Raw genomic sequence first — 57671 nt, forward strand, 5'->3', positions numbered from 1 at the left:
CCTCCTCCTACTCGATTGTCGCTTGAACCTATGGCTACGCCAACTGGGCTTCAATGGCTTGTTGAAGCTTCACACGGTCGTGTCGCCAATCTCGGTTTGCCGATGCAAGATCTGTGGTCACACAATTCCATTGCACTTCTAGTTCCGGGTGAGGTTCATTGCCTAACACGATGTCTATTTTCCTTGCCTTACAGGTACGTTCACACCACTCCAATTGCTCTTGAAGCGTCATTTTCCCTGCGGGACCGTGCTCTGGTGAAAGGTTTTCAACGAAGATAACTTTTGCCTTGGTGTTCTCAGAGATTGCTTTGCCAATCTCTGGAAGGAGAAGAGGGGGCATCACACTGGTTAAAAAGCTTCCAGGGCCAAGGACAATGCAGTCTGCTTGCTCAACGGCAGCAACGGCTTCTTTGGTTGCTGGCACTTCTGGAGACAAGTCCATCATGCGCAGCTTTTCCGTCATGTCATCAACGTTGGTTTCGCCGGTAACCCAGCGGCCGTCCATTGATAGAGCCGTGAGGTCTGAAGGATGCTCAGTCATCGGCACGATATTGACATCGACCTTGAGCATATTTCGAATCAGGTTAATTGCTTCCAATGGGCGAACGGAAAGGTTGTCTAACGCCGTCAGCATTAGGTTACCCAAGTTATGACCGTCTAGCTCACCTTGACCACGAAAGCGGTATTCGAACATCATCGAACTGATTGAAGGCTCTGTGATTAATTGGTTGATACAGTTGCGTGTATCTCCCCATGCGATGCCACCTTGGCAATCTCTAATACGTCCGGTGGAACCGCCGTTATCTGTCGTTGCAACAATGCCAGTTGCGTTGTTACCAAAGTCTTTTAATGCAGCTAACATGCGACCTAAGCCATGGCCACCGCCGATTGCTACGACTTTCTTTGAAGAGTAAATATTCATTTATTGTTCTTGTTAGGTTATTACCAACTATAATTTAGGTTAAATGCTTCTCGCTATATACTCAACAAGAGTTATTTTGAGCGTTTGATACGTTTTTTTTGCCGATGTGACCCGTTTTTTACCATCAGAGCTAGATTCACGTACAAATATTAAGTATTTTATTACTCAGCTACTGCGCGTGTGAATATAACGCTCAGTTGCCATAACTCCGAGCTCTCGCATGCTAAGTCGCACAGTGGTATTTGCTGTACCGATACGCATCAAGAGCCAGTGACATGTTGTCACAAGGGCTTAATTGGAAATGATTATGCCTCCCGTGTTTGGAAAGGTGTTCCGTGGCGCAACAATTCGAAGATAGATTCCATCGCAAGTTTTATTACTTGCGCTTGTCGGTTACAGACGTCTGTAACTTTAAATGTACTTACTGCTTACCAGATGGTTACAAACCGTCAGGGCAAAAAAACTCGTCTTTTTTAAGTGTTCCCGAGATCAAACGCGTTGTTAAAGCGTTTGCAGATTGTGGTACCTCAAAGATCCGCATTACAGGCGGAGAGCCGAGTCTGCGTAAAGACTTTCCTGAAATCATACATACCGTTGCTTCTACTCCAGGCATCGAAAAAGTAGCCACCACAACGAATGGCTACCGCATGGAGAAACAAGTAGGGCAATGGCGTGATGCTGGTTTAACCCATATAAACGTGAGCGTGGATAGTTTAGATTCGCGCATGTTCCATCAGATCACTGGTGAGAATAAGTTTACTGAGGTTATGCGAGGCATTGATAAAGCGTTTGAGGTTGGCTTTGAACAAGTCAAAGTCAACGTCGTATTAATGAAAGACCTCAATAGTCAGGAATTACCAGCCTTCCTTAATTGGATCAAAGACAAACCTATTCAATTACGTTTTATCGAGCTGATGAAAACCGGCGAGATGGACGAGTTGTTCGATAAACATCATGTGTCTGGCGTTGCGATTCGCAACCAGCTTATTGCTAATGGTTGGCTGTTAAAAGTCAAAGCCGTTAACGATGGCCCGGCGCAAGTGTTTGTCCACCCAGACTACAAGGGTGAAATCGGTTTGATCATGCCTTACGAGAAAGACTTTTGTGAGAGTTGTAACCGACTGCGCGTTTCTGCGACCGGTAAACTTCACTTATGTCTGTTTGGCGACCATGGTGTTGAACTGAGAGATCTGATTCAAGAAGATCAACAAGAGCAAGAACTCATTGATCGAATTCAGGCTCAGCTTCAAACCAAGTCCGTTAGCCACTTCTTACACGATGGCAACAGCGGCATGACTCCAAACTTGGCGTCAATCGGCGGTTAACCCGCTCACACTCTAAAGCATTTTATCGCTCAGCTTCTTCAGGCTGGGCGAATCAGTCTAATGAAAAATTTATATAGGTGAACAAATGGGTCACGCAGAAAGCAAATTCCAAGCAGCAAACATCGCAGTACTAACGGTTTCAGATACTCGTACAGAAGAAAACGACACTTCAGGCGGTTACCTAGCAGAGCATGCTAAAGAAGCGGGTCACAACGTGGTTGATAAGCAAATCGTTATTGATGACATGTACAAGATCCGTGCGATCGTATCTAAATGGATCGCTGATGAAAGCGTACAAGCTATCATGATCACGGGTGGTACTGGTTTCACTTCTCGTGACAGCACGCCTGAAGCGCTTAAGCCACTGTTCGACAAAGAAGTAGAAGGCTTTGGTGAGCTATTCCGTCAAGTATCTTACGAAGAGATCGGTACTTCGACAATTCAATCTCGTGCGATTGCGGGTTTTGCTAACCACACGGTTATCTTTGCGATGCCAGGTTCGACAGGCGCTTGCCGCACCGGTTGGACTAAGATCATCAAGCAACAGATGGATGCTAGCCACCGTCCTTGTAACTTCATGCCACACCTTTCTGTATAAGGCGGTTTGAGTATGAGCCAATTTACACACATTAACGCGTCTGGCGAAGCAAACATGGTCGATGTATCGGCTAAAGCGGAAACAGTACGTGAAGCGAGAGCGGAAGCCTTCGTTCAAATGTCTGCTGAAACGCTAGAGCTGATTGTCTCTGGTAGCCACCATAAAGGTGATGTTTTCGCAACGGCACGTATTGCGGGTATTCAAGCGGCGAAGAAGACGTGGGATCTGATACCCCTGTGTCACCCTCTGCTATTAACTAAAGTAGAAGTGCAGCTTAAAGCTATCGAGTCTGAAAACAAGGTTCGCATCGAATCTGTTTGTAAGCTTGCGGGTAAGACGGGCGTAGAAATGGAAGCGCTAACGGCTGCTTCTGTGGCTGCGTTAACGATTTACGATATGTGTAAAGCTGTTCAGAAAGACATTGTTATTGAAAACGTGCGCCTGCTAGAGAAGACAGGTGGTAAATCTGGTCACTTTAAGGTGGAGTCATGATTACAGTACTTTTCTTTGCTCAAACTCGTGAACTTGTTGGTGTGGACAGCGTTGAAGTTGATGCACAATTTAAGACGATTGAAGCGATTCGTAGTCATCTTGTGACACAAGAAGGCAAATGGGATATCGCATTGGAAGAGGGGAAGCTTCTGGCTGCACTTAACCAATCAATCGTACCTCTGACAGCTGAAGTGAAAGACGGCGACGAAGTGGCTTTCTTCCCACCAGTGACTGGAGGCTAAGCATGGATCCAAGAGTATTAGTGACAGCTGAGGATTTCTATGTAGGCGACGAATACGACTACTTGGCTCAAGGTACAGCTGCCGGAGCGATTGTGACGTTCGTTGGTAAAGTGCGCGACATGAACCTTGGCGACAATGTGATAGGTTTGTCTCTGGAGCACTACCCGGGTATGACAGAGAAATCACTGAGCGAGATCTGTGACCAAGCTGAGGCTCGCTGGCCTATTCAGAAGATGCGTGTTATCCACCGTGTAGGTGACTTAGATATCGGCGACCAGATTGTTTACGTTGGTGTATCCAGTGCACACCGTGGTGCTGCATTTGAAGCCTGTGAATTCGTTATGGACTTCCTGAAAACCAAGGCTCCCTTTTGGAAAAAGGAACGCACGACCGAAACGACGCGTTGGGTTGATTCTCGTGATTCAGACACGAAAGCAGCGGAACGCTGGGAGAAGTAATTTCTCTTAAAGTGATGTTGCTTCAGCATTTACTCATTTGTATATGAGACAGTCAAAAACCGACCACTTAGGTCGGTTTTTTTGTACCTGCTATAAATCTATTTATAGATAATCATTGATTTGATAAATGATAATTCATTGTGGTTGCATATAAATTCAGCGCGTAATTTTGTCTTGATTGGTGCATTGGATAACCCGGTTTGGTGCAGAGCATTATGCTGTCTTGTATAAAGTGATTATCCTCACAAATAGTGTAGACGGTTTAGGTGATATGTGATGTGCAATTAGATTTCATGTGGCATTAATGTTAATTTGCGCTCAGTGTTATAGCATAAGATGCTAAAAAAAAGCATCAACACAGACACATCAACACTAAAGGCTGTTTTTTAATTAATCCCTCTATGCAAGTCACTACTGATTTGGGATTTTTTAGATATTTACACTGATATCTTAAGTATTTCGGAGAATTATCCGATTTTTTGCGACTTGTTTGTGGCAAATTACTTCAATGGTTGATAGTGTGTGCCTCAATCTTTGTAAGGTTTTAGATTTTTATGCTTAAATTTTGAGCTAAATAAATCTAAATCACTGCCGTTCAGTGAACCAAGCAAAGAAGTCATGGATGCAATACATAAAACTTGGAGTTTATTAAATGTACAAGAATAAAATCACTCAGGCCCTTCTTCTAGGTGCTGGTTTGGCAGTGGCTGCCTCTTCTACTCTTTCTATCGCTGCTGAAGTTCCAGCAGGCACAGAACTGGCAAAAGTTCAGGAACTTGTTCGCGGTAACGGTACTGAAGTTGCAACACTCGACCCTCACAAATCTCAAGGTGTACCAGAATCTCACGTAATTCGTGACCTTCTAGAAGGTTTAGTGAACCAAGATGGCGACGGCAATACTATCCCAGGAGTAGCTGAAAGCTGGGAAACGACAGACAACAAAACATTCACTTTCCACCTACGTAAAGACGCAAAATGGTCTAACGGCGATCCTGTAACGGCAAATGACTTCGTTTACAGCTTCCAACGTGCGGTTGATCCTTTAACTGCTTCTCCATACGCTTGGTACATGGAATATACCAAGATGGCGAATGCGAAAGACATCGTTGCGGGTAAGAAAGACAAGAGTGAACTAGGCGTTAAAGCTTTAGATGACTACACGTTAGAAGTGACTTTAGATACAGCTGTCCCATATTTCGTAATGATGATGGGTCACACAACAGTGAAGCCAGTACATAAAGCAACTGTTGAAAAATTCGGTGACCAGTGGACTAAGCCTGAAAACTTTGTTGGTAATGGTGCATTTGTTCCAAATCAATGGGTAGTTAACGAGCGTCTTGAACTAGTACGCAACGAAAATTATTGGGATAACGAACATACAGTTCTTAACAAAGTAACATTCTTACCAATCGAAAACCAAGTAGCGGAAATGAACCGCTTCCTCTCTGGCGAACTAGATTTCACATACGAAGTTCCTAACGAGCACTTCCGTCGCTTACAGAAAGAATACCCAGAAGATGTAAACATTAAGGGTAACCTGTGTACTTATTACTACCAATTTAATGCACAGAAAGCACCTTTCGACGACGTACGTGTTCGTAAAGCAATGTCTTATGCGATGGATCGTGACATCGTGACGAAAGCGATTCTTGGTCAAGGTCAAAAACCAGCTTACTTCTTGACTCCTGAAATTACTGCTGGTTTTGACCCGGTAACTCCAGAGTATGGTCAACTTTCTCAAAAAGAGCGTATTGCTGAAGCGAAGCGTCTTCTTGAAGAAGCGGGCTACACGAAGAGCAACCCACTTGAATTCAACCTGCTTTACAACACGTCTGAAAACCACAAGAAGCTTGCTGTAGCAATCGCATCAATGTGGAAGAAAGAGCTTGGTATTAACGCGAAACTCGAAAACCAAGAGTGGAAATCATATCTAGACAGTAAAGATACTGGTAACTTTGACGTTGCTCGTGCAGGTTGGTGTGGTGACTACAATGAAGCATCTTCATTCCTAACATTGATGGTTAGCCAAAATACAACTGCTGGTCAGCACTATAAGAGCGCAGACTATGACAAGATTATCGATAAAGCACTAAGCTCTACTTCAGAAGAAGAGCGTACTAAGCTATACATCGAAGCAGAAAAATTGCTAGCTAAAGACATGCCAATTGCTCCAGTCTACCAGTACGTTACAACACGTCTTGTATCACCTCAGCTAGGTGGTTACCCAGAAGGTAACGCCGAAGATAAGATCTATTCAAAAGATCTTTATATCAAAGCAAAATAACCTCCTATAAAAATAAAATATAACTAACTTAGACCTGTGTGCGAGAAATCGCACGCAGTGTCTATTTAATTTTTAATTGTCACAGACTGAAAAGAGTGAGTTTATGCTTAAATTCATTATGAAAAGGATATTCGAAGCGATTCCAACCATGTTGGTGTTGATCACTATATCTTTCTTTCTCATGCGTTTTGCACCGGGTAACCCGTTTTCGAGCGAACGCCCATTACCGCCAGAAGTTATGGCTAACATCGAAGCTAAATACGGCTTAGATAAACCTGTATTTGAACAGTACACCACGTACTTGACTAACATCGTTCAAGGTGACTTTGGTCCATCATTCAAATATCAAGATTACACCGTAAATGAGCTGATCGCAGTCGCACTTCCAGTATCTGCGAAGGTAGGTTTTATTGCCTTTATCTTTACCCTGATTATGGGAGTATCGGTCGGAACGATTGCCGCCTTGAAGCACAACACCTGGATTGACTACACCATAATGTCGACCGCTATGCTCGGGGTAGTAATGCCATCCTTCGTGTTGGCTCCAGCGCTTATTTACCTGTTCTCTCTGCACTGGAACATATTCCCAGCAGGTGGTTGGCACGGCGGTACTTATATGTACATCGTCCTGCCAGTTATCGCGATGTCTCTTCTTTACGTAGCCACATTTGCTCGTATTACTCGCGGTAGCATGATTGAAACGCTAAACAGTAACTTTATCCGAACTGCTCGTGCAAAAGGCCTAAGTTACCGTTACATCGTTCTAAAACATGCACTGAAGCCAGCACTGCTGCCTGTCGTTTCTTATATGGGACCTGCGTTTGTAGGTATCATTACAGGTTCTGTTGTTGTTGAAACCATCTTCGGCCTACCAGGTATCGGCAAGCTGTTTGTTAACGCCGCGTTTAACCGTGACTACTCGCTAGTAATGGGTGTAACCATCTTGATTGGTTTCCTATTCATCTTGTTCAACGCAATCGTTGATATTTTGCTAGCGCTAATTGACCCGAAAATTCGCTACTAACAGGGACGCATGGTTATGTTGAAGAAAAAAGAAAATTTAGAAGCGATCGAAAAGTTCTCTGAGAGCTTAGAGATTGAAGGTCGCAGTTTGTGGCAGGATGCCCGCATTCGTTTTATGCGAAACAAAGCGGCAATGGTAAGCCTGTTTATTCTTACGCTTATGGTACTGGCGGTTATCTTCTTACCGATGCTTGCTCAGTACACTTATGATGATACTGACTGGTACGCAATGCATGCAGCGCCAAGCGCGGACCACTGGTTTGGTACTGATAGCTTAGGCCGTGATTTGTACGTTCGTACTCTTATCGGTGGTCGTATCTCATTGATGGTTGGTGTGATGGGCGCATTCGTAGCGGTACTGATTGGTACGCTTTACGGTGCAGCTTCAGGTTTCATCGGCGGTCGTACTGACCGAGTGATGATGCGTATCCTAGAGATCTTGTACGCGGTACCATTTATGTTCCTAGTAATCGTCCTGGTAACGTTCTTTGGTCGTAACATCATCCTAATCTTCGTTGCTATTGGTGCGATTGCTTGGCTAGATATGGCGCGTATTGTACGTGGTCAAACGTTGAGCCTACGTAGTAAAGAGTTCATTGAAGCCGCACACGTATGTGGTGTAAGCAAATGGAAGATCATTACACGTCACATCGTACCGAACGTACTGGGTATCGTAGCGGTTTATTCTACGCTGCTTATTCCAAGCATGATCCTTACAGAATCATTCTTATCTTTCCTTGGTCTTGGTGTTCAAGAGCCTATGACAAGCTGGGGCGCATTGCTTCAAGAAGGCTCGCAAACAATGGAAGTTGCAATCTGGCAATTAACATTCCCTGCGGCATTCATGGTAGTTACGCTGTTCTGCTTTAACTACGTAGGTGATGGTCTGCGCGACGCGCTTGATCCAAAAGACAGATAACGAAATAGCAATTAAAAGCTATAAAAGATTAAGGAAGCAATAATGAGCTTATTAGATGTCAAAGATCTGCGCGTCGAATTTACCACGCAAGATGGTATCGTAACCGCAGTAAACGACTTGAACTTCTCACTTAACCAAGGCGAAACGCTGGGTATTGTTGGAGAGTCGGGTTCAGGTAAATCACAAACGGTATTTGCACTGATGGGGCTGCTGGCTAAAAACGGCATCATCTCAGGCAGTGCAAAGTTTGAAGGCAATGAAATCCTCAACCTGCCTGAAAAAGCGCTGAACAAGGTTCGTGCTGAACAGATCGCGATGATCTTCCAAGATCCAATGACGTCACTGAACCCTTACATGAAAGTAAGTGATCAGTTGATGGAAGTACTTATGCTGCACAAAGGCATGGGTAAAGCAGAGGCGTTTGAAGAATCAGTACGCATGCTTGAAGCGGTTAAAATCCCTGAAGCACGTAAGCGTATCACCATGTACCCACACGAATTTTCTGGCGGTATGCGTCAGCGTGTGATGATCGCAATGGCACTGCTGTGTCGTCCTAAATTACTTATCGCTGATGAACCAACAACGGCACTGGATGTAACCATTCAAGCGCAAATCATGGAATTGCTGAACGAACTTAAAGATGAGTTCAATACGGCAATCATCATGATCACCCATGACTTGGGTGTTGTTGCTGGTTCTTGTGACAAAGTACTTGTGATGTACGCGGGTCGTACAATGGAGTACGGCACGGTTGATGAAATCTTCTACGAGCCAAGCCACCCATATGCGGAAGGCCTGCTTAAAGCGATTCCTCGTTTGGATACCGAAGGTGAAATTCTACCGACGATTCCAGGTAACCCACCTAACTTACTTCGCCTACCAACAGGTTGTCCTTACCAAGACCGTTGTCACCGTGTAATGGACCGTTGTAAGCAAGAAGCACCGATTTTGCAGCCATTTGCTAAAGACCGTCAGCGTGCTTGTTTTTCAGATTGGGAGACTTGGACAAAATGAGTAAAGAATTACTATTAGATATTAAAGACCTGAAAGTTCACTTTAGCATTGCAGCTAAGTCTGCTTGGCCTTGGGCAAAACCATCAAACCTTAAAGCGGTTGATGGTGTTGATGTTCACCTTTACGAAGGAGAGACTCTGGGTGTAGTAGGTGAGTCTGGTTGTGGTAAGTCGACTTTTGCCCGTGCGATTATCGGCTTGGTTGAAGCGACTGAAGGTCAAGTGATGTGGTTAGGTCAAGACCTAACTAAGATGCAGGAAGTGAAGCGTCGTGAGACTCGTAAAGAGATTCAGATGATCTTCCAAGACCCGCTAGCATCGCTTAACCCACGTATGTCAGTAGGCGATATTATTGCTGAGCCTCTAGAGACTTTCTTCCCTGAACTTTCTAAACAAGAAGTGAAGGACAGAGTTAAAGAGATGATGGCAAAGGTTGGTCTACTACCCAACGTAATCAACCGTTACCCTCATGAATTCTCTGGTGGTCAGTGTCAGCGTATTGGTATTGCACGTGCGCTTATCTTGAAACCTAAGATGATCATCTGTGATGAACCTGTTTCTGCACTGGATGTATCTATCCAAGCTCAAGTAGTTAACCTTCTGAAGGAGCTACAAAAAGAGCTAGGTTTGTCTTTGGTATTCATCGCGCACGATTTGTCGGTTGTTAAACACATCTCTGATCGCGTATTGGTGATGTACCTAGGTAATGCGGTAGAACTTGGCGAATCAGATGCATTGTTCTCTGATCCTAAGCACCCATACACCAAAGCGTTGATGTCTGCAGTTCCAATTCCAGACCCACGCTTAGAGCGCAGCAAAACCATTCAGATGTTGGAAGGTGATCTCCCATCGCCAATCAATCCGCCATCAGGTTGTGTGTTCCGTACTCGTTGCCCACAAGCAACAGAGGCGTGTGCGCAAACTAAGCCAACGATTCAAGGCGATGACGTTCACGCAGTATCTTGCTTGCACGTACAAGTCTAGAGCCTATTTAAAACGGTTCAGCCTGTGACAGGCTTAAGCGCGACTAGTTATTAGAGTCGCGCTTTTTTTGTCTTAGGCTTATTGGTTCGCTCAACAAGCTTCATCAAAATATTCGAACAACTAAGCCAACTTCTTCTAGTTTTGAAAAAGTTGGCTTTTTTTATACTAGAGAAAAGTTTCGATGACAGAGGTTTGGATATGGGTAAGTTAGTTGAAGGTGTTTGGCATGATGTGTGGTACGACACCAAAGAAAGCGGTGGTAAGTTTGTTCGTGAAGATGCGGGCTTTCGTCACTGGATAGAGAACAAACCGGGCGCGCAGTTTGAGCCTGAAAGCGGCCGTTATCACTTATACGTATCATTGGCTTGCCCTTGGGCGCACCGAACCCTTATCTTCCGTGAGCTGAAAGACCTAACCGATCACATTGACGTGACGGTTGTTTGCCCAGACATGATGAGTGAAGGTTGGCAAATGGGGTTACCTGAACCTCTATTTGGCCATACCCGCATGCACCAAATCTACACCCAAGGCAAACCGGACTATTCAGGTCGAGTCACGGTTCCTGTTTTATGGGATAAGAAAACCAACACCATTGTGAGTAACGAGTCGTCTGAAATCATTCGCATGTTTAACTCAGAGTTTAACGAGCTAACGGGTAACACCGATGATTACTACCCGTGGGAGTTGTCCAAGAAGATTGATGAGTGGAATGATTATATCTACCCAAACATCAACAACGGCGTATACCGAACCGGCTTTGCGACAACACAAGAAGCCTACGAAGAAGCGTATGACGCCTTGTTTGAAGCCTTAGACAAAGTAGATGCGCACCTTAGCGAACATCGCTATTTGGCGGGTAACGAGATTACAGAAGCGGATTGGCGCTTGTTTACCACTCTGGTTCGATTTGATGCGGTTTATGTGGGTCACTTCAAGTGTAACAAGCAACGAATTGCGGATTACAAACATATCCAAGGTTATCTAAAAGAGCTCTATCAAATAGAGGGTATTAAAGAGACTACGGATTTCTACCACATCAAGCGCCACTACTATTACAGCCACACTGGTATCAACCCGACTCAAGTGGTGCCTAAAGGGCCTGATCTGGATTTAGATTCGCCTCACGGACGTGGTTAGAATCATTAATTAATCCGCTTTTCTTCAGGCGTAAAAAAACCCTAGATAAACATCTAGGGTTTTTGCTTTCTGAAAAAGAAAATTAGTTAACTACTTTTTCTTCAGCTTGTGCAGCTTGGTCTGCTTGGATAGCCGTTAGAGCTACTGTGTAAACGATGTCGTCTACTAGAGCGCCACGAGACAAGTCATTTACTGGCTTGCGCATACCTTGAAGCATTGGACCGATAGATACTAGATCTGCTGAACGTTGTACAGCTTTGTAAGTCGTGTTACCCGTGTTTAAGTCTGGGAATACGAATACTGTCGCTTTACCTGCAACTGGAGAGTTAGGCGCTTTAGAAGCGGCTACGTTTTCCATGATTGCTGCATCGTACTGTAGAGGACCGTCGATCACTAGATCAGGACGTTTCTCTTGAGCAAGTTTCGTTGCTTCACGTACTTTATCTACGTCTGCACCCTTACCAGATTCACCAGTAGAGTAAGAGATCATAGCAACGCGTGGGTCGATACCGAATGCCGCAGCAGAATCTGCAGATTGGATAGCGATTTCAGCAAGCTGTTCAGCTGTTGGATCTGGGTTGATCGCACAGTCACCGTATACAAGAACTTGATCAGGCAGAAGCATGAAGAAGATTGAAGATACGATAGAAGCATCAGGAGCAGTCTTGATGATCTGGAACGGAGGAACGATTGTGTTCGCCGTTGTGTGAACAGCACCAGAAACTAGGCCATCAACTTCGCCAGCTTCAAGCATCATAGTACCTAGGAATACTGAATCTTCTAGCTTCTCACGAGCAACAACTTCAGTCATACCTTTAGCGCCACGAAGTTCTACTAGACGAGCTACGTAGTTTTCGCGAACTGATGCAGAATCGATGATCTCAACGCCAGCGCCAAGCTCAACACCTTGCTGTGCTGCAACGCGACGGATTTCTTCAGGGTTACCTAGAAGTACACACGTTGCGATACCGCGCTCAGCACAGATAGCCGCAGCTTTAACTGTACGTGGCTCATCACCTTCAGGAAGAACGATGCGCTTAGCCGCTTTACGAGCAAATTCAGTTAGCTGGTAACGGAATGCTGGTGGGCTTAGACGACGGATGCCTTGAGTACCTTCAGATAGAGAATCAATCCAAGGGCCATCAATGTGGCTTGCAACGTGATCGTTAACGAACTCGATACGCTCTTTATCGTCTGCAGGCACTTCTAGGTTGAAGCTCTGTAGGTTTAGAGACGTCTGCCAAGTGTTACCTTGCGCTTTGAAGATCGGTAGACCTGAAGCGAATGCTGGTGCACAAAGGTTAGCAATGCTTTCTGGAATGTCGTAACCGCCAGTAAGCAGGATTGCGCCAATCTCAACACCGTTTTTCGCAGCAAGAGCCGCAGCAACGATAACGTCAGGACGGTCTGCAGAAGTTACTAGCAGTGAACCTGGTTTGAAGTGCTCAATCATGTGAGGTAGAGAACGTGCACAGAAAGTGATGCTCTTAATACGACGAGTTGAGATTTCACCTTCGTTAACGATTTCAGCGTTAAGGTGCTTAGCCATATCAACCGCACGAGTTGCGATTAGATCGATGCTCCATGGCACGCAGCCAAGAACACGGATAGGGCTAGAATTGAAGATTTGCATTACTTCAAGGTTCGCTTGCTGAGCGCTGTCTGCATCATCAAAGATTTCAGATAGGTCAGGGCGAGTACGGCCAGCTTCATCAACAGGAGCGTTAAGCTTGTTGATGATTACGCCTTTGATGTTTTTGTTCTTAGTACCGCCGAAGTTAGAACATGCTACTTCGATACGCTCTTTAAGCTGCGTAGGGTTGTCAGTACCAGGAGTCGCAACGAATACGATCTCCGCGCCAAGTGTTTTTGCGATTTCCGCGTTCACTTGGTTAGCAAATGGGTGCTTACGAGTAGGTACTAGACCTTCGATTAGCGTTACTTCTGCGTCTTTGTTGATCTTGTTGTATTGCTCAACAACAGACTCAAGAAGCTCGTCCATTTTTTCGCTACCGATCAAAGCTTCAGCTTTAGTCATTGCGATTGGCTCACCAATCTTAATGTCGCTGTTTGCGCTGATGATAGTAGACGTTAGATCTGGTTGGTTACCACCGCTGCGAGGCTGAGCGATTGGCTTGTAGAAAGAAACACTTACGCCCTTACGCTCCATAGCGCGAAGAACACCCATGCTAACACTAGTAAGACCAACACCAGCGCTTGTAGGGATAAGCATAATAGTACGTGACATTGACGAACACCTTTGACTATTGGAAATAAAAAAAGCTCAACTGCTATTCCCACCGATATTTAAATTGGGGTAGGAATAGAAGTTGAGCCCCATTTTCTTGATATGAAAAACTGACTAGCTTCGAATGAAGCTAGTCAGGAAAATCAATTAAAGACCTGCTAGTTTCGCAGTGTCTTCAGCAATTACTAGCTCTTCGTTAGTAGAGATAACCATTGCAGGGATACGGCTGTTAGCTGTAGTGATAGTACCTTCGCCGCCGAAACGAGCTTTAAGGTTAGCTTCACCGTCAACTTCGATACCGAAGATGCCTAGGCGGTTAAGAACCATTTCACGGATTGGGCCTGAGTTCTCGCCGATGCCGCCAGTGAAAGTGATTGCGTCTAGACGACCTTCTAGAGTTGCAGTGTAACCAGCTACGTACTTAGCTAGACGGTGACAGAACACGTCCATTGCACGAGTTGCTTCTTCTTTCTCACCGTAGTTGTCTTCAACGAAACGACAGTCAGAAGTCACTTCAGTTAGACCAGCAAGACCAGACTCTTTAGTTAGCATGTTGTTGATTTCTTCAACAGAGTAACCAAGAGCGTCGTGTAGGTGGAAGATGATCGCAGGATCTAGGTCACCACAACGAGTACCCATTACAAGACCTTCAAGAGGAGTAAGACCCATAGAAGTATCTACAGATTGGCCGTTCTTGATAGCACAAACAGAAGCGCCGTTACCTAGGTGACAGTTGATGATGTTAACTTCTTCAACTGGCTTGTTTAGTAGGCCTGCAACTTCACGAGTGATGAATAGGTGAGAAGTACCGTGCATGCCGTAACGACGGATGCCGTGCTCTTTGTACAGGTTGTACGGTAGAGCGTATAGGTAAGACTCAGAAGGCATTGTTTGGTGGAACGCAGTGTCAAATACAGCAACGTTTTGTAGACCAGGGAAGTTCTGTTGAGCCGCTTCGATACCGATAAGGTGAGCTGGGTTGTGAAGAGGTGCGAAAGTCGCAGCGTCTTGAATACCCTTAAGAACTTCATCAGTGATAAGTGCAGAAGAAGTGAACTGCTCGCCACCGTGTACGATACGGTGACCGATAGCGCCAAGGTTAGCTTTAAGCTCAGGCTTAGAAGCAAGAATAGTTTCTACCATGAAAGATAGTGCTTCTACGTGAGCTGCGCCCGCGCCTAGTTGTGCTTCATGCTTGCCATCAAGTTTCCACTTCATACGAGCTTCTGGAAGACCTAGACACTCAGCAAGACCAGTTAGGTGCTCTGCACCTGTTTCTGCATCAACAACAGCGAATTTAAGAGAAGAACTACCACAGTTTAAAACTAAAACTAGCTTAGACATTAATGACTACCTGTTTATTTTTCTGATCGAAATCAGTTAAGGATGAAAATTAATCTCAAGAATAGTCGAAGCACATAGGCTTGCGTACTAACCTTGGTCAAAAAAACGTTAATTTCCGTATAAAGTGAAAGCGCTCTTTATCAAAAAGAGGCTTGTGCATTCCTTGCAGAAGTCTTCTCAAAGTTGCTTAAATTGTAAATAAGGGCAACAATGAGATTGAGGTCTGCAAATAATAGCGATATTGTGCAAATATAACAAAAAAATTTGAAAGAATATTATTTTTCGTCAAATTTTTGTGTTTTTAGTTGATGATTTCAACTTTTTTTTAATGGGAGACTCATATGAGCAATAGAGTTGGTTTAGCTAGTAGTTTAAAAGATGGCCAAAAGTACATGGATCTCTGGCCCGTCCGAAAAGAGTTAAACGCGATCTTCCCAGAACAACGCATTATTAAAGCGACCCGTTTTGGCGTGAAAGTGATGCCTGCGATTGCCGCTATCAGTGTTCTTACACAAATGGTCTTTAATAATTACCAAGCGATGCCACAGGCTGTGGTTATGGCTTTGTTTGCGATCAGCTTGCCGCTACAAGGTATGTGGTGGTTGGGCAATCGCTCAAATACACAACTTCCGCCGGCGCTAGTATCGTGGTACCGCGAACTGCATGAAAAGATCACTGAAACGGGTTTTGCGTTAGAGCCTATGAAGCCGCGCCCTCGCTATAAAGAATTGGCAATCATTTTAAATCGTGCCTTTCGTCAGTTAGATAAATCCTCAATGGAGCGTTGGTTCTAAAGAATCCCAGCTCTCCCTCTTGTCTGAGAACAACTATTCATCTTCTATAGCTTGTTCTCAGATTTGCTCCTCTTTTTGTTACCTCGCTTACTTTCCGTTTAGCTTACCTGTCCTTATTCACTTGGTTTCTTACCTTCCTCCGAAGTCAATATAACCTTTCTCACATAACTCGAGCCTTGTTGTATTTTTGTTAAATATCACTTCAAGTTATCAATGGTTACTGGTAATAATGTCAATAGTGGTTTTGATGTTGTTCTCTTTGAGCGAGTAATGACGGGTAGAGCTTGATTCAGGGAGCGATAATGAGTTCTGTAAGAAAGGTATTGGCAGCGGTTTTAAGTTGCTTGATGTTGCTATGGACTGGCAATGCAATGGCAAACGTTGCCAAAGTGTCGGTTTCACAAGTTGTTGACCATCCAGATCTGAATGCGACACGTTTAGGGCTTCTTGAAGGATTGAGAGCCAATGGTTATGAACCCGGTAAGAACTTAGAATTCTCCTATGAAATGGCGAATGGTAACCCGGCTCAGGCAGCCAAGATTGCCAGAGAGCTCGTCAGTGAAAATCCACATGTACTTGTTGGTATCGCGACACCGACTTCACAAGCCTTAGTGTCGGCGACTCGCTCGATTCCTATCGTGTTTACCGCGGTTACGGACCCTATCGGTGCAAGGCTTGTTAAACAATTGGATAAACCGGGACGAAACGTCACGGGCCTTTCTGACTTATCACCTATTTCCCAGCACGTATCTCTTATTAAAGAATTACTCCCTAATGCGGATTCAATCGGGGTGGTTTATAACCCCGCCGAGGCAAATGCTGTCGCGTTAGTTGGGCTATTAAAGAAGTCGGCACGAGATTTTGGTTTTACTCTGCACACTGAAAAAGCGCTAACCATCGATGATGTAGAATCAAAAACCGAATCCATTGCTAAGAAGTCTGATGTTATTTACGCATTGACAGATAACACTGTTGCAAGTGGTATCGAAGGGCTTATAGAAGCTGCGAACCGGGCTGGAACGCCAGTGGTTGCCGGAGCGACGTCTTACGTGGGTAAGGGGGCGATAGCTGGCTTAGGTCTAGATTACTATGATGTTGGGGTGCAAACCGCCGATTATGTGGCTGCTATTCTGAACGGACAAAAACCGGGGAAGCTGAGTGTTAAAACTGCACAGAGTTCGCAACTGGTTGTGAATTTGGATGCTGCTCGTGAGCTTGGTGTCACATTGCCTCAGTCTGTGATTGATCGTGCGGTCATTAGCCGGTGAATTGAGTTTGGTGTTAGGTGAGCTAATAGGCCATAAGTCATATTATTAACAGCATTGAAATGGGCTCAGATAACAAACTCACCTGCTCTATATGTTGGCGCTTCTCTATTTTATTCATTTGTAAGCGGTTATTTGACCGTTAGGTGTGTCGTTAATATCAATTTACATTATTTTACGTCGAGCGAATTGCCGATTAATGTAATAATATTAATGGGGAAAATGAAAATAGCTGAACGCTAAGAGCACATTATATGAAAGTAAATAGGCACTTTAGCCTAACCTTTGTTTTCGGGTTTCCCGCTGTGATCGCCGCGATGTTACTTGGTCTAATAGGAAAGAATCATTTTGACGCGGTAGAAAAAGATATCAGTAGTGAGTTTCATCGTATTGAAGATGTGTTCAAAAGAACCACAAAAGTGGCGACAGCCCTAGACTACAGCTTCTCCAACTATTATAAATCAGGAAACCCTCTCTTTCTTGATCACAACAAACATGTTGTGGATGGTCTTTGCCAAATCTGGCCTATTGATGTATTGCTACTTGCCGACGGTAAAACCTCAGACATTCCCTCTGTCGATATCGACTATATGCTAATTGGTCAAGAGTCTCTTTGTTCTGAAAGCAGTGATAGTTATAAGAGCGCGTCAGAAAAAATAGCGTTAGCTCCTATTCTTTCATTTTTATCCCAGCTTGATGAATACCATGCCGGCGTGCACTTTATTGATACGAGCGGCTATGTGATCTCTTCACCTGAAGGTTTTGCCAAAGGGCTGAGCAAAGAGTTACTCTCGACCATAAAGAGTCGTCCTTATTGGCAGAAAACAGCCAACAACCCTGACCAACTTACCCTTTCAGGCCCTGGTTATCGTTTTGATTCCCTTGACCGTATAATCAGTATGACGATCCCTGTATTCCATAAAGGCGTTCACCAAGGGATGCTGTCGGTGGATATTAATGCTGACAAGCTGCTCGCAAACTCGAATGAGCATCTTGCAGGTCGGATCGATATCATTGATACCACTTTAGCGACTCCGGTAGATTCTGCGGCTTTTTATCACGAGATCAAACTGGATGGTGTCTCGTCTCACCATGCGATGTATTACAAATTAGACATCGCGAAAGAGGTTGAGCACTTTTTCGTCTACGAGAAAGACAGCCTTATTGTTGCCATCATTGTGTATCTGTTCTCAGTAACCATCTTCTTCTACGTCAATTCCAATATTGAACGTGGTTACTTCAAAGATCTCGCAGCCAAAGACCCTATGACAGGGTTATTGAATCGTCGTGGCTTAGAAGCGTTCTGGCGCAGTGTAGAGCACGATCAACTGTTTGCATTAACCGTCTTCGATATTGATGATTTTAAGTCAATTAACGACACCTACGGCCACGATAAGGGGGATGATGTGATTCGTTATATGTCGCGTCAGATCAGCAACAGTATTCGAAGCAGTGACGTTGCAGCACGGTTTGGCGGTGAAGAGTTTGTCGTTTATATGAAAGGCGAAGATCGTGAAACTTTGATGAGAACATTAGAGCGAGTGAAGAATGCGATTTGTTCCACTTCAGCCGACATTATTCCAAATGGATTTACGGTGTCTGGCGGTGTCTGCATTGTTGAAACTGAGCAAAGTAAACTTAACTTCGATGAGATATTTAAGTACGCCGATGAAAAGCTGTACGTGGCTAAGACGACGGGCAAAGACCGTCTTAAATTTTAACCACGTTATTGAATCGATGCTTTGTATGAAAATGAAAATGAAAATGAAAGAGGGAAGAGCGAACGTGTCTACCAAGCAAAGCTTATTTGCACCGGTAAACACGTTTGTAGCGTTGGGTATTTAACCCTAAACATAATCTTAAACAGGTTGGCGGCGTTCTTCTTGATAACGCTGAAGGCGTTCTACAATCGGTGGCGCCTTTTTGAAAGTACGAATTTCTTTAAACAGTTCGTTCGCTTCAGGGTAGCCTTTACTTAGATAAACAAACCACTGCTTCACTCTATTGGGGTAGTACATGCCTTTGTCCCCTTTAATTTGAAACTCTGAATAGCGCAGCAAAAGTTCAATGACTTTATCCCACGGCATTTTCTGGTGGTTGTGCTTAACGACGTTACCAAGGTTTGGAATATTGAAAGCACCACGGCAGACCATTAATGAATCGACGCCTGTTGCTTCTATGCAATCTTGACCATCTTGATAGTTCCAGATCTCCCCATTAGCAATCAACGGCAGAGATGTTTTTTCTCTTATTTGATTGATGAAGTCCCATTTGATTTCGCTGGCTTTATAGCCGCCAACTTTGGTTCTTGCATGCACGGTGAGTTCGTCAGCTTTGGCTTGTTCGATGGCATCGACGATTTCAAAGCACTCTTCCGGATGCTCCCAACCTAATCGAATCTTTGCGGACACAGGAATGTGTGCCGGTACCGCTTCTCGACAGGCGTTCACCACTTGATAGATGAGCTCTGGCTCTTTTAGCAATGAAGCGCCACCATTACTTTTGTTGACCGCTTTTGCTGGGCAACCAAAATTAAGATCGATCCCTTTCGCGCCTAAGCTAGCAGCTTGAAAAGCATTCTCGGCCATCCAATTTGGGTGTTGCCCTAGAAGTTGGAGATGGATTGGCACACCAGCCATGGTCTGAGAGCCTTGATGTAGCTCAGGGCAAATACGGTGGAACACATGCGGGGGAAGAAGTTGATCTACGACGCGCACAAACTCTGTCACACAGAGATCGTAATCATTAATCTCTGTGAGAATTTCACGCATTAGGTGATCTAGAACGCCCTCCATAGGGCCAAGTATTACGCGCATGTTGCTTTACCAAAACTGAATGAACCGAAAAATTCGAGGCGTGATTGTACGGTGTGCTTACAGAATTGTCACTATGAGTGTGGTGCATGTCTTAATGATGGTTTCGTCTCTTAATAGCGACATCTTTGGGAGGATGGCGTTATAATATCGAAAATGCCCAATATCCAGAGCTTTCATGACATATCAATTATTAAGCCTACCAGAATCAATCACTGACATTACTCCGCAGTTTATGGAAGGTGCAATCCTTGCCTCTAACTTAGCGACCAAACCACTCGATCCAGAAGAGTGGCTGGTTATCGTTGCGCCTGAAGCGGGTAAAGAGCTGGTAAAAACGGTGACAGAACAGATTAATCACCAGCACAACCTGATTCAGCGTAATGAATACCTATTAACAGACGTACTGGCTGAAGGTGACTTTAACGAACAGTTCGCTGATTTTTCTGAAGGCTTCATGATGGTTTGGCCAACAGTGGAAGAGCAGTGGCAGAGCGTGACAGTCGCGGATGGTACTCTGCGCATGTTGCAAGCGCTCTTAACCACCTTGATGCTTGCGATTGATGAAGAGCAAACTCAACAACAAATGATCGCTGCAGGGCTTACTAACCCACCATCGCTTGCCGATTTAGTGGGTCAAGTCGATCTGATGATCTCAGAAGTGGCAATGGCAGCGGATGAAGCTATGTTGGGCAATAAGTCCCAGAGCGTGAACCCGTTTAAAGACATTGGTCGAAACGACCTTTGCCCTTGTGAAAGCGGCAAGAAGTTTAAACAATGCTGCGGTAAAAGCAGCTAATCACGGCTTGTTGAGCAACTTAGTTTGTGTGAATAACAGACTCTCTTAATATGTTCAAAAGCTTAAGTAATAAAAAAGTCGACCTCGTGGTCGACTTTTTTGTTGTCCAAGTGTCAACGGCTTACTGCAAGTCCTTTTTCGACTTCACAAATTGAGAAATAACCACAATACCGAAAGCAACCAAGTTACCTGCAAAGATAATTACTAGCCACTGAGGCATAGAAAGATCGAAGAACTGCCACACAACCTTGCTGCAATCGCCGTAAGCCTCAAACATCCACGGAGCCCATTGGTTTAAAGGCGCCCAGCTAGGGAAGGTTACGAATAAGTCGCAGGTTGCGAAAGGGGACGGATTGAACTGGTAATCGACGTGCTCTAAAGCAAGCATCAAACCTTTGTATGCGCCAAATCCCCAGCTAGCAAGGCCTAACCAGCGTGATATTGGGTTATTCGGGGCAATCGCACCAATCATGGCGGCAACACCGATAGCGAGCATAGCAACGCGCTCATAGATACACATCACGCAAGGACCAAGCATCATCACGTGTTGGAAGAAGAGAGCGCACGCTTCAAAAAAGACAATAAAAGCCAGCAGTAAAAGCCAAGATAAACGTCCCTTAGAGAAGTCTTTGATCATTGCTAAAAAGTTCACGAATTGAATCCTGTCTATAAAATAAAAAAGCCCTGATTACTCAGAGCTTTTTATCTTGGATAAGTTTCCTAATCAACTAATATTTTTGATTAGTTAGTTATAGTTATTTTGGTTTGCGACACAGTGTTTAGCTTAGTGACCACCAGAGATAACTGGAGCAACGACTTCACCAGTACGCTGAATGATCCAACCTGCATCATAGAACCATGCTGTCATTGGCTCTACGAAGAACACAATGCCTGCTAGGCCAACCAGTGCCAATACGATGGTGTATGGCAACGCCATGATAACCATGCGACCGTAAGACAATCTAATTAACGGAGCAAGTGCTGATGTTAATAGGAATAGGAATGCAGCCTGGCCGTTTGGCGTTGCAACAGAAGGTAGGTTAGTACCAGTGTTGATAGCAACAGCAAGTAGGTCGAACTGATCACGAGTGATGATGCCTTCAACCAGTGCAGTTTTCACTTCGTTAATGTAAACCGTACCGACGAACACGTTATCTGAAACCATCGATAAAATACCGTTGGCAATATAGAAGAGTGCGAGCTGTGCGCCTTTATCTTCAACGTGAAGTACTGCATCGATGACTGGCTTAAATAGAGCTTGGTCGATGATCACAGCAACAACAGCGAAGAAAACGGCAAGAAGTGCAGTAAATGGCAGCGCTTCTTCAAAGGCTTTACCCATAGAGTGTTCTTCAATAACACCCGTAAATGCTGTAGCTAAGATGATCACAGACAGGCCAATCAAACCTACTTCAGCAACGTGAAGTGCAAGGCCGACGATAAGCCAAACTGCGATTGCACTTTGAACCCATAGTTTTGCTACGTCTTGCTTTGTGCGGTTTGCACGTTCTTTGTTGTCAAACTCAACTAAGATTTGGCGAACATTCATTGGTAGTTGAGCACCGTAACCAAACACTTTGAATTTCTCGACAAGTGTACAAGTTAAAATACCGCAGAAGAAAACAGGTAGTGTTACTGGCAGCATACGGATGATAAATTCACCGAACTCCCAACCTGCTTGCTTAGCAATTACCAAGTTTTGTGGTTCTCCTACCATGGTCATTACACCACCCAGTGCTGTACCCACACCAGCGTGCATTAGCAGTGAACGTAGGAAAGCACGGTAGTTTTCTAGGTCATCACGAGTTAGCTCTGAGATCTCTTCATCATGAGTATGATCGTGCGAAGACGTTGTGCCCTTGCCTGATGCAACCTTGTGGTAGATAGAGTAGAAGCCGACCGCAACGCTAATAACTACGGCGATTACTGTTAGTGCATCTAGGAATGCTGATAAGAAAGCGGCAGCAACACAGAAGGCAACGGAGAGTAAAATTTTAGATTGGATGCCAAGCAAGATCTTCGTGAAAATGAACAAAAGCAGTTCTTTCATGAAGTAAATGCCAGCAACCATGAATACGAGCAAGAGTAATACAGGAAGGTTTGCTTGCAGCTCGTGATAAACCATTTCTGGTTTGGTCATGCCAATGGCGACTGCTTGAATAGCTAATAGACCACCCGGTTGAAGTGGGTAGCATTTGAGAGCCATAGCTAGAGTGAAAATAAACTCAACCACCAATAGCCAGCCCGCAACAAATGGGTCAACTAGGAAGAAAACAAACGGGTTGATGATTAAAAAGGAAATGATGGCAAGTTTATACCAATCAGGAGCTTTACCAAGGAAGTTCTTGATAAAAGCGTTTCCGAGAGACATCGGCATGTTAATACTCTTTTATGTTGATTATGAATAGACAAGCAATACAACATTTTGAGAATCGAGCTATAGAAATTGTTAAAAACTATGACTAACAGTGACTTAGAAAAACTACATTCCATGTAATGTTCTGTGGTCTTGCCAAGTCACTCCCTTAGAAACTCAAGCACTGCTTATTTTTGAGCGCAACTTTACTCTTAGATAACATTTAGTCAACAGGAAAAGCCCTGTAGCCCTAAAAATACCTCTTTTTTGTTGAGAAACGCGATCAAAGTAGCGCAAGCATACCACTTAAAATGTGATAAAAACCGACTAGAATCAATATTTCAGCGAAATGATTGAAAATTACAGAATAACGACGGCTTATATATGATTATTACAACTTAATATTGCAAATTAATAGCTTTAAAAATATGACCAATCCCATTGATTTTAAAGAAAAATCATTGTGTTAACGGTTTGTTTAAATGGTGGTTTAGAGTCGCTTGCTTTACAAACCTGAGGTGCAAACGTGTGCTGAACTTTAGAGTTATAACTCTAACGGTGTTTAGGGTGAGTAAAATTTTTGAGGGTGTTTCCGCTAGGTGTGAACTAGTGGTATGATGAGTAAATTAGAACAGAATAATTAAATTGGATTGAAGTGTAGATGGTCATTAAGGCGAAGAGCCCGGCAGGATTTGCAGAGAAGTATATCATTGAAAGTATTTGGAATGGCCGTTTCCCTCCAGGTTCTATCTTGCCCGCAGAGCGTGAGCTTTCTGAGCTGATTGGTGTTACACGTACTACGCTTCGTGAAGTACTACAACGTCTTGCTCGTGATGGTTGGTTGACAATCCAACATGGCAAACCAACTAAAGTTAACCAGTTTATGGAAACCTCAGGTCTTCATATCCTTGATACGCTAATGACGTTGGACGTTGATAACGCAAGCAAAATGGTAGAAGACCTGCTTGCTGCTCGTACTAATATCAGCCCGATCTTTATGCGTTATGCATTCAAAGCAAACAAAGAAGCTTCAGAGCGTACTATCAGTAACGTGATTGAATCTTGTGAAGCGCTACTTGCGGCACCAACTTGGGATGAGTTCCTAGAATCGTCGCCATACGCTGACAAGATCAAACAAGCGGTAAAAGAAGATTCAGAAAAAGATGAAGCGAAACGTCAGACGATCTTAATCGCGAAGACTTTCAACTTCTATGATTACATGCTTTTCCAACGTTTGGCATTCCACTCAGGCAACCAGATTTACGGCCTGATCTTTAACGGTGTGCGTAAACTTTATGACCGTATCGGTAGCTACTACTTCTCTAACCCAGAAGCACGACGTTTAGCGATGGACTTTTATAAAGAGTTGTTCATTATCTGTGAAAGTGGCGAGCGCGAAACTTTGCCATTAGTGATTCGTAACTACGGTATCGCAAGTGCACAAGTTTGGAATGAAATGAAAACGACATTGCCGACGAACTTCACTGAAGACGACAGCTAAGGCATAGGTTTACTATTGTTGTTCCTGTTTAGTCAGTGACGTAAAGAAAACGAAAAAGCGGCGAGATAATTCAATTATCTCGCCGCTTTTTATTTATCTGTCGTTACTAAAAAATTATCAGTGGGTCAGTTACTTACCTATGACGAGTAATTTATCTATGTGTAGCAACTTAAAATTTATCTAGGAGTAGTAACTTAACCCGCAAACTCTTCTGAGTCTGGACGGTTGGTAAATTGCACACCGTTTAGAAAATCGCAAAGTAGTTGGTCTTCACACACTTTGTAGTTTTTGTTTTCTGGCTTGCGGAAGTAAGCGCCGATTTCGTACTTGCTCAAGCTAATGCCAACCACTTCTAGTACGTCCAAAACATCTTCTGCTTTCATGTTTAATGCGATACGAAGCTTCATGAAGATCATGTTGTTCGTCAGTGCAACTTCAGGTTTAGGTTGCTCGCCTTCTTTTTTGCCACGCTTAAGGTTGATGAAACCATTTAGGAATACCGCTAACTCTTTATCTTTCATCTTAGAGCATGACTTGTCGTTGTCATCTTTTAGCCAGTTAATCACTTGGTCATGAGCAACAGTCACATCAGCTTGTTCGATAGCTTTGATGATTTGTGCATTTTTAAGGTTTAGTGCGTGTTGAATACGACGCAAGATTTCGTTGTTAGTCACTGGGGATTCCTAAAAAGGGTTTTAGAGTAAAGAGGTGTTGGTTTCGCCTATTTTTTTCGACGAACCAATTTCTACTCTACATAGCATAGTTGACCGCGACTCTAACAGAGAACGCTAATTTTCGGTAGATATAAAAAATCCCCAATGCTGATTAACTCTTTCAAGTCAAAAATGCATTAGGGATTTAGTGATGGGTGCTTGTTATCTGACTGGAGTCAGAATTACATTACACGCATACCAGGTTGAGCACCTTCGTGTGGCTCAAGGATCCATAGGTCGCTGCCGCCAGGGCCCGCTGCTAGGATCATGCCTTCAGACATACCAAACTTCATCTTACGAGGTTTTAGGTTTGCTACCATTACAGTTAGCTTGCCTTCTAGCTCTTCAGGTTTGTATGCTGATTTGATACCAGAGAATACTTGGCGAGTCTCACCACCGATGTCTAGTTGGAACTTCAGTAGTTTGTTCGCTTTTGGTACTTCTTCACAAGAGATGATACGAGCGATACGCATGTCTACTGCTGCAAAGGCATCGAACTCAATCTCGTCTGCGATTGGCTCTTTGTCTAGCTCAGTTTGGCTTGCTTGCTCTTTTTCAGCTTCTGCTTTTTCTTTCGCTGCTGCTTCAGCGGCTGCATCTTCTTTAGAAGACTCAACCATTGCTTCCACTTTCTTAGGGTCAATGCGGTTGAATAGCGCTTTGAACTTAGTGATCTCGTGATCAGTTAGCGGAGTAGCAATCGCTTCCCACGTTAGCTCTTCGTTTAGGAAAGCTTCAGTGCGAGCTGCAAGCTCTGGCATCACTGGTTTCAGGTAAGCCATCAGTACGCGGAATAGGTTAATACCTACAGAAGAAACTTGTTGAAGCTCAGCTTCTTTGCCTTCTTCTTTTGCAAGAACCCAAGGTGCTTTTTCGTCGATGTACTGGTTAGCTTTATCCGCTAGTGCAGTGATTTCACGGATAGCACGGCTGAATTCACGAGTTTCGTATAGCTCACCGATACGCTCAGCAGCAGCAACGAATTCGTTGTATAGCTCAGGCTCTGCAAATTCAGCAGCTAGCTTGCCTTCAAAACGCTTAGTAATGAAGCCAGCGTTACGAGAAGCTAGGTTAACAATCTTGTTTACTACGTCAGCGTTTACACGTTGAGTGAAGTCTTCAAGGTTAAGATCTAAGTCATCGATGCGGCTGTTTAGTTTCGCAGCGTAGTAGTAACGTAGACACTCAGGGTCTAGGTGGTTTAGGTACGTGCTTGCTTTGATGAATGTGCCTTTCGACTTAGACATCTTCGCACCGTTCACTGTTACGTAGCCGTGTACGAATACGTTGTTTGGCTTACGGAAACCTGCGCCGTCTAGCATTGCTGGCCAGAATAGGCTGTGGAAGTAAACAATGTCTTTACCGATGAAGTGGTAAAGCTCAGTTGTGCTGTCTTTCTTCCAGTATTCATCGAAGTTTAGATCGTCACGTTTGTCACATAGGTTCTTGAAAGAAGCCATGTAGCCAACAGGTGCGTCTAGCCATACGTAGAAGAACTTGTCTTTTTCGCCTGGGATTTCAAAGCCGAAGTAAGGTGCATCACGTGAGATATCCCACTGTTGCAGACCAGACTCAAACCATTCCTGCATTTTGTTTGCAGTTTCATTCTGTAGAGAGCCTGAACGAGTCCACTCTTTAAGCATGCTTTCGAACTGAGGTAGGTCGAAGAAGAAGTGCTCAGAGTCTTTCATTACTGGAGTTGCGCCAGAAACCGCTGATTTAGGGTTAATTAGCTCAGTTGGGCTGTATGTCTCACCACAGTTATCACAGTTATCACCATACTGGTCTTCTGACTTACACTTAGGGCAAGTACCTTTTACGAAGCGGTCTGGTAGGAACATCTCTTTCTCAGGATCGAAAAGCTGAGAAATAGTGCGGCTAGAAATGAAGCCGTTCTTTTTAAGTTCTAAGTAGATGTGAGAAGCCAGTTCACGGTTCTCTTCGCTGTGTGTGCTGTGGTAGTTATCAAAGCTGATATCAAAGCCAGCGAAGTCTTTTTGGTGCTCTTCACTAACAGCAGCGATCATCTCTTCTGGCGTGATACCCATCTGTTGAGCTTTAAGCATAATTGGCGTGCCGTGAGCATCGTCAGCACAGATGAAGTTTACAGTGTTGCCACGTAGACGCTGGTATCGAACCCAGATATCAGCTTGGATATGCTCAAGCATATGGCCAAGGTGAATAGAGCCGTTAGCGTACGGAAGCGCACAAGTTACCAAAAGTTGTCTTGGATCAGTTGCCATACTTAATAATTCGCTTTTTTGATAGGTATAAATTTGAGAGGTAATACTACTTTATAACGTGTGATACGCCAAGGTATCAGACTAAGGATTCCCCTAGTTTTTTAGGGGTTCAGTCTTCATCTCGTGGGTGATAGCATAAATAAAAAAAGGAGTCCCAATGCGTAACTTTACTTCTAAGCAAGATTTCTGTTCATGGTTGAATGAGTTCGAGTCACCAATCCTCATCCCAGAGTGGGCGCTACACCAAAATATTGTATCGGTTGATCCGCGTGGATCATTTGTTATCACCTTACCTTTTGCCGCTAATCAGCTTGCGGTTGAATTGGAACAGTGGATTCACTCTCAGATTGAACAACAGCTTGTTAGCGCTTTTCAGTTTGAAGTGAAGGTGAAGCCGTCTGCGTTAGAAACCACGGTTGCGACACCATTGAAGGGGGTGAAGAACATCATCGCCGTGACATCTGCAAAGGGTGGGGTGGGTAAATCGACCACTTCAGTCAACCTTGCTTTGGCTTTATCTAAGTCTGGTTCAAAAGTGGGTTTGTTGGATGCGGATATCTATGGTCCTTCTGTACCTATGATGCTTGGCCAATTAGATGCGAAACCAGAAGTCCAGAATAACAAGTGGATGATGCCAATCGAAGCGCACGGTATTTTCACTCACTCTATCGGTTATCTTGTGTCGAAAGATGACGCTGCGATTTGGCGCGGTCCAATGGCGGCCAAGGCTTTAGGTCAGCTTGTTAACGAAACCGTATGGCCAGAGTTGGATTATCTAGTTATTGATATGCCACCGGGCACGGGCGATATTCAGCTGACGTTATCGCAACAGATCCCAGTGACCGGGGCTGTAGTGGTGACCACTCCTCAAGATTTGGCGCTAGCGGATGCACGTAAAGGCGTAGCGATGTTTGATAAGGTGAGTGTGCCAGTCGCAGGCTTAGTTGAAAACATGAGCTATCATATTTGTAGTCACTGTGGTGAGAAAGAGCATATCTTTGGTGTTGGTGGTGCCGAAGCTATGTCAGAAGAGTTTTACCTCGATATTTTGGCACAGATCCCTCTTCATATTGATGTGCGAGAAGATATCGATGCAGGTTGCCCGACGGTGATTCGTCGTCCAGATAGTGAACATACACGTCACTACTTAGAGCTTGCAGAGAATGTGGCTGCGAAGATGTTCTGGACCGGCAAGGCGAGACCAGAAGCGATTAACTTCTCTATGGTTGAATAACGAATCTATGGTTGAATAGCGCAAGTTAATCACAAAGTCGTTTAAATATAGTTTGGATTAGATAAACAGCGGTTGGATTTAGGCTGATAGCCATTGGGGTTGTGCAAATAGTTGTAGGCAAGTTATTTGAAAGCAAACGATTGCATTCATTAAATGCATTGATATCATCAATTTGACTGCAATTAGCTAAAATGGCGACTAGAATCTATGTGCTTTAGCCCCTATAATCAGGCGGTTTATCTCTTCCCACCACCAAACCATATCGGGTGCAAAATTAATGTCTGATAATAATCAATGTGTCATCGTAGGTATCGCTGGCGCTTCAGCTTCAGGAAAAAGTCTGATTGCTAGTACAATTTATAATGAATTGCGCGAAAAAGTAGGCGACCATCAAATTGGTGTTATCACGGAAGATTGCTATTACAGCGACCAAAGCCACTTGAGTATGGAAGAGCGTGTTAAAACTAACTACGATCACCCAAATGCACTAGATCATGATCTTTTATGTGAACATCTACAGCAGCTAATGAGTGGCAACGCCGTAGAAGTTCCTGAATACAGCTACACAGAGCACACACGTACTTCTGAAACGACTACACTTACTCCAAAGAAAGTGATCATTTTAGAGGGTATTCTGCTTCTAACAGACCCGCGTCTTCGTAAACTAATGCACGCAAGTGTGTTTATGGATACACCATTAGACATCTGTCTATTACGCCGTGTTAAGCGTGATGTAGAAGAGCGTGGTCGTACAATGGACACTGTACTTAAGCAATACCAAGAAACAGTACGTCCAATGTTCATGCAGTTTATCGAGCCTTCAAAACAACATGCAGACATCATCGTTCCTCGTGGTGGTAAAAACCGTATTGCGATTGATGTGCTAAAAGCGCACATTGCGAAGTTGTTGAAGTCTTAATCGAATAAAATTTTGCCTAAGTGACTCACTTAGCTTTATTTTTTACCGAATCAGTGGCACTTTTATAGTGCCACTTTCTTTTGGAATCTAAGCAAGGAATATGCGGATGAAGAAACTACTCATTTTCATAGCTGTACCAGTGTTTGTTGTCGTTGCAGCAATTCTGGCACTAGTGCTGTTAGTGAATCCCAACCAATTTAAGCCATTAATTGTCGAACAAGCCCAAAAACACACAGGCCTAGAGCTAGTGATCGAGGGTGATATCAGCTGGCAATTCTTCCCATCCATTGGCTTTGAACTTGGTCAAACTGAATTACGCAACCCTGAAGGTTTTACGCAACCTAACCTATTTAAGGTTGATACCGTTGGCGTTGACGTTTCGGTTACTCCGCTATTTAGCAACCAACTAGAGATCGGCAACATTACTCTAGATGGTGCAGAATTCTATTTAGAAACGCTTAAAGATGGTCGCAAGAACATTGATGCACTAACGCAAGCGTCAGCGCCTCAAGAATCTGAGCCTGCAGCAGGCACAAGTTCTGAATCAGCGCTTGCCCCTCAAGAGCAAACTACCACAGACGCATCGGGTTGGACGATCAACCTTGCAGGCGTAACTGTATCAAACGCATTGTTTGAAATGGACGACAAGCAAGCGGGTTCATTCACTAAGCTATACGATGTGTCTTTGAATCTTTCTGAGTTTGCCGTTGATACATGGACAACCGCGACATTTGCGGCTTCTGGTGAGAACAATCAACAGAAGTTCTCTGCACAAGGCAGTGCAGAATTCAAATTAGCTGAAGGCTTTGCAAGTTACGCACTTCGTAATATCGACTTAAACGCTAAGTTCAATGATCCAGCGACGTCGATTGAGTCAGCAAAAATTGGCTTGAATACGTTTGAGTTCGATAAGGTAAACCAACTGACTTACGCTGTAATCGGTAATGCAGCTGGCCTTGACCTTGATCTTAAAGGTGGCGGTGAACTTACTGTTGATAGCGCGATTTCAAAAGCAACGCTGAACAAGTTAACGTTAGACTCAACATTCAAAGGCGACACGCTTCCTCAGTCTCCAATGAAAGTCGACATGCTGTCTGACTTAAGCTTCGATCTTAACAAGAGCCACCTGAGCTTTGTGTTAGAGAAGCTACAAGCTAACGCTATTGCATTAGACGGTAAAGCAGACGTAATCCTATCTGAAATACCAAAGGTTCGTTTCTCTCTTCATAGCCCGAATATTGATTTAGATGAATTCTTAGGCTTAGGCAATACAACAGAAACAGCGAGCACAGCGCCTTCTGGTTCTGCTGGTGGTTCAACGTCAAGTTCTGGTAGTTCAGATCCAGCTAAAGAAGTGGAACCTGATCTGTCGGCTCTGAAAACGTTAGACGTGAAAGGTGACATCACGATTGATAAGTTCAAGGCGAACAACGCGAAGATGCAGAATGTTAAAACCGCATTTTCGGTTAACCGTGGTATCGCAGAGCTAACCTCATTCACCTCGAATCTTTACCAAGGTTCTATTTCTGCTACTGCAAAGTTAGACGCTCGTAAAACACCAGCGACTTACACGGCTAAGAAGAAAATCAAAGGCGTGAAAGTACAACCGTTACTGGTTGATGTTGCAGATAACGATATGCTGGAAGGTACCGGTAATATTGATGTCAACGTGAAAGGTAAGAGTCTAACTCCGACGGGTATCAAGAAAAACCTAGTCGGTACTATCGCGATTAACTTTGAAGATGGTGCAGTTAACGGCATCAACGTAGCTCAACTGATTCGAGAAAACTACGCTAAGATCAAGGGCGAGAAAGTTGAAAGCATAAATGAAGCTCAAAAAACGGACTTCAGTGCAATGAAAGCGACGCTGAAAGTGGATAAAGGTTGGGTTTCAACTAACGACTTATCAGCACAGTCGCCACTGTTACGTGTGACAGGTCAAGGTAAAGCAAACTTCATCAATGAAACGGTCGACTTCCTTGTGCGTACATCAATTGTGGGTTCACTTGAAGGTCAGGGCGGTAAGAGCATCGACGACCTGAAAGATGTGACTATCCCAATTAAGGTAACAGGTCAGTGGGCAGCCCCGAAATTTGCACTTGTTTTTGATGATGTATTGAAACAGAAAGCACAGAAAGAAATTGATCGTGGTTTAGAAAAGTTAGACGAAAAGTACGGTGACAAGATCAAAGATGAGAAAACAAGAGACGCAGTAAACGGTCTACTAAAAGGTTTGTTTAACTAGTCTTCATCTCATTTAAAAATGAACAAAGCGCCACTCCTGTTGTAGGAATGGCGCTTTTTATTTTTGGCTCGATAATACTCAAGAGAGATTCCCTATGACACTCGTCCCTCGCTCTAGGGAATGACGATAGGCCGTCGTCCTTTGTTCAAGAGCGTAACGGCCTAGTGGTCGTCATCCTCGAGAGGGAAGAATGACCGAGTCGGGGACCTCTGGTTGAAGGTGATTACCAGTCAACGCCTTGTAGCGCTTTAACACCAGATTCAAAAGCGTGTTTCACATTGCGAACTTCAGATACTGTATCTGCTATCTCAGTAAGAGTACGGTGCGCGCCACGACCTGTAATGATGACAGACTGCATTTTCGGACGGTTATTCAACGCCTCAACCACTTCATCGAGTTCGATGTAACCGTAGCTCACCATGTAAGTCAGCTCATCAAACAGAATCACATCAATCGACTCGTCAGCCAGCATGCGCTGACACTCTTTCCATACACGCTGTGCAGCTTCAATATCTTGAGCCTTGTTTTGAGTTTCCCAAGTAAAGCCTGTGCCCATGACTTGGAACTCGACATCAAGCTTTTGCAGAACGTTTTTTTCGCCGTTATCCCAGGTACCTTTAACAAACTGAGCAACGGCGCATTTCTTACCATGACCAACTGCACGTGTAATCGTACCAAAACCGGATGTTGATTTACCTTTACCGTTACCCGTGATGACCAGCAATAGGCCTTTTACTTCTTGTGCTGCAGCGACACGTGCATCGACTTGTTCTTTTACTTTCTGTTGTCTTGCTTTGTGGCGTTGTTCTTTGTTGTCTTCAGTCGACATAACAAATCCTTTTAAGTTGTGATTGCGTCTATCATAGCCTAACTTAACGATAGCAAAAACCATCGGAAGAACAGGTGATTAGGGATGAAAAAGATACTCGTAGTTTGTATGGGGAATATTTGCCGCTCGCCAACAGGTGAAGCGGTGCTAAGGAAGAAAGCGCAACAGCTGGATATTGATGTTGTGGTCGACTCTGCGGGGACGATTGGTTTTCATCAAGGCAACCCGCCAGACTCGCGATCCAAATCTGCAGGAGAGAAGCGAGGCTACAGCTTTAAGGGGATTACTTCTCGTAAAGTGGTAGATAATGACTTCGAAGAATTTGACCTGATACTCGCGGCCGATAGGGCGAATTTAGACGACTTAATGAGCCAATGCCCAGTTCACCTCCAATACAAGCTCGCATTATTTTTGAGCTTTGGAGAGTCACAATATCAAGAGATCCCCGATCCGTATTATGGTGAGGGAAATGGTTTTGAATTGGTGTTGGATTTAATCGAAGAGTCTAGCGAAGCGATACTGCGTTCGATGTAGTGTAGGAACAATGTACGTCGTTTTGTTATCAGCGTAAGGGCTGACCGATAGGTATAAAAAAGGCCGACATTGAATGTCGGCCTCTCTAAATCTAACTTAAAGCTACAGCTAAGATTACTTAGACATTACTTTGTAGATTGGGTCTTCTGCAACGTTCGCTTCAACTAAGCTACCTGCTTTGTGCAGCATAGCAACACAGTCTTGGCTTAGGTGGCGAAGGTGAAGTGTTTTACCTAGCGCCGCGTAACGGTCAGCAATCGTGTCGATCGCTTCAATTGCAGAGTGGTCAGTCACGCGTGAGTTTGCGAAATCAACGATTACATCTTGTGGATCGTTGTATGCGTCAAACAACTCTAGGAAGTTAGCCGTTGAACCAAAGAAGATTGGGCCGTTAACTTTGTACTCTTTTGAGCCTTCAGCGTTTACTGATGTATCTGCGTAGATGTGTTTAGCATGTTGCCAAGCAAACATTAGCGCAGAAGCGACAACACCAACACCTACTGCCACAGCAAGATCAGTCAGTACTGTTACTACGGTAACAAGAACGATAACGAAGAAGTCTTGTTTAGGAACGCGACGCGCAAGCTTGAAGGTTGCCCATTCAAATGTGCCGATAACAACCATGAACATTACGCCCACAAGTGCTGCTAGAGGAATCATTTCAATCAGTGCAGAACCGAACAGGATGAACATCAGTAGTGCAACTGCGGCGACGATACCTGAAAGACGACCACGACCACCTGAGTTTACGTTGATCATCGATTGACCGATCATCGCACAACCACCCATCGCACCGAATACAGAACACGTTACGTTAGCCATACCTTGACCAACACATTCACGGTTAGATTGACCACGAGTGTTTGTCATTTCGTCTAGTACTGTCAGTGTCAGCAGAGATTCAATCAGGCCGATAGCCGCAAGGATAATTGCGTAAGGCAGGATGATCTGTAGTGTATCTAAAGAAAACGGAACAGCAGGAATTGAGAATGTTGGAAGAGAGCCCGCTAGCGTAGCAGCTTCGTCACCAGACATTGTACGTAGGAAGTCGACAACAGTGCGAGTTTCAAGGTCAAGACCCACAACCAAAGCCGTTACTGTAACAATAGCAACTAATGAAGATGGTACTGCTGTTGTTAGCTTAGGTAGGAAGTGGATGATAGCCATTGTAAGGGCTACTAGACCTAGCATTAGTGTCATTTGACCGCTTGGTAACCAAGTCAACGCACCTGTTACGTCTGGCGCTTTAAATTGACCAAGTTGAGCTAGGAAGATAACAATGGCCAAACCGTTCACGAAACCAATCATTACTGGGTGTGGAACGATACGGATAAATTTACCTAGTTTAAATACACCTGCTGCAATTTGCAGAAGGCCAGCCAGCATAACGGCTGCGAATAGGTATTGAACACCATGGGTTGCCACTAGGCTCACCATTACAACGGCCATTGCGCCGGTTGCGCCAGAAATCATACCTGGACGGCCGCCAAAGACAGAAGTGATTAAACCTACGATGAATGCTGCATAAAGACCAACCATTGGGTCAACGCCAGCAACAAAGGCGAATGCTACAGCTTCAGGTACCAGAGCCAGGGCTACTGTAAGACCTGAAAGCACGTCATTCTTTACAGAGTGCTTTGAAAATTGTGGGAATTCGAACATGTTTGCTCAGCTATGCTTAAGATGGATTTACCGACACGGGTGTATTGCGTAGCCAAACAGTGATGGAAAAGAGCGGCAATAGCGAAGTGTCGAAAAGATAAGTGCGCGAATGCTACCCAAAAATGTGATTAAGTTCAAGGTTGAACCTAACTTTGAGTAATATATCTGTTAATTTTTATTCGATTAGTAGATATGAAAAAGGCTGCTTTAATAAGCAGCCTTTGATTCTATTTACTCGCGATTACCTATCAGTAATCACTAGTAGTTTGGCTTAGTCATCGCCGCGCCAGCTTTGTTCGACGCTGCCTGACTGCCTGCACCTTTCGATACAAAACGTTCAGTGCGGAACGGAGCTGCAATCACTTCAATCTCTTTGATCTCTTGAGGACCAGGAGCTTTAGTCATTGGTGAACCGGCTTGCTTCTTAGCAACAGCTGCCTTTGGTGCCGCTTTAGGAGCTTCTGCTTTAACAACAGGTGCTTCTTCAACTTTTGCACTTTCAGCTTTAGGCGCTTCAGCTTCAACAACTGGTGTTGCTTCTGCTTGCACAGCTTCTGCTACAACAGGCGCTTCAACTTTCGTCGCTTCTGCAATCACTGGAGCTTCAACTTTCGCGGTTTCAACAACCACTGGTGCTTCTTCAACTACAGCAGGAGTCTCAGCTACTTGAGCTTCAACAGCAGCATCTTCACGACGGATGATAACTTTACCCATTGCAAGCTCTGGACATGCGAAGCCGCCAGTCATTGCTACGTTGCTTTGTGGTGCCGTCTCTAGAGCAACATTCTGCTCTTGAACAGATGTTTGAGCTTCAGCTGCTACTTGAACTTCAGCCACTTCAGGCTTTGCCTGCTTGTGGTGAGGTTTTGGAATGAAGCGAGGCATCACTTTACCCATAGCCATCTCTGGAGAAGCTACACCACCTTTACGTAGGCGGAATGGGTTAGGGCGACGATCACGACCGCGACGACGACGTTGACCACTTGCACGTAGGTGACGTGGAGAACGACGGTTACGACGTTGTTTCGGCTCTTCCTGTTCAGTTTGCTCTGCATTCGCTTGAGTTGCTTCTACTTGTTCCGCAACTTTTTGCTCTTGAGCTACTGACTGTTCTTTTGAAACAGATAGTTCTTTAGCAGCAACCTGCTCTTTTGAAGCGTTATCTTCAGCTTGAGCTTGTTGGTCTTTAACACGAACTTGCTTGTTCAGTTTACGACGCTGACGACGCTCTTTAATCTTAGCTGCTTTCGCTTCAGGTTTAGCCTTAGGCGCTTCCGGTTTACCAGCTTGTGCTTCTGCTGCTAGCTGTAGACCTTCTTCTGCTAATTTAGATGGTGCTTGCTCTTCGCGTTGCTTCTGCTCATCACGTGGCTTGTTGCGACGGTCTTGCTTAGGCTTGCGAGGCTGACGAGTTTGCTGTGGAGCTGCTTCTTTTTGCTCTTCAGGCTTCTCATCACGAGCTGGCTTACGGCGGCGTTTGTTGTCACGGTTTTCGTTACGATTGTCACCACGTTCACCACGGTCGTTACGCTGTTCGCCACGCTCACCACGTTGGTTACGACGACGGTTATCGTTACGATCACGGCGTTGACGGTTGCCGTTGTTACGATTGTTTTTAGGTTTTTCTTCTTCTTTCTTCTCTTCTTCTTTTTTCTCTTCTTGAGTTGAAGAGCCAAATAAGAAGCTACCGATAGCTTTGAAGAAACGACCAATTAGGCCTGGTTCTTGAGTCGCTGCTGGTTCAGCTTTCTTCTCTTCTACAGCTTTAGGTGCTGGAGCAGGAGTTGGTGCTGATTGAGCAGGAGCTGCGAAGCCTTTCAGAGCAGGTTCTTCGATCTTCTTAGGACGAATAGTCTGTTCAGCAGGCTCTTTGCTTTCCGCTTCTTTTAGAGCTTCTAGCTTGTTAGGCAGCAAGTAAGATAGTAGATCGAACTCTTCACCTTCACGAACACGGATAACCTCAAAATGCGGCGTTTCCATGTCTGAGTTAGGAACAACAGTGATCTTAACTTTTTGGTTCTTCTCGATGTGGTTTACTGAGCGACGTTTTTCGTTCAGAAGGTAAGAAGCGATTGGAACAGGCACAACAGCAAGTACTTGTGCTGTGTTGTCTTTTAGAGCTTCTTCTTCAATCAAACGTAGAACAGAAAGTGCTAGAGATTCGTTATCACGAACAACACCAGTACCTGTACAACGAGGACAAATGTGGTGGCTTGCTTCTGCTAGTGATGGGCTCAAACGTTGACGAGACATCTCTAGAAGACCAAAGCGAGAAATACGACCAATCTGAACACGTGCGCGATCTAAACGAACGGCATCACGTAGACGGCTTTCTACTTCGCGTTGGTGGCGAACCGGGGTCATATCGATAAAGTCGATTACAACAAGACCACCTAGGTCACGTAGACGTAATTGACGTGCAATTTCATCGGCAGCTTCTAGGTTAGTGTTAAGTGCTGTTTCTTCAATATCGCCGCCCTTTGTTGCACGAGCAGAGTTGATATCGATAGAAGTCAGTGCTTCTGTTGGGTCGATTACGATAGAACCACCAGATGGAAGACGAACTTCACGTTGGAAAGCAGATTCGATCTGGCTTTCAATCTGGTAATGGCTGAATAGTGGCACTTCACCATCGTATTTCTTAACGCGATTCATGAAATCTGGGCGTATTAATTGAATGTGCGCTTGTGCACGTTCAAAAATAGTATTGCTGTCGATTAGAATCTCGCCAATATCACGACGTAGGTAGTCACGAATTGCGCGAACAATAACGTTACTCTCTTGGTGAATTAGGAAAGGAGCTGCATTTGAATCAGAAGCTTGCTTGATAGCGCCCCAATGGTTCAATAGAACATTCAGGTCCCACTCTAGCTCTTCTGCGCTTTTGCCAACACCCGCTGTACGCACGATTAAGCCCATACCTTGAGGAAGCTCAAGAGTGCTTAATGCTGCTTTCAGTTGAGTGCGTTCATCACCTTCGATACGACGAGAAATACCGCCAGCACGAGGGTTATTAGGCATAAGAACTAAGTAACTACCAGCCAAAGAGATGAAAGTTGTCAGTGCAGCACCTTTGCTACCACGTTCTTCTTTCTCTACTTGTACGATTACTTCTTGGCCTTCTTTTAGCACTTCTTTAATGCTAGGACGGCCTTGGTATGTATAACCTTCAGGGAAGTATTCGCGGGCAATTTCTTTAAGAGGGAGGAAACCGTGACGTTCTGCGCCGTAATCAACGAATGCCGCTTCTAGGCTTGGTTCAATACGGGTAATACGTCCTTTGTAGATATTCGCTTTCTTTGACTCGTGACCTGGACTTTCGATATCTAGATCGAACAGTCGTTGGCCATCAACCAAAGCGACACGCAACTCTTCTTTTTGAGTTGCGTTAATTAACATTCTTTTCATTTAGAAGTTCTCATTGTCTTTTCTTATTTTCATCATTGTTCTTATCGCTTTATTTCGTTTCTCATGGTGCCAGATCCCATGGCTTTATCGGTGCAGCCTCCCGGCTGGAGAGGGATGCTCTGGGGCACGTCAGTCATCATAGGGAGTTAGCCTATGATCCGCGATGTGGCGGTGAATACTCAACATGAGTGTACGTGAGTAGAGCGATAAGGAACTCAGTTGACCGTGTCTTACGCCGATTGCAGCACTGTCTAATCTGAGTTATCTACTCATTTACTTGCTTATGAATGGTTAGCTGTTTAAATAATAGTCAAACCACTGATAGCAGCTGTGAACTATAGCAGCGGTCGGTAAACACAGCAATCTGCTTTGTCGGAATGCTGTAAAAAAAACAGTTTTTGTTTGGGTTTTGATAGCTCTAACTCACTGTCTATAAATAATTTATCAATTGATATTTTAATTTGCAGGAATCTTGATGCTTTTTTGTTCGAAGAATCAAAGAAATATAGAACTTCGGCGACCATTTTGGGATAGATCGGTAAGGATTAGGGACAAATAAGTTCGGAATAGGGCTAAGAAAATCTCAATTATCAAAAGTGACAGTGGTACAATAGCGCAATGAGCGAAATTAGAACCCAAGTCCAATTCGTCGACATTGACGAAGATATGGCTGGTCAGCGTATTGATAACTTCTTACGCAACCAATTAAAAAACATCCCGAAAAGCATGATTTACCGAATCGTGCGTAAAGGCGAAGTCCGTGTAAATAAAAAACGCATCAAGGCTGAGTACAAACTAAAAGCTGGCGATTTAGTTCGTATCCCTCCGGTTACTATTGAAGAGAAAACAGAAGAGAACGTGCCGAGCACGAAACTCAACAAGGTTTCAGAATTAGAACAGTGCATCATTTATGAAGATGATCACATGCTAATTCTTAACAAACCGTCTGGCACTGCTGTTCATGGTGGTAGCGGATTAAAGTTTGGCGCGATTGAAGCATTACGTGCTCTTCGCCCTGATGCTCGTTTTCTTGAATTAGTGCACCGTATCGATAGAGATACGTCTGGCATTTTGCTTGTTGCTAAGAAGCGTTCGGCGCTAAGACACCTTCAAGCACAGTTCCGTGAAAAAACGGTTCAAAAATATTACTTCGCTTTAGTCATGGGCGAATGGAAGAACAGCTGTAAAGTCGTCAACGCACCTTTGTTGAAAAACGAAGTAAATAGCATTGTTCGAGTGAACCCAAATGGTAAAGCTTCTGAAACCCGCTTTAAGGTTTTAGAGAAATTCCAAGAGGCGACGTTGATTCAAGCTAGCCCAATCACAGGCCGTACACACCAAATTCGTGTGCACGCTCAGTATACTGGTCACCCAATTGCTTGGGATGATCGCTACGGTGATCGTCGTTTTGATGCTTACACGGGTAAGGTTGGTCTTGATCGTCTGTTCCTACATGCAGCAAACATCAAGTTCACACACCCAGGTAGTGAAGAGAAGATGGATATCTCGGCGCCAATGGAAAGAAGGCTAGAGAAAGCCCTAACTGGTTTACGTAAGCTTTAAGAAGATACGAGATACGAGATACGAGATACGAAGGTATAGAGTGCCTCTAAATTTGTTCTTCAGTATCCATAAATGAGAAAGGTTGACGAATATCGTCAACCTTTTTTGTTTTCATCTGTTGTAGAAGATCCCCAAGTCGCTCGTTCCTCGCTCTTGAGGATGACGACTTTTTAAAATCACGCTCTATATCATTAGTTGGTTAGATAAAATTGCGTGTTCCGCCATTCCCTAGACTGACGAAGGAAGGAGTAGGGATCTCTAACAAAGAGAGAGTATCCGTTATAGTACACCCATTCCTTGCGCTTCTAACATATCGACTAGATCGATCAGCGGTAAGCCGATCAAAGTATTTGGGTCTTTCCCTTCCATCTGTTTAAACAACGCGATGCCTAACCCTTCACACATAAAGCTACCTGCGCAGTAATAAGGCTGCTCTTTCTCAACATAACTAATGATCTGTTGCTTAGTTAAATCGCGGAAATGCACTACAAAGGTGTCGAGACGCGTGTCAGCTTCATTGGTTTCGTTGTTCCAAACCGAAAGCCCAGTATAAAAAGTAATGCTCTTGCCGCTTTGACGAGATAACTGCTCGATCGCTTTTTCTCGAGTGTGAGGCTTACCAATGATCTCTCCATCAATTACGCAAACCTGATCAGAACCAATGACTAAGCTAGGTTGCTCCACAACACAAGACTTAGCTTTGGTCTCAGCAAGGCGCATTACCAACTGTTGTGGTGTCTCTTCTGGAAGCGGCGTTTCATCGCAGTCTGGCTTGGCTGTAATGAAGCTTAACTGTAGTTTTTTGAGGATCTCTTGCCTAAATGGTGATGTAGAGGCTAAAACTAGTTGGTAATTTCTCATTTTAATTTACAATTCAAGGAAGCATTTATCTCAGGATAACGTAACTTGTCCTGCTATTCATAATGCTCTGAATAGGAAAGGCAGGAAAGTACATTTTTTTTGCCATTTCCTTTGACTAAACACGATTTGGAAGATAAGATTCGCGCCCTATGCAAAAGGAAAAAATACCGCGTACAGTTGATCCGGCAAGAACGGCTCAAAAACGACTCGATATGGATGGTATCATCCAGGTCAGTCTTTTGAAGCGTTTAACTGAAGCAACTGAAGGCGTAAAACGTGACGCGCAAGTCTCAATGTCATTTGGGCTTGATGAACAACGATTAGTCGTTATCTCTGGTAAAGCTAACGTCGAAGTCGATTTAGAGTGTCAACGTTGTAATGAGGTTTTCGCACATGAGTGCGATGTCCAATTTACTTATACTCCTGTTTACAGTGAGAAAAGTGAAGAGGAAGCACCGGAAGAGTACGATTTGGTAGATCTGAACGAGTACGGTGAGTTAGACCTGATTCAATTAGTTGAAGACGAGTTCATCCTTGGATTGCCACAAATAGCAATGCACGACGATGCGAAATGTAGCGTTAACTCAAATAACTTGGTGTTTGGTGAACTTCCTGAAGAAATTGAGGAAGACAAAAAGCCGAATCCATTTGATGTTTTAAAAAGCTTAAAGAAGTAATTGCTTCTTTAAGAATTTACATAGGAGTAGGGTCAATGGCCGTACAAAAGAGCAAGAAATCACGTTCAATGCGTGGCATGCGTCGTTCACACGATGCGCTAACTACAGCTGCACTTTCTGTAGACGCAACTTCAGGTGAAACTCACCTACGTCACAACGTGACTGCCGAAGGTTTCTACCGCGGCAAAAAGGTTATCAACAAGTAAGGTTGACCTTTGCAAAATCTAACCGTTGCGCTTGATGCAATGGGCGGGGACTTCGGTCCTCGTGTAACAGTGCCTGCCGCCGTGCAGGCACTGTCGTATTTCCCAGAGCTAAAAGTCATTCTAATAGGTGATCGAAACGCGATCACATCTCAATTATCTTCATTAGGTCGAATGCCTGATTCTCGTTTGAGTATCCAGCATTGTGATCGAGTCATTTCCAATTCTGAAAAACCTTCACTAGCCTTGCGTAACAGTCAGGGTAGCTCCATGCGTGCTGCGATTGATCTGGTCGCCGACTCTCAAGCGGATGCTTGTGTGAGTGGTGGCAACACTGGCGCATTGATGGCTTTGTCCCGTTTCAGACTCAAGCTTCTTCCTGGTATTGATAGGCCTGCATTGGTTTCAGCTTTGCCTACTGCCTCAGGAAATCGTACATGGATGCTTGATTTAGGGGCAAATGTGTCTAGTGATGCAGATTCGCTTTTCCAATTTGCTGTAATGGGCAGTGCATTAGCGGAACAACATTTAGGTCGCGCACCACGTGTCGCTATCTTGAATATCGGTGCAGAAGAAATTAAAGGCAATGACCTTGTAAAACGATGCGCTGAAATGTTGTCTAATACTCAGTCTGTGAACTTCATAGGCTATATTGAAGGTAATCAATTACTTCAAGATGCTGCTGATGTCGTCGTATGTGATGGTTTTGTGGGCAATGTTTGCTTAAAAACGTGCGAAGGTACGGCTCAGCTCTTTATTGATAAGCTAAAAACGCGCATGATGGCTTCAACAATAAAGGGTTGGATAGCCAGAATGCTGTTTTCTGAGCTATTTACTGAATTAAAAACCTTGAACCCCGACCAGTATAACGGCGCAAGTTTGTTAGGATTGCGCGGCATTGTCATTAAAAGTCATGGAAGTGCTGATGTGTCTGCAGTCGTCAACGCGATTGGTGAAGCAGTACACGAGGTCAAACGACAAGTCCCCAGCCGCATTAGCGATCGTTTGGAAGCGGTTTTACTCGAGAGGCATTATTAGTCTTCATGTATAGCAAAATTTTAGGTACTGGCAGCTACTTGCCATCTCAGGTGCGTACTAACGCAGACTTAGAGAAAATGGTAGAGACTAGCGATGAGTGGATCGTTGCTAGAACGGGTATTAAAGAGCGTCGTATTTCAGCGGAAAACGAAACCGTTGCTGATATGGCGTTTTACGCTGCTGAAAATGCCATTGAAATGGCAGGTATCGACAAAGAAGAGATTGATTTAATCATCGTTGCGACAACCAGCAGTAGCCACACATTCCCGTCTTCGGCATGTCAGGTACAAGGCAAGCTTGGTATCAAAGGCTGCCCTGCGTTTGATTTGGCTGCAGCGTGTTCTGGTTTTGTCTACGCACTGTCTGTTGCTGAACAACACATCAAGACTGGCATGTGTAAGAACGTTTTGGTAATTGGTGCTGATGCACTGTCAAAAACCTGTGATCCGACTGACCGCTCTACTATCATCCTATTTGGTGATGCAGCAGGCGCGGTGGTTGTAGGCGCAAGCGAAGAGCCAGGTATTTTGTCTACTCATATTTACTCTGACGGTAAATACGGTGAGCTTCTAAGCTTAGAAGTACCAGAGCGTGGCGGTGATGCAGACAAATGGCTGCACATGGCGGGCAACGAAGTATTTAAAGTGGCGGTAACTCAGCTTTCTAAGCTAGTTAAAGACACATTAGCGGCGAACAATATGGATAAGTCAGAGCTTGATTGGTTAGTTCCACACCAAGCGAATTACCGTATTATCTCGGCAACCGCTAAAAAGCTGACGATGTCGCTTGACCAAGTTGTGATTACTCTTGATAAGCATGGCAATACGTCGGCAGCTACCGTACCAACGGCCCTTGATGAGGCTGTTCGCGACGGGCGAATTAAACGTGGTCAAACGCTTCTACTTGAAGCATTTGGCGGCGGCTTCACTTGGGGTTCTGCGTTAGTTAAATTCTAACCCCAAGCGATAATCAACAAACAAGGCACATAACTTATGTGCCTTATTCAATTTTTTGCTTTGCTTAAAGGAAAATTACAATGAGCAAATTTGCTATCGTATTCCCAGGCCAAGGCTCTCAAGCTATCGGTATGCTTGCTGACCTAGGCGAACAGTATGATGTTGTTAAAAAGACATTTGCTGAAGCTTCAGAAGCACTTGGTTACGATCTATGGGCATTGGTTCAAGATGGTCCTGTAGAAAATCTAAATGAAACTTTTCGCACTCAACCGGCTCTATTAACAGCGTCTGTTGCAATTTGGCGTGTATGGCAAGAGCTTGGCCTAGAGCAACCTGTAAATCTAGCAGGTCACAGCCTAGGTGAATATTCTGCACTTGTATGTGCCGGCGTTATCGACTTTAAAGAAGCGATCAAGCTGGTTGAACTACGTGGTCAACTGATGCAAGAAGCGGTTCCTGCAGGTGTTGGTGCAATGTACGCAATCATCGGTCTAGACGATGAAGCGATTGCTAAAGCGTGTGAAGAAGCTGCGCAAGACGAAGTTGTGTCTCCAGTTAACTTTAACTCTCCTGGCCAAGTTGTTATCGCGGGTAACAAAGCGGCAGTAGAGCGTGCTGGTGCACTTTGTAAAGAAGCGGGCGCTAAGCGTGCACTTCCGCTACCTGTTTCTGTGCCGTCTCACTGTGCACTGATGAAGCCAGCAGCAGACAAGCTAGCGGTGGCTCTAGAAGCTCTAGAGTTCAACACGCCAGCATTGCCTGTTATCAATAACGTTGATGTTATCGCTGAAACAGATCCTGCAAAAATTAAAGACGCACTTGTTCGTCAGCTGTACAGCCCAGTTCGTTGGACTGAAGGCGTACAAGCGATGAATGAGCAAGGCGTTGAGAAGCTACTTGAATTAGGCCCTGGTAAAGTTCTTACTGGTCTAACAAAACGAATCGTAAAAACTATGACAGCTGCTGCAGTTAATGACACTGCATCACTAGAAGCTGCTAAGTAAATAACCACTTAATAGAGAAGTTATGATGAATTTAGAAGGCAAAGTTGCACTAGTTACAGGCGCAAGCCGTGGCATCGGTCGTGCAATCGCTGAACTTTTAGTTGAGCGTGGTGCTAAAGTTATCGGTACTGCGACATCTGAAGGCGGCGCAGCTGCAATCAGCGAGTACCTTGGTGAGAACGGTAAAGGTCTTGCTCTTAATGTAACGGATACTGACTCAATTGCTGCTACACTGAAAACCATCAACGATGAATTCGGTGCGATTGACATTCTAGTTAACAACGCAGGTATCACTCGTGATAACCTACTGATGCGTATGAAAGACGACGAATGGAATGACATCATCGATACTAACCTAACGCCTATCTTCCGCATGTCTAAAGCTGTATTGCGTGGCATGATGAAGAAACGTCAAGGCCGTATCGTAAACGTTGGTTCTGTAGTAGGTACTATGGGTAACGCTGGTCAAGCTAACTACGCAGCTGCAAAAGCAGGCGTAATTGGTTTTACTAAATCAATGGCTCGTGAAGTTGCGTCTCGTGGCGTTACAGTGAACACTGTAGCTCCTGGTTTCATCGAAACTGACATGACTAAAGCGCTAAATGATGACCAACGTGCAGCAACTTTGGCGAATGTACCAGCAGGTCGACTAGGTGACCCTCGCGAAATCGCTGAAGCTGTGGTATTTTTGGCGTCACCTGCGGCAGCTTATATCACAGGTGAAACACTTCACGTCAATGGCGGTATGTACATGGTGTAAATTATGTGCAACATTTGTGCATGATTTAAGTCAAGATCATACGTAATTTCGGTTAAAATCGTGAAAATTGTGGTTTGACCAGAAAAGTTGACCTTGCAACTTTCAATAGATTGAATAAACTACGGAAAACATCGCATAAAGCGAACTCTGTAAAGGAAAAGAAAAAATGAGCAACCTCGAAGAACGCGTAAAGAAAATCATTGTTGAACAGCTAGGTGTAGACGAAGCTGAAGTTAAAAACGAAGCTTCTTTCGTTGATGACCTAGGTGCAGATTCTCTAGACACAGTAGAGCTAGTAATGGCTCTAGAAGAAGAATTCGACACTGAAATCCCAGATGAAGAAGCTGAGAAAATTACTACTGTTCAAGCAGCTATCGATTACGTAACTAGCGCTCAGTAATAATCTCTCCCAGGCGGTCACCTCGACCGCCTGTGTTTTATCTAACTCATCTATCCTCATCTTAAATCACCTCAATCCCCGGAGTGTAAAATCGTGTCCAAGCGTCGTGTAGTTGTCACTGGCATGGGTATGTTGTCACCGGTAGGCAACACTGTAGAATCTTCTTGGAAAGCCCTGCTAGCTGGTCAAAGTGGTATCGTTAATATCGATCATTTTGATGCAACCAATTTCTCAACTCGTTTTGCAGGTCTAGTTAAAGACTTTAACTGCGAAGAGTATATGACTAAAAAAGATGCTCGTAAGATGGACTTGTTCATCCAGTACGGCGTCGCAGCAGGTATTCAAGCTTTAGATGATTCAGCCCTAACTATTACTGAAGAAAACGCTCCACGTGTGGGTGTTGCTATCGGTTCTGGTATTGGTGGTCTTGGTTTGATCGAAGCCGGTCACCAAGCTCTAACTGAAAAAGGCCCTCGTAAGATCAGCCCGTTCTTCGTACCGTCGACGATCGTGAATATGATTGCTGGTCACATGTCTATCATGTGTGGCCTACGCGGTCCAAACATCGCGATTTCTACTGCATGTACGACTGGCCTACATAACATTGGTCACGCGGCTCGTATGATTGCATACGGCGATGCAGACGCAATGCTAGCGGGTGGTGCTGAAAAAGCATCAACTCCACTAGGTATGGGCGGTTTTGGTGCGGCTAAAGCACTTTCTACTCGTAACGATGAGCCTCAAAAAGCTTCTCGTCCATGGGACAAAGGCCGTGATGGCTTCGTTCTTGGCGACGGTGCAGGCATGATGGTTCTTGAAGAGTACGAACATGCGAAAGCTCGTGGCGCTAAGATTTACTGTGAGCTAGTTGGCTTCGGTATGTCGGGTGACGCTTACCACATGACATCTCCAAGTGAAGATGGCTCAGGTGGCGCACTAGCAATGGAAGCGGCTATGCGTGATGCTGGCATTACTGGTGAACAAATCGGTTATGTAAACGCACACGGTACTTCGACTCCTGCTGGTGACGTAGCGGAAGTTAAGGGCATCAAGCGTGCTCTTGGCGAAGCAGGCAGCAAGCAAGTATTGGTTTCTTCTACGAAATCAATGACAGGCCACCTTCTAGGTGCTGCTGGTTCTGCTGAAGCTATCATCACGGCTATGTCTTTGGTTGACCAAATTGTTCCACCAACAATCAACCTAGATGATCCTGAAGAAGGCTTAGATATTGACTTAGTACCTCACACTGCGCGTGAAGTTAGCAACATGGAATATGCTGCATGTAACTCATTCGGTTTCGGTGGTACAAACGGCTGTTTGATCTTCAAAAAGATTTAATCATCTTATTAAAGACGTAAACACTCGTAGATAGTCACAATTAGACTTGTTTTTAAACGGCTTGATGCTTTAGCATTGAGCCGTTTCTTTTTATGGGGAAAAACATGTTTTGGGTTGATGGAGAAAGCCAGCAAACTATCGATATTTTGGATCGCTCGTTTCAGTACGGAGACGGCTGTTTTACGACAATGCTCGTGAGTGATGGTGAGATACAACATCTTCACGATCATCAGCACCGTGTCGACGAGTGCCTTAAAGCACTACGCATTTCTGCTCTTGATTGGGATGTTGTTAGTCTTTGGCTCGATACTGCGCTTCAACACATCCAACATAACGCTCTTCATGGCACAAAGAGCCTTGATGGTTCAAAGAAGCTCCATAACGCCAACAAGCCTCATAATCAAAAAGCAGGGATCAAGCTGCACGTTAGTCGTGGAGCGGGTGGGCGTGGCTACAGTACCAAGAATATCGCCAAGCCGACAATCACCATCAGTACCTTTGATTACCCAAGCCATTATTCAGCGTGGCAAGACTCCGGTGTTGAACTCGGTATCTGCCATCAAGCGCTAGGTTTGAGCCCACTACTGGCTGGCCATAAGCACAATAATCGCCTTGAGCAGATTTTGATGAAAGATGAAATGGATCAAGCTAATGAAGTGGATGGTGTGGTTCTTGATATATCGGGCAATGTGATTGAAACCACCATGGCCAATCTGTTCTGGCGCAAAGGTCAGTCGATATACACACCTCAACTCACTCAAAGTGGTGTCGCGGGGGTTATGCGTAAGCAAGTGTTAACCGCGCTGAATCAGGCTGAACTTTCCGTTACAATTAGTGACTACTGCTTATCTCAACTCATGCAAGCTGATGAGGTTTTCATGACAAACTCCATTTTAGGGGTTGCCCCAGTTACCCGTATTAGTGATACCCAATTTAACATTGGAACCGTTACTCGTAGCCTTCAAGGACAACTAAACTCGTGATCAAAAAGTTATTTATTTTTATTATCTTGTGCTTAATTGCAGCCGGTGCTGCTGGTTTTTATGTTTACAACCAAGCGCAAGATAACCTGAAACAAGTTATTCAATTAGAAAAACCACAAGTCGTGACTGTTGCTTCAGGTAGCAGCTTTAACCGCGTTCTAGCCCAGTTGATTAACGAGGGGCTGTTTGAGGCTTCTCCTTACGAGAAATTAATCCGTAAGTTACATCCTGAGCTTGTAGACGTAAAAGCGGGTACTTTCCTGCTTGAACCGGGTTTAACCTTAGAGCAAGCGCTACAGGTGCTTGTAGAAGGGAAAGAACACCAGTTTACTATTACCTTTGTTGAAGGCAGTCGTTTTGACGAATGGCTTGTTCAGCTAAAAGACAGCGAATTCATTCAACAGACATTGGATGGCGTTTCTGAAAAAGAGATCGCTGAAAAGTTGGGTATTGAAAACGAAAAGCTAGAAGGTCTCTTCTTAGCAGAAACGTATCACTACACCTACGGCACCACTGATTTAGATTTGTTGAAGCGCGCGCATCGAGACCTAATGAGCGTGGTGAATGAAGAGTGGGAAAATCGAGCGGATAAGCTGCCTCTTAAATCGCCATACGAAGCGTTAATTCTTGCATCTATCATTGAGAAAGAGACCGCTGTTGCGTCAGAACGTGAGCGTGTTTCTTCTGTGTTTGTTAACCGTCTAAACAAGCGTATGCGTTTGCAAACTGACCCAACGGTTATCTATGGCATGGGTGACAGCTACGATGGCAACATCCGTAAGAAAGACTTACGCACGCCAACGCCTTACAACACCTATACAATGAGTGGCTTGCCACCGACACCTATCGCTATGGCAGGCAAAGCGTCTATCAACGCGGCGTTGAATCCAGAGAAGAGCAACTACTTGTATTTCGTTGCGAGTGGAACAGGTGGTCACGTATTTTCAAAGAGTTTGACTGAGCATAACCGTGCAGTGCGAGCTTACTTAAAGCAATTAAGAAAAAACAGATAAAGAAATAATTATGAATCAGTCGAAATTTATCGTGGTTGAAGGCCTTGAAGGCGCTGGCAAAAGCACAGCAATCAATGCCATCGTTGAGACATTAAAAGCATCGGGTGTTGAAGATATTGTTAATACTCGCGAGCCGGGTGGTACTGTCTTAGCTGAAAAGATGCGTTCATTGGTTAAAGAAGAGCACGAAGGCGAGAAGCTTCAAGACATGACTGAATTGCTGTTGATGTATGCAGCACGTGTTCAATTAGTCGAGAACGTCATCAAGCCGGCGCTCGCCAATGGTCAATGGGTATTGGGTGATCGTCATGATATGTCTTCACAGGCATACCAAGGTGGTGGTCGCCAGATCGCGCGCACGACTATGGAATCACTGAAAGCAACCACGCTAGGCGGCTTTAAACCCGATCTAACGCTATATTTGGACCTAGACCCTAGAGTAGGGCTAGAGCGTGCTAGAGGCCGTGGTGAGCTTGATAGAATTGAAAAGATGGACATCTCATTTTTCGACCGCACGCGTGAGCGCTATCTAGAAATTGCAGAACAAGATGATTCTGTACTTGTGATTAACGCGCAGCAAGAAATTGAGCAAGTAGCCGCTGATATTAAAGTCGCGCTAACTGCTTGGCTCGACAAACAGTAGGTAGTCATGGCTGAAGTGTATTCTTGGCTCACACCGGTATGGAGTGAGTGGAAAAAAAGTCTCGATGCGGAGCGTTTTCCTAACTCTGTGATTGTTAATGCACCGGAAGGGCTCGGCGTTGATGCTTTGATTAGCCAACTTACCGACGCATTGATGTGCACGAACTATGAAAGCGAGTCGTGCGGGTTTTGCCACAGCTGTGAGTTAATGAAGTCGGGCAGTCATCCTGATTTTCATGTGATCTCACCCGAGAAAGAAGGTAAGTCGATCACGGTTGATCAAGTGCGTGCCAGTAACCGCTGGGCTCAAGAGTCTTCTCAGTTAGGTGGTTTGCGCGTTATTTTGCTTAACCCTGCTGAAGCAATGAACGAATCGGCTTCCAACGCACTATTGAAAACTCTGGAAGAGCCATCAAGCAAGTGCATCTTCATTCTGTCTACTCGTAACAGTAATCGCTTAATGCCGACTATTATTAGCCGTTGTCAGCAATTCAATGTGGTTAGTCCGCAGTTAGAGACAGCATCAGCGTGGTTAGATGGTGAAGTGGGCAAAGCGGTACCGCAGTATATTTTAGCACTCAATGACAACGCGCCTTTAAAAGCAAAAGCGATGTTTGAGCAAGGTGGCGTTGAAGCTTCAACAAAAGCGCTCGATGGCTTTGTGAATGTGATAAAAGGCACTCAACCTGACATGCTAAAGTTCTCTACAGAGCTTAGCAAAGACCCTTTGATTCAACTTGGCTGGCTTTGGCATCTATTGTCAGATGTACAGAAGCTGCATTTTGGTTTGGCGAATCAGGCTTTCACTCCGAGTGCGAAAGCACTGTGTGAGGCGATGTCTTATCAAAGTGCTTATGCAGCATCGAATAAACTGCTGACATTGATTGAGCAGTTAAAGCAACACCCTGGGCTCAATACGGAGCTACTCATAATGAATTGGCTGATAGCCACTTGCGAGGAAACATGTTCGTAGATTCCCACTGTCATTTAGACAAACTGGATTACCAAGATTTACACACCAGCGTAGAAGATGTGGTTAACAAGGCGAAGGCTGCTAATGTAGACCAATTGCTTTCTGTCGGTGTGACACTCGATTCGTTTGAAAATATGCTCGAGATGATCTCGCCGTTTGATAACGTTAAAGCCTCTTGTGGCGTTCACCCTCTCGATGTTGAAAGTGATTTCAGCCTAGAGACAATGCGTGAATACGCGAGCAACCCTAAGGTTGTGGCGATTGGAGAGACAGGTTTAGATTATCACTACCAACCAGAGACGGCGGAGCTGCAACAGCTACGATTTAAGCAGCATGTTGAGTTAGCCGTTGAGCTGAATAAACCTTTGATCATTCACACTCGTAACGCACGTGAAGACACATTAGCTATTTTACGTGATGGCGGAGCTGAGAAGTGTGGCGGTGTGATTCACTGCTTTACCGAAGATCAAGCATTCGCAGAAGCAGCAATGGAACTAGGTTTCTATATCTCAATTTCAGGCATTGTGACCTTTAAGCAGGCTACAGAACTTAAAGAAGTTGTTAAAAACCTACCGCTAAACAGGTTGCTGATCGAGACGGATTCTCCATACTTGGCGCCCATTCCATATCGTGGAAAGCAGAATCAGCCTGCATATGTCGTCGAAGTGGCGGCCTACATTGCGCAATTAAAAGGTGTGTCGATGAAAGAGGTTGCCGAACAAACGACCAAAAATTACCAAAAACTTTTTTTGCGATAAAAATCTAAGTAAACAAATAAAAGGGAGCAAAAGCTCCCTTTTTGTGTTTTTGATCACCAAAAATACGTTTTTTTTTAATGTTTACGAATTATGTTGAACTTGAGAGCGCTAATTATAACATTTGTAATTTTGTTACTAAAAATAACATTCGCTCCTATTTTATTTACCCAGTAAAATAATAGGGCTCTTGAAAAATACTTATATATTTCAATGCATTAAACACTTGTAAAGCATTGCATTTCTAGATTTGACATGTGATCCAAGACGTGTTTTGAAACTAAATTTCGTAAGTGACTAGAAAGTTAGTTCCCCATCAATATATATTTAGCGGCAGAAAATATAATGCAATACATGGTTACATTTTCGCAGGGTGCTAACATATAGGCTACGGGGGTGTGCCGTTAGAACCCAATATAATTATTTTATCTTTATCAGGAGCATAAACATGTTTAAGAACCTTTTTGCTAGCCTGCAGAAAGTTGGTAAGTCTCTGATGCTTCCAGTATCAGTTTTACCAGTTGCGGGTATTTTGCTAGGTGTCGGTGCAGCAGATCTTCCTTTCATTCCAGAAATCGTTTCAAACTTAATGGAACAAGCTGGTGGTTCAGTATTCGGTCAAATGGCACTACTGTTCGCAGTAGGTGTTGCACTTGGCTTTACTAACAACGATGGTGTAGCGGGTCTAGCTGCTATCGTTGGTTATGGCATCATGACTGCTACACTTGGCGTAATGGCTGGTGTAATGGGCGTTGATAAAATCGATACTGGTGTACTAGGTGGTATCCTAGTCGGTGGTGTTGCTGCTTGGGCATTCAACCGTTTCTTCCGTATTCAACTACCAGAGTACCTTGGCTTCTTCGCTGGTAAGCGTGCTGTGCCAATCATCACAGGTTTCTCTGCGATTGGTCTAGCAATCCTACTATCTGTAGTATGGCCACCAGTTGGCGGCGCTATCTCTGCGTTCTCTGATTGGGCTGCTCACCAAAACCCACAAGTGGCGTTTGGTATCTACGGTATCGTTGAGCGTTCTCTAATTCCATTTGGTCTTCACCACGTTTGGAACGTACCTTTCTTCTTTGAAGCTGGTACTTGTGTAAACGCTGCTGGCGAAACTCAAAACGGTGTTCTTACTTGTTACTTAGTTGCTGATGACGCATCTCGTGCAGCGGGCAATGGCTTCGGTCAGCTAGCTGGTGGTTACATGTTCAAGATGTTCGGTCTACCTGCTGCTGCAATCGCGATTGCACACTCAGCTAAGCCTGAAAACCGCGCTAAAGTAATGGGCATCATGGCTTCTGCTGCGTTGACTTCATTCCTAACGGGTATCACTGAACCAATCGAATTCTCTTTCCTATTCGTTGCTCCAGTACTGTACGCAATCCACGCTCTACTAGCTGGTTCTGCATACGTTCTTGCGAACACTCTAGGTTTTGTACACGGTACATCTTTCTCACACGGTCTAATCGACTTCCTAGTTCTATCTGGCAACGCGTCTAAGATGGGCCTAATGGTTGTATGTGGTATTGCTTACGCTGCAATTTACTACATCGTATTCCGCACTGTGATTAAAGCTCTAGACCTTAAAACTCCAGGCCGTGAAGACGAGACTGAAGAAGAGTCAGTTGCGACTGGTTCTGAACTTGCTGGTGAGCTAGTTGCTGCATTCGGTGGCAAAGCGAACATCACTGGTCTTGACGCTTGTATTACTCGTCTACGTGTTGCAGTAGCTGATACAGCTCTTGTTGACCAAGACAAGCTGAAGAAACTAGGCGCTGCAGGTGTTGTAGTAGTAGCGGGTGGCGTACAAGCTATCTTCGGTACTAAGTCTGACAACCTTAAGACAGACATGGATGAGTGGATCCGTAACAACGGTTAATTTTCTGATTCAATAAATTGAAAGGAGGCCGAAAGGCCTCCTTTTTTGTTTTCTGCTCTATGAAAGATCTATTGTGCTTAATCTCCATTAACTCAGATACTTATCATTCAACTCGATCAGTTGATGGTTGCTCTTAAATTTTTCGTGTCTTTTATCTTTTACCTAGCGATGACACCTTTCGTTATTATTCCAGTAAACTACCGCTTTTAAACACAGTCTGAGAATATTATGAAACATCGTTACTTGATCGGCCTTATGTGCTGCAGCGGAGCCTCGTTTGCTCACGCTTCTGAAGCTCCAGCTTTGGAAGTTGGACTTGCCATTGACCAAGACCTGAGTGTCGTTGTGGAATTTGATCAGAAATACCGTGCTACGATTGGCAATGACGGCGCTGCCTTTGATTACATTTTGAAGCGTGGTCAGTTCGAGACTGAAGCTCCGTTGAGCTGGTACGTCGGTGCTGGTGCTTGGGCTGAATGGAATGACGACTTTGGCTTACGCTTGCCGTTAGGCGTGAAAGTGAATTTCTACGAAGGTTGGAATGCTTACGCTCAAGTTCACCCTGAACTCGATATGTATAAAGGTGTTGAGTTGCAAGTGGGCGGCGCTTTAGGTGTTACCTATAAGTTCTAACCTGAACTAAAACCGTTTTAATAATGAAAAAACCAGCATTTAGCTGGTTTTTTAGTTTGGGCCGATCTTATATTTTTGCTTCATTGAGCCGCTTAGAAAGTAAAACTCAGTCCGACATTGGCTTGGAATTGGTTCATCCAGTCGGTATCAAAGCGAATGATGCACTCTTGCCCGTTATTTGGGATATTACAAACACCGGAGGTATCGTTGTCGACAACCGTGCCTAACCAACGTACTTGTGTGTTCAACGCTAGTCGGTCACTAAATTTGTACTCTAAGCCACCAAAGATAGAAGTTGAGAATCCATACTTATCTTTTGCCCAGTCTACATCGACGTAAGAAGCACCCAGGCCTAGCCCTAGATAACCCGACAACACAGGCGAAGCAGGGTAGTAGATGCTGCTTTGAAGGTGCAGGTATTGGATGGAGGAGCTTAGGTTAAGCGTTTCTAATTCCGAGCTCTGATTGGAGTAGAAGAAGCCGATGCGTCCTTTTTCAAGTGGCGTTTCAATGGCAAAGGTGTAATTTTCAGAGCCTTTCATGTCATAGGTTTTACCGTCCTGGTCTTCGACACTGCCACCGCCGGTATAACCTACCATAGGTGTAATGATGATCTCCGGCGAAGCATACGCGCTTGAAACGGAGAGAAGCGTAATCAGTGCCATCATATTTGCTTTGTTATTCATGAGTATATCCTTATCCATACACTTACTAATTGTGATGGTTACATCAATATTGTGCGACTAATTTCGACGATTCTTGAAGATACTTCACACACCTGATAGTACTTAAATAGAGACTCGACAAATTAATAATAAACCAGAGGTGTCTATGGACCATAATCTGAAAAATGCCCTACAAATTACCGTGTTTATCTACATGATCATTCTTTCATTTGGCTTTATTGCGATTGGTAGTTAATACCATCTATTGCGAGGCTGAGTTTTGATACTCAGGGAATAATGAATAGTGGGATTATAACCAATATTGATACAGCAATAGACTTGGATTATTACGCTAAGTTTATTGCTGGAAAAACAGCACTGGTCGCTCAAGGTGGCGGACAGAGAAGTATTTTTACTTCTGGAGTGCTGGATGCCTTTCTTCTCTCAAATTTTGACCCCTTCGACGAATTTTTTGGTACCTCAGCAGGTGCTCTCAACTTATGTGCTTATCTGTGCCGTGATAAAGGCCTTGGCCGTTCTTTTGTTCTCGACCTCACAACCTCACCAGAGTTCTTCAATCTCTTTTCCTATATACGACACAGAAAGAACCTAGGATTAGAATGGGCGCTAGAACAAATTATGGCTTACCCATATAAGCTCGATCTGGATTTGGGGCGACAAACGCTAGGCGATCGCCACTTCTATGCGGCTGTAACGGATTCCAAAGACTTACGAGACCACTACTTCCCATTATTGGGCGAAGATTGGTACAAGGTGATGATTGCGACCTGTGCTATTCCTCGCTTGTACAATGACGAAGTCTTTATTGGTGACAGTGCTTATGTGGACGGTGGTGTATCGGCGTGTATCCCAGTTCAGGAAGCGTGGCGAAGACAAGCTCGTTCTATTGTGGTGATTCGTACTGAGCCAGTGGTGGAGGAAGGTAATACCCATTTGGTTGAAGCACCAGTTAAGGGATCTTCAGTCAAAGCGCCTAAACCTATATCTGCAGAAGAACTGGAGTGGTTCCGCGAATCTTTCGACAGTGTTCAAGGCCATTGGCAACAGAAAGTGGAACAGTGGAAAACCGACTGGACCTCTTTCTTCCAACAACAAATTATGCGCTCAAAAGAGCAGAAGCGTGACCGTGGGCATTTAGACCTGCTGAACGGTGGTCGCTGGCTATTTGGTGCAGATGATATTTATCGCTTAAGTCATTTAATCGGAGATAAGTTTGATTCAGGGTTGGCTGACATGCTGATGGTGCATTATCAGACCTACTCATTGACTCAGGATTTTTTGAATTCGCCACCAGACGACGCGTTTGTGGTTCAGATAGCACCTAGTCAAACGCTTAAATCGAGCTCATTAATGAGTCATAAAGATGATTTACTGCATGATTACGAATTGGGTTTAGAAGCCGGTTACCGATTTGTGGAGACCTATACCTCAACGGAAAACGCTCGCAACTCGCATATGCCACAGTTAGCCACCATTGCTGCGGGTAACTAATTCCCGAAGTTGATGAGCTAGCATGCTGTGAGCTCGTTATGCTGTTTAAGCAGATTTTAGTGAGTCGTGTTCTGAAATGAAAAAGGGTTATTGAACTTGGTTCGATAACCCTTTTAAGTTTTTGAGATTAGGCGAATCGTTTCGCCTTAAGGTCAAATATTAGGTGACAGGCAAGATTCTCATACAGTTGGTTGACCCTGCTACATCCATAATGTCGCCTTGAGTGACGATCACTAGGTCACCAAACTTAAGGTGTCCTTTCTCTTTCAAGCAAGTGAGTGTAGATAGTGCAATGTCAAAGCTGTCTTCGGCTTCTGTCTCGAAGTAGATTGGTGTCACACCTCGGTATAAGGTACAGCGATTAAGCGTTCCTTCGTTACGAGACAGCGCGTAGATCGGCATGTCGGCACTCAGGCGAGACATCATCAGTGCGGTGCGGCCTGACTCGGTGAGAGTGACAACGCCTTTAATGCCTTCCATATGGTTTGCAGAGTAGATGGTCGCCATCGAAACGGTTTCTTCGGCAGTAACAAAGGTGCGGTCAATACGGTAATTGGATTGGTTATTAATGCCTGCCATTTTTTCCGCACCAATACAGACTTCAGCCATCGATTTTACGGTCTCGACTGGGTAGTCACCAGCTGCAGTTTCACCAGACAGCATCACAGCATCGGTGCCATCGAGTACGGCGTTGGCAACATCCATAACTTCGGCACGGGTTGGCATTGGCGCAGAAATCATTGATTCCATCATCTGAGTTGCGGTGATGACAGTTCGGTTAAGCGCTCTGGCACGGCGTATAAGCTGTTTTTGTACTCCGACTAACTCAGGGTCGCCAATTTCCACTCCGAGGTCACCACGAGCCACCATGACCACATCTGAGGCCATTATGATGTCATCCATGTTCTCAACTGTAGCTACTGTCTCTGCTCGCTCCACTTTTGCGACGAGGTGAGCTTCTAAGCCGGCTTCTCGTGCAAGCTGACGAGCATAGTGCATGTCTTCACCATTACGAGGGAAAGACACCGCTAGGTAATCCACTTTGATTTGTGCGGCGGTGACGATGTCGCGCTTGTCTTTTTCTGTTAGCGCTTCTGCGGAAAGGCCACCCCCTTTTTTGTTGATGCCTTTGTTATTTGAGAGTGGGCCGCCAATGATGACTTCGGTATGAACGCGACAGCCTTCCACTTTGGTTACTTTGAGTTGAACACGACCATCGTCAAGCAACAGTATATCGCCGGCGGATACGTCGTTAGGCAGTTCTTTGTAATCAAGGCCAACGGCTTTTTGATTGCCTTCACCTAAACCTAGGCTGCTGTCGAGAGTAAATAGGTCACCTACTGCAAGTTGAATTTTGCCATCTTTGAATGTCGACACACGAATCTTGGGACCTTGTAAGTCTCCGAGAATGGCGATTTGAGTACCGTGTCTTTTTGCTATTGCTCTGACTTTTTCTGCGCGTTGTATATGGTCGTCGCTGGTGCCGTGAGAGAAGTTCATACGGACTATATT

52 protein-coding genes and 1 riboswitch (1 of these 53 running past the window's edge) are annotated in these 57671 nt (G+C 44.5%); of the genes, 38 read left to right on the plus strand and 14 right to left on the minus strand.

Annotated features, from left to right (window positions below; genetic code table 11):
- Nucleotides 1-34: 34 nt before the first annotated feature.
- Complete coding sequence (locus AB4161_RS20060; protein ID WP_017062178.1) at nucleotides 35-922, minus strand: YvcK family protein; 888 nt, start codon at nucleotides 920-922, stop codon at nucleotides 35-37.
- A 194-nt stretch (nucleotides 923-1116) separates the two neighbouring features.
- A riboswitch (molybdenum cofactor riboswitch) is annotated at nucleotides 1117-1269 on the plus strand.
- Here AB4161_RS20060 and moaA point away from each other — a divergent pair.
- The 11 genes from moaA (at nucleotide 1258) to AB4161_RS20115 (ending at nucleotide 11397) form a co-directional block, all read left to right on the plus strand.
- Entirely contained in the window at nucleotides 1258-2247 is a 990-nt protein-coding gene (gene moaA / locus AB4161_RS20065; RefSeq protein WP_009848642.1) for a GTP 3',8-cyclase MoaA, read from the plus strand. Its footprint overlaps the riboswitch before it by 12 nt.
- Before the next feature lie 85 nt (nucleotides 2248-2332).
- The gene (gene moaB, locus AB4161_RS20070) at nucleotides 2333-2845 is read left to right on the plus strand and encodes a molybdenum cofactor biosynthesis protein B (RefSeq protein ID WP_004734027.1); all 513 of its coding nucleotides are present in this window, start codon (nucleotides 2333-2335) and stop codon (nucleotides 2843-2845) included.
- A gap of 12 nt (nucleotides 2846-2857) precedes the next feature.
- Nucleotides 2858-3337: a cyclic pyranopterin monophosphate synthase MoaC gene (gene moaC / locus AB4161_RS20075; protein ID WP_372084077.1), complete on the plus strand. Its 480-nt coding sequence runs from the start codon at nucleotides 2858-2860 to the stop codon at nucleotides 3335-3337.
- Nucleotides 3334-3579 carry a molybdopterin synthase sulfur carrier subunit gene (gene moaD / locus AB4161_RS20080; RefSeq protein WP_017063465.1) on the plus strand — a complete coding sequence of 82 codons (246 nt, stop codon included), beginning with the start codon at nucleotides 3334-3336 and terminating at the stop codon, nucleotides 3577-3579. The genes moaC and moaD overlap by 4 nt, the downstream gene beginning before the upstream one ends.
- A gap of 2 nt (nucleotides 3580-3581) precedes the next feature.
- Nucleotides 3582-4037: a molybdopterin synthase catalytic subunit MoaE gene (gene moaE / locus AB4161_RS20085; protein ID WP_102321131.1), complete on the plus strand. Its 456-nt coding sequence runs from the start codon at nucleotides 3582-3584 to the stop codon at nucleotides 4035-4037.
- A 652-nt stretch (nucleotides 4038-4689) separates the two neighbouring features.
- Nucleotides 4690-6321, plus strand: a complete 1632-nt coding sequence (locus tag AB4161_RS20090) for an ABC transporter substrate-binding protein (RefSeq protein ID WP_372084079.1) — start codon at nucleotides 4690-4692, stop codon at nucleotides 6319-6321.
- Between the two features lie 103 nt (nucleotides 6322-6424).
- Nucleotides 6425-7345: an oligopeptide ABC transporter permease OppB gene (oppB, locus tag AB4161_RS20095; protein ID WP_017067676.1), complete on the plus strand. Its 921-nt coding sequence runs from the start codon at nucleotides 6425-6427 to the stop codon at nucleotides 7343-7345.
- 15 nt (nucleotides 7346-7360) lie between these two features.
- The gene (gene oppC, locus AB4161_RS20100; RefSeq protein ID WP_019823598.1) at nucleotides 7361-8263 is read left to right on the plus strand and encodes an oligopeptide ABC transporter permease OppC; all 903 of its coding nucleotides are present in this window, start codon (nucleotides 7361-7363) and stop codon (nucleotides 8261-8263) included.
- Nucleotides 8264-8305: 42 nt separating this feature from the next.
- Nucleotides 8306-9277 (plus strand): ABC transporter ATP-binding protein, encoded by a 972-nt coding sequence (locus AB4161_RS20105; RefSeq protein ID WP_012603544.1) that lies wholly within the window; start codon nucleotides 8306-8308, stop codon nucleotides 9275-9277.
- Complete coding sequence (oppF, locus tag AB4161_RS20110; RefSeq protein ID WP_017062172.1) at nucleotides 9274-10260, plus strand: murein tripeptide/oligopeptide ABC transporter ATP binding protein OppF; 987 nt, start codon at nucleotides 9274-9276, stop codon at nucleotides 10258-10260. The genes AB4161_RS20105 and oppF overlap by 4 nt, the downstream gene beginning before the upstream one ends.
- A gap of 198 nt (nucleotides 10261-10458) precedes the next feature.
- Nucleotides 10459-11397, plus strand: coding sequence for a glutathione S-transferase family protein (locus tag AB4161_RS20115; protein WP_372084081.1), 939 nt, complete (start codon nucleotides 10459-10461; stop codon nucleotides 11395-11397).
- Between the two features lie 82 nt (nucleotides 11398-11479).
- Here the strand turns inward: AB4161_RS20115 and pta are convergent, their stop codons facing one another.
- Both pta and AB4161_RS20125 read right to left on the minus strand, forming a co-directional pair.
- The gene (pta, locus tag AB4161_RS20120; RefSeq protein ID WP_017062170.1) at nucleotides 11480-13645 is read right to left on the minus strand and encodes a phosphate acetyltransferase; all 2166 of its coding nucleotides are present in this window, start codon (nucleotides 13643-13645) and stop codon (nucleotides 11480-11482) included.
- Between the two features lie 147 nt (nucleotides 13646-13792).
- Nucleotides 13793-14989: an acetate kinase gene (locus tag AB4161_RS20125; protein WP_017107306.1), complete on the minus strand. Its 1197-nt coding sequence runs from the start codon at nucleotides 14987-14989 to the stop codon at nucleotides 13793-13795.
- A 341-nt stretch (nucleotides 14990-15330) separates the two neighbouring features.
- Between AB4161_RS20125 and yfbV the strand changes: the two genes are divergently transcribed.
- The 3 genes from yfbV (at nucleotide 15331) to AB4161_RS20140 (ending at nucleotide 18769) form a co-directional block, all read left to right on the plus strand.
- Nucleotides 15331-15783 (plus strand): terminus macrodomain insulation protein YfbV, encoded by a 453-nt coding sequence (gene yfbV / locus AB4161_RS20130; protein WP_017062168.1) that lies wholly within the window; start codon nucleotides 15331-15333, stop codon nucleotides 15781-15783.
- 302 nt (nucleotides 15784-16085) lie between these two features.
- A complete protein-coding gene (locus tag AB4161_RS20135) occupies nucleotides 16086-17051 on the plus strand; it encodes an ABC transporter substrate-binding protein (protein WP_372084084.1) in 966 nt (321 codons plus the stop codon).
- A gap of 251 nt (nucleotides 17052-17302) precedes the next feature.
- Entirely contained in the window at nucleotides 17303-18769 is a 1467-nt protein-coding gene (locus AB4161_RS20140) for a sensor domain-containing diguanylate cyclase (RefSeq protein WP_017069188.1), read from the plus strand.
- A gap of 138 nt (nucleotides 18770-18907) precedes the next feature.
- Here the strand turns inward: AB4161_RS20140 and dusC are convergent, their stop codons facing one another.
- Entirely contained in the window at nucleotides 18908-19864 is a 957-nt protein-coding gene (dusC, locus tag AB4161_RS20145) for a tRNA dihydrouridine(16) synthase DusC (protein ID WP_017069187.1), read from the minus strand.
- A gap of 175 nt (nucleotides 19865-20039) precedes the next feature.
- Here dusC and AB4161_RS20150 point away from each other — a divergent pair, with 175 nt between their 5' ends.
- Nucleotides 20040-20660, plus strand: coding sequence for a YecA family protein (locus AB4161_RS20150; RefSeq protein WP_102398544.1), 621 nt, complete (start codon nucleotides 20040-20042; stop codon nucleotides 20658-20660).
- A 121-nt stretch (nucleotides 20661-20781) separates the two neighbouring features.
- On the opposite strand, the gene dsbB is transcribed toward AB4161_RS20150, so the two are convergent.
- Nucleotides 20782-21297, minus strand: coding sequence for a disulfide bond formation protein DsbB (dsbB, locus tag AB4161_RS20155; protein WP_029235613.1), 516 nt, complete (start codon nucleotides 21295-21297; stop codon nucleotides 20782-20784).
- Nucleotides 21298-21444: 147 nt separating this feature from the next.
- A complete protein-coding gene (gene nhaB / locus AB4161_RS20160) occupies nucleotides 21445-23037 on the minus strand; it encodes a Na(+)/H(+) antiporter NhaB (protein WP_017069185.1) in 1593 nt (530 codons plus the stop codon).
- A gap of 640 nt (nucleotides 23038-23677) precedes the next feature.
- Here nhaB and fadR point away from each other — a divergent pair.
- Complete coding sequence (gene fadR / locus AB4161_RS20165; RefSeq protein WP_017062161.1) at nucleotides 23678-24517, plus strand: fatty acid metabolism transcriptional regulator FadR; 840 nt, start codon at nucleotides 23678-23680, stop codon at nucleotides 24515-24517.
- A gap of 194 nt (nucleotides 24518-24711) precedes the next feature.
- Here the strand turns inward: fadR and AB4161_RS20170 are convergent, their stop codons facing one another.
- On the minus strand, nucleotides 24712-25191 hold the full coding sequence (locus AB4161_RS20170; protein WP_010437231.1) for a DUF1456 family protein: 480 nt from the start codon (nucleotides 25189-25191) through the stop codon (nucleotides 24712-24714).
- Nucleotides 25192-25412: 221 nt separating this feature from the next.
- The gene (gene metG / locus AB4161_RS20175; RefSeq protein ID WP_017062160.1) at nucleotides 25413-27473 is read right to left on the minus strand and encodes a methionine--tRNA ligase; all 2061 of its coding nucleotides are present in this window, start codon (nucleotides 27471-27473) and stop codon (nucleotides 25413-25415) included.
- Nucleotides 27474-27630: 157 nt separating this feature from the next.
- On the opposite strand from metG, the gene apbC reads away from it, so the two are divergent.
- From apbC to AB4161_RS20190, 3 genes are all read left to right on the plus strand, one after another.
- Nucleotides 27631-28707, plus strand: a complete 1077-nt coding sequence (apbC, locus tag AB4161_RS20180) for an iron-sulfur cluster carrier protein ApbC (RefSeq protein ID WP_017063474.1) — start codon at nucleotides 27631-27633, stop codon at nucleotides 28705-28707.
- A gap of 277 nt (nucleotides 28708-28984) precedes the next feature.
- Nucleotides 28985-29626: a uridine kinase gene (gene udk, locus AB4161_RS20185; RefSeq protein ID WP_004734002.1), complete on the plus strand. Its 642-nt coding sequence runs from the start codon at nucleotides 28985-28987 to the stop codon at nucleotides 29624-29626.
- A gap of 106 nt (nucleotides 29627-29732) precedes the next feature.
- Nucleotides 29733-31871 carry an AsmA family protein gene (locus AB4161_RS20190; protein WP_372084087.1) on the plus strand — a complete coding sequence of 713 codons (2139 nt, stop codon included), beginning with the start codon at nucleotides 29733-29735 and terminating at the stop codon, nucleotides 31869-31871.
- 223 nt (nucleotides 31872-32094) lie between these two features.
- Here AB4161_RS20190 and cobO read toward each other — a convergent pair whose 3' ends face one another.
- Nucleotides 32095-32700, minus strand: a complete 606-nt coding sequence (cobO, locus tag AB4161_RS20195; RefSeq protein ID WP_017062158.1) for a cob(I)yrinic acid a,c-diamide adenosyltransferase — start codon at nucleotides 32698-32700, stop codon at nucleotides 32095-32097.
- A gap of 84 nt (nucleotides 32701-32784) precedes the next feature.
- On the opposite strand from cobO, the gene AB4161_RS20200 reads away from it, so the two are divergent.
- Complete coding sequence (locus tag AB4161_RS20200) at nucleotides 32785-33234, plus strand: low molecular weight protein-tyrosine-phosphatase (RefSeq protein ID WP_017067202.1); 450 nt, start codon at nucleotides 32785-32787, stop codon at nucleotides 33232-33234.
- A 114-nt stretch (nucleotides 33235-33348) separates the two neighbouring features.
- Here the strand turns inward: AB4161_RS20200 and AB4161_RS20205 are convergent, their stop codons facing one another.
- Together AB4161_RS20205 and rne are read right to left on the minus strand one after the other, a co-directional pair.
- A complete protein-coding gene (locus tag AB4161_RS20205) occupies nucleotides 33349-34896 on the minus strand; it encodes a SulP family inorganic anion transporter (RefSeq protein ID WP_017062156.1) in 1548 nt (515 codons plus the stop codon).
- A 258-nt stretch (nucleotides 34897-35154) separates the two neighbouring features.
- Nucleotides 35155-38304 carry a ribonuclease E gene (gene rne / locus AB4161_RS20210; protein WP_372084090.1) on the minus strand — a complete coding sequence of 1050 codons (3150 nt, stop codon included), beginning with the start codon at nucleotides 38302-38304 and terminating at the stop codon, nucleotides 35155-35157.
- Nucleotides 38305-38922: 618 nt separating this feature from the next.
- Between rne and rluC the strand changes: the two genes are divergently transcribed.
- Nucleotides 38923-39867 carry a 23S rRNA pseudouridine(955/2504/2580) synthase RluC gene (gene rluC / locus AB4161_RS20215; protein WP_017054981.1) on the plus strand — a complete coding sequence of 315 codons (945 nt, stop codon included), beginning with the start codon at nucleotides 38923-38925 and terminating at the stop codon, nucleotides 39865-39867.
- Nucleotides 39868-40146: 279 nt separating this feature from the next.
- On the opposite strand, the gene AB4161_RS20220 is transcribed toward rluC, so the two are convergent.
- Complete coding sequence (locus AB4161_RS20220; RefSeq protein ID WP_017067204.1) at nucleotides 40147-40728, minus strand: nucleoside triphosphate pyrophosphatase; 582 nt, start codon at nucleotides 40726-40728, stop codon at nucleotides 40147-40149.
- Nucleotides 40729-40877: 149 nt separating this feature from the next.
- On the opposite strand from AB4161_RS20220, the gene yceD reads away from it, so the two are divergent.
- From yceD to AB4161_RS20295, 15 genes are all read left to right on the plus strand, one after another.
- A complete protein-coding gene (gene yceD, locus AB4161_RS20225) occupies nucleotides 40878-41405 on the plus strand; it encodes a 23S rRNA accumulation protein YceD (protein WP_017062153.1) in 528 nt (175 codons plus the stop codon).
- A gap of 35 nt (nucleotides 41406-41440) precedes the next feature.
- Entirely contained in the window at nucleotides 41441-41611 is a 171-nt protein-coding gene (gene rpmF, locus AB4161_RS20230; protein WP_004737376.1) for a 50S ribosomal protein L32, read from the plus strand.
- 9 nt (nucleotides 41612-41620) lie between these two features.
- Nucleotides 41621-42646, plus strand: coding sequence for a phosphate acyltransferase PlsX (gene plsX, locus AB4161_RS20235; protein ID WP_061033778.1), 1026 nt, complete (start codon nucleotides 41621-41623; stop codon nucleotides 42644-42646).
- Nucleotides 42647-42651: 5 nt separating this feature from the next.
- Nucleotides 42652-43602 (plus strand): beta-ketoacyl-ACP synthase III, encoded by a 951-nt coding sequence (locus AB4161_RS20240; protein WP_372084091.1) that lies wholly within the window; start codon nucleotides 42652-42654, stop codon nucleotides 43600-43602.
- A gap of 80 nt (nucleotides 43603-43682) precedes the next feature.
- Complete coding sequence (fabD, locus tag AB4161_RS20245; protein ID WP_017063479.1) at nucleotides 43683-44606, plus strand: ACP S-malonyltransferase; 924 nt, start codon at nucleotides 43683-43685, stop codon at nucleotides 44604-44606.
- Nucleotides 44607-44631: 25 nt separating this feature from the next.
- Nucleotides 44632-45366 carry a 3-oxoacyl-ACP reductase FabG gene (gene fabG / locus AB4161_RS20250; protein ID WP_029235138.1) on the plus strand — a complete coding sequence of 245 codons (735 nt, stop codon included), beginning with the start codon at nucleotides 44632-44634 and terminating at the stop codon, nucleotides 45364-45366.
- A 166-nt stretch (nucleotides 45367-45532) separates the two neighbouring features.
- The gene (acpP, locus tag AB4161_RS20255) at nucleotides 45533-45766 is read left to right on the plus strand and encodes an acyl carrier protein (protein WP_004737381.1); all 234 of its coding nucleotides are present in this window, start codon (nucleotides 45533-45535) and stop codon (nucleotides 45764-45766) included.
- 93 nt (nucleotides 45767-45859) lie between these two features.
- Nucleotides 45860-47104: a beta-ketoacyl-ACP synthase II gene (gene fabF, locus AB4161_RS20260; protein WP_372084093.1), complete on the plus strand. Its 1245-nt coding sequence runs from the start codon at nucleotides 45860-45862 to the stop codon at nucleotides 47102-47104.
- A 104-nt stretch (nucleotides 47105-47208) separates the two neighbouring features.
- Nucleotides 47209-48087, plus strand: a complete 879-nt coding sequence (gene pabC, locus AB4161_RS20265; RefSeq protein ID WP_065583975.1) for an aminodeoxychorismate lyase — start codon at nucleotides 47209-47211, stop codon at nucleotides 48085-48087.
- Entirely contained in the window at nucleotides 48084-49100 is a 1017-nt protein-coding gene (gene mltG, locus AB4161_RS20270) for an endolytic transglycosylase MltG (RefSeq protein ID WP_102321124.1), read from the plus strand. Before pabC ends, mltG begins: the two co-directional genes overlap by 4 nt.
- 10 nt (nucleotides 49101-49110) lie before the next feature.
- Nucleotides 49111-49743 (plus strand): dTMP kinase, encoded by a 633-nt coding sequence (gene tmk / locus AB4161_RS20275; protein ID WP_017062148.1) that lies wholly within the window; start codon nucleotides 49111-49113, stop codon nucleotides 49741-49743.
- 6 nt (nucleotides 49744-49749) lie between these two features.
- Nucleotides 49750-50715 (plus strand): DNA polymerase III subunit delta', encoded by a 966-nt coding sequence (locus AB4161_RS20280; protein ID WP_017062147.1) that lies wholly within the window; start codon nucleotides 49750-49752, stop codon nucleotides 50713-50715.
- Nucleotides 50706-51473, plus strand: coding sequence for a TatD family hydrolase (locus tag AB4161_RS20285; protein ID WP_017063483.1), 768 nt, complete (start codon nucleotides 50706-50708; stop codon nucleotides 51471-51473). The genes AB4161_RS20280 and AB4161_RS20285 overlap by 10 nt, the downstream gene beginning before the upstream one ends.
- 445 nt (nucleotides 51474-51918) lie before the next feature.
- Nucleotides 51919-53349: a PTS glucose transporter subunit IIBC gene (gene ptsG / locus AB4161_RS20290; protein WP_017062145.1), complete on the plus strand. Its 1431-nt coding sequence runs from the start codon at nucleotides 51919-51921 to the stop codon at nucleotides 53347-53349.
- Nucleotides 53350-53577: 228 nt separating this feature from the next.
- Nucleotides 53578-53982: a hypothetical protein gene (locus tag AB4161_RS20295; RefSeq protein ID WP_017070535.1), complete on the plus strand. Its 405-nt coding sequence runs from the start codon at nucleotides 53578-53580 to the stop codon at nucleotides 53980-53982.
- A 92-nt stretch (nucleotides 53983-54074) separates the two neighbouring features.
- Here AB4161_RS20295 and AB4161_RS20300 read toward each other — a convergent pair whose 3' ends face one another.
- Nucleotides 54075-54668, minus strand: coding sequence for an outer membrane beta-barrel protein (locus tag AB4161_RS20300; RefSeq protein ID WP_017067207.1), 594 nt, complete (start codon nucleotides 54666-54668; stop codon nucleotides 54075-54077).
- Between the two features lie 145 nt (nucleotides 54669-54813).
- Between AB4161_RS20300 and AB4161_RS20305 the strand changes: the two genes are divergently transcribed.
- Nucleotides 54814-54903, plus strand: a complete 90-nt coding sequence (locus tag AB4161_RS20305) for a YnhF family membrane protein (RefSeq protein WP_100214626.1) — start codon at nucleotides 54814-54816, stop codon at nucleotides 54901-54903.
- Between the two features lie 41 nt (nucleotides 54904-54944).
- On the plus strand, nucleotides 54945-56159 hold the full coding sequence (locus tag AB4161_RS20310; RefSeq protein ID WP_017063485.1) for a patatin family protein: 1215 nt from the start codon (nucleotides 54945-54947) through the stop codon (nucleotides 56157-56159).
- Nucleotides 56160-56318: 159 nt separating this feature from the next.
- Here the strand turns inward: AB4161_RS20310 and pyk are convergent, their stop codons facing one another.
- Nucleotides 56319-57671 carry the 3' portion of a pyruvate kinase gene (gene pyk, locus AB4161_RS20315; RefSeq protein ID WP_017067208.1) on the minus strand. The gene runs 96 nt beyond the window's last position, so the window shows 1353 of its 1449 coding nt (coding positions 97-1449); its start codon lies off the right edge, out of view — the gene reads right to left on this strand; the stop codon is at nucleotides 56319-56321.

Origin of the sequence: Vibrio sp. 10N.286.51.E5 (assembly GCF_041469125.1) — a bacterium.
GTDB classification, from domain to species: Bacteria; Pseudomonadota; Gammaproteobacteria; order Enterobacterales; family Vibrionaceae; genus Vibrio; species Vibrio crassostreae_C.

Excerpts from the sequence above, each read along its gene's own strand:
- pta (WP_017062170.1), bottom strand. The coding sequence starts at position 13,645 with ATGTCACGTACTATTATGCTTATCCCTACAAGCGCTGGTGTTGGTCTT.
- moaC (WP_372084077.1), top strand. The coding sequence starts at position 2,858 with ATGAGCCAATTTACACACATTAACGCGTCTGGCGAAGCAAACATGGTC.
- tmk (WP_017062148.1), top strand. The coding sequence starts at position 49,111 with ATGAATCAGTCGAAATTTATCGTGGTTGAAGGCCTTGAAGGCGCTGGC.
- cobO (WP_017062158.1), bottom strand. The coding sequence starts at position 32,700 with ATGTCGACTGAAGACAACAAAGAACAACGCCACAAAGCAAGACAACAG.
- AB4161_RS20285 (WP_017063483.1), top strand. The coding sequence starts at position 50,706 with ATGTTCGTAGATTCCCACTGTCATTTAGACAAACTGGATTACCAAGAT.
- yfbV (WP_017062168.1), top strand. The coding sequence starts at position 15,331 with ATGAGCAATAGAGTTGGTTTAGCTAGTAGTTTAAAAGATGGCCAAAAG.
- fabG (WP_029235138.1), top strand. The coding sequence starts at position 44,632 with ATGAATTTAGAAGGCAAAGTTGCACTAGTTACAGGCGCAAGCCGTGGC.
- dsbB (WP_029235613.1), bottom strand. The coding sequence starts at position 21,297 with ATGATCAAAGACTTCTCTAAGGGACGTTTATCTTGGCTTTTACTGCTG.
- AB4161_RS20310 (WP_017063485.1), top strand. The coding sequence starts at position 54,945 with ATGAATAGTGGGATTATAACCAATATTGATACAGCAATAGACTTGGAT.
- AB4161_RS20205 (WP_017062156.1), bottom strand. The coding sequence starts at position 34,896 with ATGTTCGAATTCCCACAATTTTCAAAGCACTCTGTAAAGAATGACGTG.
- dusC (WP_017069187.1), bottom strand. The coding sequence starts at position 19,864 with ATGCGCGTAATACTTGGCCCTATGGAGGGCGTTCTAGATCACCTAATG.
- apbC (WP_017063474.1), top strand. The coding sequence starts at position 27,631 with ATGCGTAACTTTACTTCTAAGCAAGATTTCTGTTCATGGTTGAATGAG.
- moaE (WP_102321131.1), top strand. The coding sequence starts at position 3,582 with ATGGATCCAAGAGTATTAGTGACAGCTGAGGATTTCTATGTAGGCGAC.
- nhaB (WP_017069185.1), bottom strand. The coding sequence starts at position 23,037 with ATGCCGATGTCTCTCGGAAACGCTTTTATCAAGAACTTCCTTGGTAAA.
- ptsG (WP_017062145.1), top strand. The coding sequence starts at position 51,919 with ATGTTTAAGAACCTTTTTGCTAGCCTGCAGAAAGTTGGTAAGTCTCTG.
- rpmF (WP_004737376.1), top strand. The coding sequence starts at position 41,441 with ATGGCCGTACAAAAGAGCAAGAAATCACGTTCAATGCGTGGCATGCGT.
- AB4161_RS20105 (WP_012603544.1), top strand. The coding sequence starts at position 8,306 with ATGAGCTTATTAGATGTCAAAGATCTGCGCGTCGAATTTACCACGCAA.
- rne (WP_372084090.1), bottom strand. The coding sequence starts at position 38,304 with ATGAAAAGAATGTTAATTAACGCAACTCAAAAAGAAGAGTTGCGTGTC.
- AB4161_RS20190 (WP_372084087.1), top strand. The coding sequence starts at position 29,733 with ATGAAGAAACTACTCATTTTCATAGCTGTACCAGTGTTTGTTGTCGTT.
- AB4161_RS20200 (WP_017067202.1), top strand. The coding sequence starts at position 32,785 with ATGAAAAAGATACTCGTAGTTTGTATGGGGAATATTTGCCGCTCGCCA.
- moaB (WP_004734027.1), top strand. The coding sequence starts at position 2,333 with ATGGGTCACGCAGAAAGCAAATTCCAAGCAGCAAACATCGCAGTACTA.
- metG (WP_017062160.1), bottom strand. The coding sequence starts at position 27,473 with ATGGCAACTGATCCAAGACAACTTTTGGTAACTTGTGCGCTTCCGTAC.
- AB4161_RS20115 (WP_372084081.1), top strand. The coding sequence starts at position 10,459 with ATGGGTAAGTTAGTTGAAGGTGTTTGGCATGATGTGTGGTACGACACC.
- oppB (WP_017067676.1), top strand. The coding sequence starts at position 6,425 with ATGCTTAAATTCATTATGAAAAGGATATTCGAAGCGATTCCAACCATG.
- yceD (WP_017062153.1), top strand. The coding sequence starts at position 40,878 with ATGCAAAAGGAAAAAATACCGCGTACAGTTGATCCGGCAAGAACGGCT.
- fabD (WP_017063479.1), top strand. The coding sequence starts at position 43,683 with ATGAGCAAATTTGCTATCGTATTCCCAGGCCAAGGCTCTCAAGCTATC.
- AB4161_RS20305 (WP_100214626.1), top strand. The coding sequence starts at position 54,814 with ATGGACCATAATCTGAAAAATGCCCTACAAATTACCGTGTTTATCTAC.
- AB4161_RS20295 (WP_017070535.1), top strand. The coding sequence starts at position 53,578 with ATGAAACATCGTTACTTGATCGGCCTTATGTGCTGCAGCGGAGCCTCG.
- moaD (WP_017063465.1), top strand. The coding sequence starts at position 3,334 with ATGATTACAGTACTTTTCTTTGCTCAAACTCGTGAACTTGTTGGTGTG.
- AB4161_RS20140 (WP_017069188.1), top strand. The coding sequence starts at position 17,303 with ATGAAAGTAAATAGGCACTTTAGCCTAACCTTTGTTTTCGGGTTTCCC.
- AB4161_RS20125 (WP_017107306.1), bottom strand. The coding sequence starts at position 14,989 with ATGTCTAAGCTAGTTTTAGTTTTAAACTGTGGTAGTTCTTCTCTTAAA.
- acpP (WP_004737381.1), top strand. The coding sequence starts at position 45,533 with ATGAGCAACCTCGAAGAACGCGTAAAGAAAATCATTGTTGAACAGCTA.
- fadR (WP_017062161.1), top strand. The coding sequence starts at position 23,678 with ATGGTCATTAAGGCGAAGAGCCCGGCAGGATTTGCAGAGAAGTATATC.
- rluC (WP_017054981.1), top strand. The coding sequence starts at position 38,923 with ATGAGCGAAATTAGAACCCAAGTCCAATTCGTCGACATTGACGAAGAT.
- oppF (WP_017062172.1), top strand. The coding sequence starts at position 9,274 with ATGAGTAAAGAATTACTATTAGATATTAAAGACCTGAAAGTTCACTTT.
- pabC (WP_065583975.1), top strand. The coding sequence starts at position 47,209 with ATGTTTTGGGTTGATGGAGAAAGCCAGCAAACTATCGATATTTTGGAT.
- AB4161_RS20220 (WP_017067204.1), bottom strand. The coding sequence starts at position 40,728 with ATGAGAAATTACCAACTAGTTTTAGCCTCTACATCACCATTTAGGCAA.
- AB4161_RS20240 (WP_372084091.1), top strand. The coding sequence starts at position 42,652 with ATGTATAGCAAAATTTTAGGTACTGGCAGCTACTTGCCATCTCAGGTG.
- AB4161_RS20135 (WP_372084084.1), top strand. The coding sequence starts at position 16,086 with ATGAGTTCTGTAAGAAAGGTATTGGCAGCGGTTTTAAGTTGCTTGATG.
- AB4161_RS20280 (WP_017062147.1), top strand. The coding sequence starts at position 49,750 with ATGGCTGAAGTGTATTCTTGGCTCACACCGGTATGGAGTGAGTGGAAA.
- oppC (WP_019823598.1), top strand. The coding sequence starts at position 7,361 with ATGTTGAAGAAAAAAGAAAATTTAGAAGCGATCGAAAAGTTCTCTGAG.
- AB4161_RS20060 (WP_017062178.1), bottom strand. The coding sequence starts at position 922 with ATGAATATTTACTCTTCAAAGAAAGTCGTAGCAATCGGCGGTGGCCAT.
- AB4161_RS20090 (WP_372084079.1), top strand. The coding sequence starts at position 4,690 with ATGTACAAGAATAAAATCACTCAGGCCCTTCTTCTAGGTGCTGGTTTG.
- AB4161_RS20150 (WP_102398544.1), top strand. The coding sequence starts at position 20,040 with ATGACATATCAATTATTAAGCCTACCAGAATCAATCACTGACATTACT.
- udk (WP_004734002.1), top strand. The coding sequence starts at position 28,985 with ATGTCTGATAATAATCAATGTGTCATCGTAGGTATCGCTGGCGCTTCA.
- AB4161_RS20300 (WP_017067207.1), bottom strand. The coding sequence starts at position 54,668 with ATGAATAACAAAGCAAATATGATGGCACTGATTACGCTTCTCTCCGTT.